58 protein-coding genes and 1 pseudogene (2 of these 59 running past the window's edge) are annotated in these 55,288 nt (G+C 65.2%); 30 read left to right on the plus strand and 29 right to left on the minus strand.

Annotated features, from left to right (window positions below; translation table 11 throughout):
- The 4 genes in view from arsA to DM992_RS11060 are tightly spaced (at most 18 nt apart) and all read right to left on the minus strand, a layout consistent with a single transcriptional unit that may run on beyond the window.
- On the minus strand, positions 1-92 hold the 5' portion of the coding sequence (arsA, locus tag DM992_RS11045) for an arsenical pump-driving ATPase (protein ID WP_111016825.1). Its footprint begins 1,672 nt before the window's first position; only the first 92 of its 1,764 coding nucleotides appear in the window; its start codon is at positions 90-92; its stop codon lies beyond the left edge, outside the window.
- 9 nt (positions 93-101) lie between these two features.
- Entirely contained in the window at positions 102-470 is a 369-nt protein-coding gene (gene arsD / locus DM992_RS11050; protein ID WP_111016826.1) for an arsenite efflux transporter metallochaperone ArsD, read from the minus strand.
- Positions 467-946, minus strand: coding sequence for a GNAT family N-acetyltransferase (locus DM992_RS11055; RefSeq protein ID WP_111016827.1), 480 nt, complete (start codon positions 944-946; stop codon positions 467-469). The genes arsD and DM992_RS11055 overlap by 4 nt, the downstream gene beginning before the upstream one ends.
- A gap of 18 nt (positions 947-964) precedes the next feature.
- Positions 965-1,510 (minus strand): aspartate carbamoyltransferase, encoded by a 546-nt coding sequence (locus DM992_RS11060; RefSeq protein WP_111016828.1) that lies wholly within the window; start codon positions 1,508-1,510, stop codon positions 965-967.
- Between the two features lie 532 nt (positions 1,511-2,042).
- Between DM992_RS11060 and DM992_RS11065 the strand changes: the two genes are divergently transcribed.
- Entirely contained in the window at positions 2,043-3,227 is a 1,185-nt protein-coding gene (locus DM992_RS11065; RefSeq protein WP_111016829.1) for a thiolase family protein, read from the plus strand.
- Positions 3,228-3,667: 440 nt separating this feature from the next.
- Here DM992_RS11065 and DM992_RS11070 read toward each other — a convergent pair whose 3' ends face one another.
- Positions 3,668-4,813 carry a helix-turn-helix transcriptional regulator gene (locus tag DM992_RS11070; RefSeq protein ID WP_111016830.1) on the minus strand — a complete coding sequence of 382 codons (1,146 nt, stop codon included), beginning with the start codon at positions 4,811-4,813 and terminating at the stop codon, positions 3,668-3,670.
- 660 nt (positions 4,814-5,473) lie between these two features.
- On the opposite strand from DM992_RS11070, the gene DM992_RS41630 reads away from it, so the two are divergent.
- Complete coding sequence (locus tag DM992_RS41630; protein WP_162631637.1) at positions 5,474-6,598, plus strand: hypothetical protein; 1,125 nt, start codon at positions 5,474-5,476, stop codon at positions 6,596-6,598.
- A gap of 663 nt (positions 6,599-7,261) precedes the next feature.
- Here DM992_RS41630 and DM992_RS11085 read toward each other — a convergent pair.
- The 3 genes from DM992_RS11085 to DM992_RS11095 are packed head-to-tail and all read right to left on the minus strand — an operon-like array spanning position 7,262 to position 10,080.
- A complete protein-coding gene (locus DM992_RS11085; RefSeq protein ID WP_111016832.1) occupies positions 7,262-8,257 on the minus strand; it encodes an NAD(P)H-quinone oxidoreductase in 996 nt (331 codons plus the stop codon).
- Positions 8,254-8,631, minus strand: coding sequence for a carboxymuconolactone decarboxylase family protein (locus DM992_RS11090; protein ID WP_111016833.1), 378 nt, complete (start codon positions 8,629-8,631; stop codon positions 8,254-8,256). Before DM992_RS11090 ends, DM992_RS11085 begins: the two co-directional genes overlap by 4 nt.
- A gap of 12 nt (positions 8,632-8,643) precedes the next feature.
- On the minus strand, positions 8,644-10,080 hold the full coding sequence (locus DM992_RS11095; RefSeq protein ID WP_111016834.1) for an NAD-dependent succinate-semialdehyde dehydrogenase: 1,437 nt from the start codon (positions 10,078-10,080) through the stop codon (positions 8,644-8,646).
- Positions 10,081-10,454: 374 nt separating this feature from the next.
- Here DM992_RS11095 and DM992_RS11100 point away from each other — a divergent pair, with 374 nt between their 5' ends.
- A complete protein-coding gene (locus tag DM992_RS11100; RefSeq protein WP_111016835.1) occupies positions 10,455-11,390 on the plus strand; it encodes a LysR family transcriptional regulator in 936 nt (311 codons plus the stop codon).
- Between the two features lie 484 nt (positions 11,391-11,874).
- On the opposite strand, the gene DM992_RS11105 is transcribed toward DM992_RS11100, so the two are convergent.
- Complete coding sequence (locus tag DM992_RS11105) at positions 11,875-12,312, minus strand: helix-turn-helix domain-containing protein (protein ID WP_111016836.1); 438 nt, start codon at positions 12,310-12,312, stop codon at positions 11,875-11,877.
- Positions 12,313-12,414: 102 nt separating this feature from the next.
- Here DM992_RS11105 and DM992_RS11110 point away from each other — a divergent pair, with 102 nt between their 5' ends.
- Entirely contained in the window at positions 12,415-13,272 is an 858-nt protein-coding gene (locus DM992_RS11110) for an oxidoreductase (protein WP_111016837.1), read from the plus strand.
- Between the two features lie 31 nt (positions 13,273-13,303).
- The gene (locus DM992_RS11115; protein ID WP_111016838.1) at positions 13,304-14,305 is read left to right on the plus strand and encodes an NADP-dependent oxidoreductase; all 1,002 of its coding nucleotides are present in this window, start codon (positions 13,304-13,306) and stop codon (positions 14,303-14,305) included.
- A gap of 201 nt (positions 14,306-14,506) precedes the next feature.
- Here DM992_RS11115 and DM992_RS11120 read toward each other — a convergent pair whose 3' ends face one another.
- Positions 14,507-15,790 carry an integrase arm-type DNA-binding domain-containing protein gene (locus tag DM992_RS11120; RefSeq protein WP_239511268.1) on the minus strand — a complete coding sequence of 428 codons (1,284 nt, stop codon included), beginning with the start codon at positions 15,788-15,790 and terminating at the stop codon, positions 14,507-14,509.
- 127 nt (positions 15,791-15,917) lie between these two features.
- On the opposite strand from DM992_RS11120, the gene DM992_RS11125 reads away from it, so the two are divergent.
- The 4 genes from DM992_RS11125 (at position 15,918) to DM992_RS11140 (ending at position 18,350) form a co-directional block, all read left to right on the plus strand.
- On the plus strand, positions 15,918-16,232 hold the full coding sequence (locus tag DM992_RS11125; RefSeq protein ID WP_111016839.1) for a Dabb family protein: 315 nt from the start codon (positions 15,918-15,920) through the stop codon (positions 16,230-16,232).
- Positions 16,229-16,708: a PaaI family thioesterase gene (locus tag DM992_RS11130; RefSeq protein WP_072437170.1), complete on the plus strand. Its 480-nt coding sequence runs from the start codon at positions 16,229-16,231 to the stop codon at positions 16,706-16,708. Before DM992_RS11125 ends, DM992_RS11130 begins: the two co-directional genes overlap by 4 nt.
- 199 nt (positions 16,709-16,907) lie before the next feature.
- On the plus strand, positions 16,908-17,867 hold the full coding sequence (locus tag DM992_RS11135; RefSeq protein ID WP_111016840.1) for an alpha/beta hydrolase: 960 nt from the start codon (positions 16,908-16,910) through the stop codon (positions 17,865-17,867).
- 42 nt (positions 17,868-17,909) lie between these two features.
- Complete coding sequence (locus DM992_RS11140; RefSeq protein WP_111016841.1) at positions 17,910-18,350, plus strand: GNAT family N-acetyltransferase; 441 nt, start codon at positions 17,910-17,912, stop codon at positions 18,348-18,350.
- A 14-nt stretch (positions 18,351-18,364) separates the two neighbouring features.
- Here DM992_RS11140 and DM992_RS11145 read toward each other — a convergent pair whose 3' ends face one another.
- Positions 18,365-19,210, minus strand: a complete 846-nt coding sequence (locus DM992_RS11145; protein WP_111016842.1) for an NRDE family protein — start codon at positions 19,208-19,210, stop codon at positions 18,365-18,367.
- 76 nt (positions 19,211-19,286) lie between these two features.
- Positions 19,287-20,321 carry a folate-binding protein YgfZ gene (locus DM992_RS11150; RefSeq protein WP_111016843.1) on the minus strand — a complete coding sequence of 345 codons (1,035 nt, stop codon included), beginning with the start codon at positions 20,319-20,321 and terminating at the stop codon, positions 19,287-19,289.
- A 77-nt stretch (positions 20,322-20,398) separates the two neighbouring features.
- Between DM992_RS11150 and mltG the strand changes: the two genes are divergently transcribed.
- The 9 genes from mltG to DM992_RS11195 all read left to right on the plus strand — a co-directional run bounded on the left by mltG (position 20,399) and on the right by DM992_RS11195 (position 29,074).
- Positions 20,399-21,418, plus strand: a complete 1,020-nt coding sequence (gene mltG / locus DM992_RS11155; RefSeq protein WP_111016844.1) for an endolytic transglycosylase MltG — start codon at positions 20,399-20,401, stop codon at positions 21,416-21,418.
- Positions 21,418-22,038 (plus strand): dTMP kinase, encoded by a 621-nt coding sequence (tmk, locus tag DM992_RS11160; RefSeq protein ID WP_111016845.1) that lies wholly within the window; start codon positions 21,418-21,420, stop codon positions 22,036-22,038. Before mltG ends, tmk begins: the two co-directional genes overlap by 1 nt.
- Positions 22,039-22,057: 19 nt before the next feature.
- Entirely contained in the window at positions 22,058-23,086 is a 1,029-nt protein-coding gene (locus DM992_RS11165) for a DNA polymerase III subunit delta' (protein WP_111016846.1), read from the plus strand.
- A gap of 141 nt (positions 23,087-23,227) precedes the next feature.
- A complete protein-coding gene (locus DM992_RS11170) occupies positions 23,228-24,007 on the plus strand; it encodes a TatD family hydrolase (RefSeq protein WP_111016847.1) in 780 nt (259 codons plus the stop codon).
- A 43-nt stretch (positions 24,008-24,050) separates the two neighbouring features.
- Positions 24,051-24,758 carry an ankyrin repeat domain-containing protein gene (locus DM992_RS11175; RefSeq protein WP_111016848.1) on the plus strand — a complete coding sequence of 236 codons (708 nt, stop codon included), beginning with the start codon at positions 24,051-24,053 and terminating at the stop codon, positions 24,756-24,758.
- Positions 24,759-24,888: 130 nt separating this feature from the next.
- Positions 24,889-25,245 (plus strand): Rap1a/Tai family immunity protein, encoded by a 357-nt coding sequence (locus DM992_RS11180; protein WP_006755340.1) that lies wholly within the window; start codon positions 24,889-24,891, stop codon positions 25,243-25,245.
- A 106-nt stretch (positions 25,246-25,351) separates the two neighbouring features.
- A complete protein-coding gene (locus DM992_RS11185) occupies positions 25,352-26,524 on the plus strand; it encodes a mechanosensitive ion channel domain-containing protein (protein WP_111016849.1) in 1,173 nt (390 codons plus the stop codon).
- A 33-nt stretch (positions 26,525-26,557) separates the two neighbouring features.
- Positions 26,558-27,733, plus strand: a complete 1,176-nt coding sequence (locus DM992_RS11190) for an AAA family ATPase (RefSeq protein ID WP_111016850.1) — start codon at positions 26,558-26,560, stop codon at positions 27,731-27,733.
- Positions 27,734-28,009: 276 nt separating this feature from the next.
- Positions 28,010-29,074, plus strand: coding sequence for a glycosyltransferase family 4 protein (locus DM992_RS11195; RefSeq protein WP_111016851.1), 1,065 nt, complete (start codon positions 28,010-28,012; stop codon positions 29,072-29,074).
- A 96-nt stretch (positions 29,075-29,170) separates the two neighbouring features.
- On the opposite strand, the gene DM992_RS11200 is transcribed toward DM992_RS11195, so the two are convergent.
- The 3 genes from DM992_RS11200 to DM992_RS11210 all read right to left on the minus strand — a co-directional run bounded on the left by DM992_RS11200 (position 29,171) and on the right by DM992_RS11210 (position 31,070).
- Positions 29,171-29,758: a YSC84-related protein gene (locus tag DM992_RS11200; protein WP_111016852.1), complete on the minus strand. Its 588-nt coding sequence runs from the start codon at positions 29,756-29,758 to the stop codon at positions 29,171-29,173.
- 247 nt (positions 29,759-30,005) lie between these two features.
- Positions 30,006-30,455, minus strand: coding sequence for a hypothetical protein (locus DM992_RS11205; RefSeq protein ID WP_111016853.1), 450 nt, complete (start codon positions 30,453-30,455; stop codon positions 30,006-30,008).
- Between the two features lie 324 nt (positions 30,456-30,779).
- Positions 30,780-31,070 carry a PsiF family protein gene (locus tag DM992_RS11210; protein WP_034181226.1) on the minus strand — a complete coding sequence of 97 codons (291 nt, stop codon included), beginning with the start codon at positions 31,068-31,070 and terminating at the stop codon, positions 30,780-30,782.
- 272 nt (positions 31,071-31,342) lie between these two features.
- On the opposite strand from DM992_RS11210, the gene DM992_RS11215 reads away from it, so the two are divergent.
- Entirely contained in the window at positions 31,343-32,365 is a 1,023-nt protein-coding gene (locus tag DM992_RS11215) for an asparaginase (protein WP_111016854.1), read from the plus strand.
- A gap of 96 nt (positions 32,366-32,461) precedes the next feature.
- Here the strand turns inward: DM992_RS11215 and lysM are convergent, their stop codons facing one another.
- From lysM to gcl, 4 genes are all read right to left on the minus strand, one after another.
- Positions 32,462-32,932, minus strand: a complete 471-nt coding sequence (gene lysM / locus DM992_RS11220) for a peptidoglycan-binding protein LysM (protein ID WP_111016855.1) — start codon at positions 32,930-32,932, stop codon at positions 32,462-32,464.
- Positions 32,933-33,391: 459 nt separating this feature from the next.
- Positions 33,392-34,285 carry a 2-hydroxy-3-oxopropionate reductase gene (locus DM992_RS11225; RefSeq protein WP_111016856.1) on the minus strand — a complete coding sequence of 298 codons (894 nt, stop codon included), beginning with the start codon at positions 34,283-34,285 and terminating at the stop codon, positions 33,392-33,394.
- 41 nt (positions 34,286-34,326) lie between these two features.
- Entirely contained in the window at positions 34,327-35,136 is an 810-nt protein-coding gene (gene hyi, locus DM992_RS11230; RefSeq protein WP_111016857.1) for a hydroxypyruvate isomerase, read from the minus strand.
- A gap of 43 nt (positions 35,137-35,179) precedes the next feature.
- A complete protein-coding gene (gene gcl / locus DM992_RS11235; RefSeq protein WP_111016858.1) occupies positions 35,180-36,955 on the minus strand; it encodes a glyoxylate carboligase in 1,776 nt (591 codons plus the stop codon).
- A gap of 166 nt (positions 36,956-37,121) precedes the next feature.
- Between gcl and DM992_RS11240 the strand changes: the two genes are divergently transcribed.
- From DM992_RS11240 to DM992_RS11285, 10 genes are all read left to right on the plus strand, one after another.
- Complete coding sequence (locus DM992_RS11240) at positions 37,122-38,033, plus strand: LysR family transcriptional regulator (RefSeq protein WP_111016859.1); 912 nt, start codon at positions 37,122-37,124, stop codon at positions 38,031-38,033.
- Positions 38,034-38,209: 176 nt separating this feature from the next.
- Complete coding sequence (locus DM992_RS11245) at positions 38,210-38,851, plus strand: RNA polymerase sigma factor (protein ID WP_111016860.1); 642 nt, start codon at positions 38,210-38,212, stop codon at positions 38,849-38,851.
- On the plus strand, positions 38,841-39,728 hold the full coding sequence (locus DM992_RS11250; protein ID WP_111016861.1) for an anti-sigma factor: 888 nt from the start codon (positions 38,841-38,843) through the stop codon (positions 39,726-39,728). The genes DM992_RS11245 and DM992_RS11250 overlap by 11 nt, the downstream gene beginning before the upstream one ends.
- Positions 39,729-39,963: 235 nt before the next feature.
- Complete coding sequence (gene rpsF, locus DM992_RS11255) at positions 39,964-40,338, plus strand: 30S ribosomal protein S6 (protein ID WP_004193673.1); 375 nt, start codon at positions 39,964-39,966, stop codon at positions 40,336-40,338.
- A gap of 40 nt (positions 40,339-40,378) precedes the next feature.
- Positions 40,379-40,678 (plus strand): primosomal replication protein N, encoded by a 300-nt coding sequence (gene priB / locus DM992_RS11260; RefSeq protein WP_011657069.1) that lies wholly within the window; start codon positions 40,379-40,381, stop codon positions 40,676-40,678.
- Between the two features lie 4 nt (positions 40,679-40,682).
- Entirely contained in the window at positions 40,683-40,958 is a 276-nt protein-coding gene (gene rpsR, locus DM992_RS11265) for a 30S ribosomal protein S18 (protein ID WP_034181234.1), read from the plus strand.
- Between the two features lie 27 nt (positions 40,959-40,985).
- The gene (gene rplI / locus DM992_RS11270; RefSeq protein ID WP_096471102.1) at positions 40,986-41,438 is read left to right on the plus strand and encodes a 50S ribosomal protein L9; all 453 of its coding nucleotides are present in this window, start codon (positions 40,986-40,988) and stop codon (positions 41,436-41,438) included.
- Positions 41,439-41,577: 139 nt separating this feature from the next.
- A complete protein-coding gene (locus DM992_RS11275) occupies positions 41,578-42,960 on the plus strand; it encodes a replicative DNA helicase (RefSeq protein ID WP_006486249.1) in 1,383 nt (460 codons plus the stop codon).
- 138 nt (positions 42,961-43,098) lie between these two features.
- Complete coding sequence (locus DM992_RS11280) at positions 43,099-43,725, plus strand: DUF47 domain-containing protein (RefSeq protein WP_034181237.1); 627 nt, start codon at positions 43,099-43,101, stop codon at positions 43,723-43,725.
- Between the two features lie 10 nt (positions 43,726-43,735).
- A complete protein-coding gene (locus DM992_RS11285; RefSeq protein ID WP_111016862.1) occupies positions 43,736-44,746 on the plus strand; it encodes an inorganic phosphate transporter in 1,011 nt (336 codons plus the stop codon).
- Positions 44,747-44,888: 142 nt separating this feature from the next.
- On the opposite strand, the gene DM992_RS11290 is transcribed toward DM992_RS11285, so the two are convergent.
- Complete coding sequence (locus tag DM992_RS11290; RefSeq protein WP_111016863.1) at positions 44,889-45,977, minus strand: C40 family peptidase; 1,089 nt, start codon at positions 45,975-45,977, stop codon at positions 44,889-44,891.
- A 238-nt stretch (positions 45,978-46,215) separates the two neighbouring features.
- Entirely contained in the window at positions 46,216-48,018 is a 1,803-nt protein-coding gene (locus DM992_RS11295) for a PhoH family protein (protein ID WP_034181240.1), read from the minus strand.
- Here DM992_RS11295 and DM992_RS43500 point away from each other — a divergent pair.
- Positions 47,920-48,158 (plus strand): annotated as a pseudogene (locus DM992_RS43500) (hypothetical protein); the annotation flags it as partial. The gene DM992_RS11295 and the pseudogene DM992_RS43500 overlap by 99 nt on opposite strands.
- A 192-nt stretch (positions 48,159-48,350) precedes the next feature.
- Here DM992_RS43500 and DM992_RS11305 read toward each other — a convergent pair.
- The 8 genes from DM992_RS11305 to DM992_RS11340 all read right to left on the minus strand — a co-directional run.
- On the minus strand, positions 48,351-48,812 hold the full coding sequence (locus DM992_RS11305; protein WP_111016864.1) for a peroxiredoxin: 462 nt from the start codon (positions 48,810-48,812) through the stop codon (positions 48,351-48,353).
- A gap of 110 nt (positions 48,813-48,922) precedes the next feature.
- Positions 48,923-49,819 (minus strand): polysaccharide deacetylase family protein, encoded by an 897-nt coding sequence (locus tag DM992_RS11310; protein ID WP_111016865.1) that lies wholly within the window; start codon positions 49,817-49,819, stop codon positions 48,923-48,925.
- A gap of 13 nt (positions 49,820-49,832) precedes the next feature.
- Positions 49,833-50,888: a bifunctional UDP-4-keto-pentose/UDP-xylose synthase gene (locus DM992_RS11315; protein ID WP_051983717.1), complete on the minus strand. Its 1,056-nt coding sequence runs from the start codon at positions 50,886-50,888 to the stop codon at positions 49,833-49,835.
- The gene (locus DM992_RS11320; RefSeq protein WP_111016866.1) at positions 50,885-51,832 is read right to left on the minus strand and encodes a formyltransferase; all 948 of its coding nucleotides are present in this window, start codon (positions 51,830-51,832) and stop codon (positions 50,885-50,887) included. Before DM992_RS11320 ends, DM992_RS11315 begins: the two co-directional genes overlap by 4 nt.
- Positions 51,829-52,866: a glycosyltransferase gene (locus DM992_RS11325; protein WP_111016867.1), complete on the minus strand. Its 1,038-nt coding sequence runs from the start codon at positions 52,864-52,866 to the stop codon at positions 51,829-51,831. The genes DM992_RS11320 and DM992_RS11325 overlap by 4 nt, the downstream gene beginning before the upstream one ends.
- A 6-nt stretch (positions 52,867-52,872) precedes the next feature.
- Positions 52,873-54,024, minus strand: coding sequence for a DegT/DnrJ/EryC1/StrS aminotransferase family protein (locus DM992_RS11330; protein ID WP_111016868.1), 1,152 nt, complete (start codon positions 54,022-54,024; stop codon positions 52,873-52,875).
- 130 nt (positions 54,025-54,154) lie between these two features.
- Positions 54,155-54,526: an EamA family transporter gene (locus DM992_RS11335; RefSeq protein WP_014896865.1), complete on the minus strand. Its 372-nt coding sequence runs from the start codon at positions 54,524-54,526 to the stop codon at positions 54,155-54,157.
- Between the two features lie 13 nt (positions 54,527-54,539).
- Positions 54,540-55,288 carry the end of a glycosyltransferase family 39 protein gene (locus DM992_RS11340; protein ID WP_111016869.1) on the minus strand. Its footprint extends 928 nt past the window's final position, so 749 of the gene's 1,677 nt are visible here — the last part of the coding sequence; its start codon lies off the right edge, out of view — the gene reads right to left on this strand; its stop codon occupies positions 54,540-54,542.

The raw sequence follows: 55,288 nt of genomic DNA on the forward strand, positions 1-55,288 counted from the left end.
GCGAGGCCGGTGGCACAGGAAAGCGAAGTCTTGCCGACGCCGCCTTTTCCGGTGAAAAAGAGATATCGGGTTTGCGTTTCAGGAAGGGACATGGTCGCTCTCTAGCAACAGCCTGAGCCCGGCGCGCGGCAGCTGCCGGCCTTGATGTGCGGTTTTTCCGCCGTGGTCAGTGCGATGCCGAGTTTCTGCCCAAGCTGCTGGCGTGACGGATACATGCCCGTCGATACGATGTGGCCATCGATCACGAGGATCGGCAGTCGTTCCATGCCGGCTTCCATTTCCTTGACCACCGCGGAGTTGGCGGCGAACGCCTGCGGTTCCTGGCCCAGGTTGTAGCGGGACACGGTGACGCCGTGTGCCTCGACCCATTTCAGGTCCGCGGCGAATTGCGCCAGCGCGGGGTCCACATCCACACCGCATACACCCGTCGAGCAACACATCGCGGGATCGAACACTTCGAGTTTCTTCATGGCAGCGCCTCGGAACAATCGGGATTCAGCGGTTTCCACAAGCACGGATGCGTCTGCGGGCAAAGGTGCGTGAATTCGGGCAGACTGCGAATTAGCTCGGGAATGTCGTTTCGCTCGATCTGCGTGAAGCCGCGCCGCGCAAAGAAGGTGCGGGCGGCTTCATCATTCGGAATAAGGTAAAGCGCGCGCAGCGATCGCGTTTGCGCTAGCGCAACGGAAGCGTCGATAAGACGGGTACCCAGACCGGATGCGTTCGGTCGCGGGTTAACCGCGACCGAACGCAACAGGGCTGCGTCGCCGGTTTGTTCCAGTCCCGCCACCCCGACGATCGCGGCGTCGCGCACGGCGACGTGGAAGCCGTCGAGGCTCCGTGCCGTGAGGTCGCTCGCCGGCAGCCTGCAGGTATCCAGCAACGCGCGGATATGCTCGAAGTTCGTGGCGGCTGCCCGGCGAATGTCCTCGACAGGCGTATTCATTTCAATCCTCCGCTGCGTTCACGGCGTCGAAGCGTCTGCCGGATGGTGATGCATCGCGTCCGGATCGTGTCCGGCCATCGCGTCGTGCCCATGATCGGACAGTTGGGCATCGAACCAGTCGTGCAGGGCGGCGACAAGACGATGCTGCTCGCTGCGATACACGATTTCGCCGCCGCGGCGCACGTCGTGATATTCGACCGTCAGCTCGCCGCGCCGGGCAGCACGCAATACAGCGAGGCCTGGCATGTCGTTGCCGTGGATCTGCTCAGGCGCGCCAAAGTCTCCCGCCGAGAAGCGACGGGCGATCGCGGCGAGATGTCCGCGGATCAGCGCGGCCTGCCGCGCGTCGGGACGCTTCGTGACGACCCGCTGGATGCCGCCGTCGGCCGTCTTCGTGAAGATGTGGGTGGTGGCCGCGAGCGAGAACGGCATCACGTCCGCGCCGTGTTGCGCGACCTCCTTCTGGCGTGCAGTGGCATCGGCAAGGGTGAACGGCGAAACAACCGCCATGCCGAGCAGGACCAGAATCGATGCAGCGACGACTGTTGCTGAACAGCGTTTCATGGAATATTCCACCTCGAATCGTGCCGGAGCCTGGCGCCAGCATCCTGTTCGACGGCTGAGTGAAATCATACAGCGGGCACGTGCTTCTTCGCTCTACCGGGCGGATACCGGCATGACGCGATCTCGACTACGCGAATTCATGGCAATCGCAGCGACTGCGACCGCAGACACGAGGGAGACGAGCCGCACCGTCCACTCGACGGCCCCGTAATCCCGATCGATGTCTTTCAAGGCAACCTCCCTGATCTGTCGCTGATGGGGGCTCTTTCATCACCGTGATTCAGGTTGCCTGGCGATGATGGTGAGCGCGTTGATACACGTCAAGATGGCTAGGACCGCCCCTGGACATCATGAAAGGCATATCGCGTGCGCGAACAGACCTGTCCCGATGACCACGCCTCCGTACAGGATTGCGGCATCCAAACTTGAAGAAATACGGCACGGTCTTTGACAGCATCCCCCCGCAACCGCATGACGGGCACGATCTGCCGTACCACCCTGAGTTCATACGATTCCTTTGAGGAGCAATGCCATGAGCAACGTTGACGTCGTCTTGTGCAGCCCGGTACGCACCGCGATAGGAACCTATGGTGGGACGCTCAAGGACGTAGCGGCGCCAACGCTTGGCGCTGCCGTTATCCGCGAAAGCCTCAAGCGCGTCGGATTGCCGCCTGCCAAGATTCAATCGCTGGTCATGGGCAACGTCATTCAGGCGGGTGTGAAAATGAACCCGGCACGGCAGGCTGGCATCGCTGGAGGCTTGCCGGTCGAAGTTCCCGCGCTCACGGTTAACCGCGTGTGTGGGTCAGGCGCGCAGGCCATTGCCAGCGCGGCAAACGAAATCTGGGCCGGCATGATCGACTGCGCGGTCGCAGGGGGTATGGAAAACATGGACCGCGCCCCCTACCTGCTGCCGCAGGGACGCTGGGGCGCGCGGATGGGCGATGTGACACTGTTCGACAGCATGCTGCTCGATGGACTCAACGATGCTTTCAGCGGTCAGCATTCCGGTTGGCACACAGAGGATCTCGTCATGAAATGCGGCATCTCGCGAGAAGACCAGGATCGATGGGCGCTTCGCTCCCAGCAACGTTTCGCGAAGGCCCAGGCCGCAGGTCTCTTCGATGCCGAGATCGCGCCGCTGGAGATTCCTGGTCGCAAGGGAACGACGGTCTTTGGCCGCGACGAGCACAACCGGCCAGACACCAGCGCCGAATCACTTGCCAGGCTCAAGCCGGCCTTTCGCAAGGACGGGACGATTACCGCGGGCAATGCGCCCGGCTTGAACAGCGGGGCGGCTGCGATGCTTGTCGCCGGGCGCGCCTGGGCCGAAAGCAATGGCCTGACACCGATGGCACGGCTGGTCAGTTTCGGCGTGGGAGCGGTGGAGCCGAGTTTGTTCGGACTCGGCCCCATTCCGGCAGTGCGACAGGCCATCGCACGCGCTGGCTGGTCTGTCGCCGACGTGGATTGCGTGGAAATCAACGAGGCGTTCGCGGCGATCGCATTGGCTTGCTCGCGTGAACTCGGCTTCGCGGAAGACATCGTAAATGTGGAAGGCGGAGCAATTGCGCACGGACATCCAATCGGTGCGAGCGGGGCCGTACTGACCACGCGGCTGTTGCACCAGATGCAGCGTGGTGGGGGCCGGCACGGTATCGTGACGCTATGCATTGGCGGAGGACAGGGAATCGCGCTGGCGCTCGAACTTCTGTGAAAACCGCATAACGGTTGTGCCCGAAAGCCACGATTCGTTGAATAGGGGAACCGTCCAACGACATGTGCGCAAGAGCACTACACCGGACTACATCGCTCTTCGTAGAAGTGAGGTGACGGTCATCAGCGATGTGACCGTGCGGACGTCCCCTTATAGGCACAAAGCTGTCATCGGCCTTAGTGCTTGCAGAAGGACGGATATGGGTCGAGATGCGCCGCTTGGACGTCGCCGGCTCGCCCGAGCGGCGCGACAGCATCGTATGGCGCAGTTCGGCCATCTTCGGCCGTTGCTCCGTGCTTTCGCGCGCACGTTCGCACGTCGCCTCTGCACCCGGAAGCTGACATTGAGGCGTAATAGAACTTGTGACTACACGAGCAGCGAGCCGGCGGTTCGGCCAGCTCAGAATCTATTGTGACGAAGCGGATGGCTGCGCCGCCTGCTCAACGCACGACTAGCAAAGCCGCACGAAGTATCAGCGATACCAGTTCTGCCTGCCGGTGCGTATCGGTCTTCGCCAGGATCTGCTTTAGATATCCGCGCGCGGTTCCCAGACCGATGCCCAATTGCGATGCCGCCTCGGCGAGATCCAAGCCCCTTGCGAGCAGCGTCGTAAGTGCCGCTTCGCGTCGCGTGAGATCAAAGGTCGTGGTGAGGAAGCTCGGATCGATCTCGGTTCGTCTGTCTGGTTCCATTACGAACAGGATTACCCGTGTGGCTGAACTTATTCCGTTCGGTACTTCCGATGAAGATACCGGCACCACGCGGAGAATGAGCGGAGGACGTGGCGGACGGCGTGACACATAGCAGTTCATCGGCGCCCATGGCCGCACGACAGCTTCGCTGACATCCCGGCCACAGTTGTTCAATCCGACCGCCGTCTCAATCGCGCCGCGCAGATTCTTGGCGTCAGCAGGTCGCGCCGCGGATACTTCATTGCGACTGAGCAAAAGACCATCACCGCAACGCGCCAGTGCCTCGGCGCGGGGATTGGCGAAAATCGGGCGCATCCTCGAGTCGAGGAGTATCACGCCGAACTCCAAGCGCGAGATAACTTCGTACGCTCCTTGTGCCTTGAGGTCCGCTGTGGCGAGACGGCTTTGCACTTGCAGTGCCGTCGTCAGATGCGGCACGATCAACCGAGCAGCGTTGACGTCGTCGTCGCTGAAGTCGGCTGCTCCACTATCGCGGCCTATCACCAAGTAAACGCCTCGATCCGGTACAAGCGGCGCGACCATTCCATAGAATCCACCAGCCGGCCGGACTGCGTCGTTATAAAAATCCGACTGCCTGAAGTCTCCATCCGTGACGAACGAAGTCTGGCGCAATGGCGTGCTGACTGGGATCACTTTGACCCAGGGCGGTGGCTGCGTTGCGAATTCCCGCTGCATGCGCCGTGCGGACTCGACATCAAAGCCGGTCGTGAGTGCCAACCCGAGTGTCTCCGTTGCCTGAACGCCCAAGAAGATTGCCTTGTGGGACGCCGTTGCTTTCGTGATCGAGATACCTGCGCGCGACCACCCGTCAGGCGCGAGCGCCGCTTCGTAAACATGCCGAATTGCTTGATGGATTGTTTCGACGCGCGTCATGTTTGCTGCCAGTCTGAGGGAATTTTCCCTCCCAAATGGGAGTGCCGGATGTGCGCAAGCTGATCAAAAGTATAGGGAACGCTTCTGGTTGAATCGAGCGAATCGATGGAGCCAGGTATTAACCCGCCTTGCCGTCGTCGGGCTGGGCGACACCCCTGGCCGCCGAGATTAGCTGCCGCGAATCTTTGCGAGCTCACGAGGAGTGATCGAAATGCAGCGGTGGTGGATTGTGATCAGAAAGCGGGCCGACATTTGGCTGTTGGCATGGCTCTACGCAGGCATGGAGGCTGTCGCGCTTTTCCACCCGACAGCGTCGGACACTCGCAGCGATAGCCGTGCATTCTCGGTTGACATCGCGCCGCTCATCGCGTTGGAGGTGCGCACCGGGGCAAAGCGGTGTGTTTTCGAGAACGTGGTAATTGGCGATGGCTCCATCCGCGCTGGCGCTTGGTGCGCACCAACGATGTCAACCGGAGAGAAAGGCAACGGGCCCGGCGACCTGTCTGCGCCGGTTTCGAATAAGGCGCTAGTCAGTGGACTTGCTGGTTGGCGCTTTTTTGCAAGCGTTTAGCGGCAATGTGCGGCCACAGTTGCGGCTCGGTATTCGTACATGGCATCGCTTGCGCTTGAGAATTAGCAATAATCTTCAGGAGATCGACTATGGCAGCGCGTGAAATGCATGGTGTCATTGAGAACGATTTGTTTTCGACAATCCACTGGGTACGGGATGAATGCGACAGTGGGCAATGGCAAGACCCATGGTATCCGTCAAAATCAGCCGGGACGATTGCTCCCGCTGAGCAACGAGAATGGCGATCGGAATCTGACGGTATTTTGACTGGGACTTCTGGTTGGGCACTTTGGAAGGTCAACGTTATGTCAGGTGCCGATGGACCGCACGACGAATTCTTCAGGGTGAACTGGTCGGTTCCCATGGCTGGCGGGCCCAACATTACATGTGCGGCGTGGAGGAACGATCCCGACGACACATTTCCGGACCCGAGGCCATCGCTCATCACCATCGTTCCGATCTTCCGCTCGGAAGACGGAACCGAGGGTGCTCTAGTGCAAGCTGCAGAGATTGCGCCCTATGTACTTGCCGTGCCTTGGTCTTTCTGGGCCGATGCTCCACAGTTTCAAACCCATCCGCGCCAGATTTTCTCTGTTCGGCTCCGTGCCCAGACACAAAGCGCATTGATCACGCCAGACATGGTGGGTGAGCCCGACATGGGGCAATTAGCCATGGTGGCGTTTCGACAACGAGCAGAGTACGCAGCCGCAAACGGCTTTGCAGGAGGCTTTCCAAACTTTTACGAGGCGAACAGCGGGCCGGACCGAGTAGGTGGCAGCATATTCCTGAACTCCAGTGTCGCTGAATGGCGAGACGTATCTCTCCACGATCTTGGAAATCCGCCGCTGGAAGACTTCGGCGAGCGCATGCGTGCTACGAATGCATATGCGACCAAGAATGGTTACATTGGTGGGTTTCCGACCTATTATCACGCGCAGTACAGTGAGGGCATCGTCTGCGGCAGTGTTTTCCTGCGAGGCGAAGGAGTTGAATGGCGAGACGTTCCGATTGCAGACCTCGGAAATCCTCCGCTCGACGATATCGGTCAGCGATTTCGCGCAACGCAGGATTACGCGAAGCGATACGGATTCGAAGGAGGATTTCCTAACATGTTCCATGCTGACTACGGCAATGGCATCGTGTGTGGAACGCTTCTCCTGAAGGCACCAGCAGCGACTCGGCGCGACATTGTGATATTTCGCGGCCCTCACTGAGCAAACGAGGCGTTGTAATCTGTCGACAGATTCCGTGCAGTATCTGCTCGATGACCGAGACCGCTTATGTGCGAGATCTCCCCCAGTGGGGAAAGGTGCATGGATAGGAAATGAAGCCCGCCCTGTGCGGGCTTTTGCATTCGTGAGTTGCGACACGCATGTTCGCATTACCCTTAGTCGCGCCGGGGGAAATGACCCGGCAAGGAGATAAGCCGGCGCACGGAGAAGTGCAGACGGGTGCCGCCGCCCCGCTGGCACCCGCCAAACATCGAAAATATGAAGCCCGCGAGGTAAGCGCCTGAGGGGTGTCGTTCGTGGATCGCTTACGATTCACCGGACCGCGCCGACCAGGCACCCCCATGGGATCATGGATCTGATAGCGGTCGGTATGACACGGGATGGTTGATCGGCCCAAACCATCCTCCTCAACCGGCGATGGAGTGGTCGTTGGTCCGATAGCGCGCCGAGCAAAGCGGCGGATGTGATCGCGAATCGAGCGGCTGATTGGAGTCGATCTGCGCCGGTCGCGCGTCACAGAGCGGGGGCCGGCCGCGTTCGGCCATACGCGGTCGCTCGCGCAAGTTGGCCGAGTGACCGCTTCCGTCCGCTTCACTGCCATCAGCCAGCTTTGTGCATAGGTACGCGACGTGAATATGCCTTACTTCAGCTATCTTCGTTCATCGTCAGGATGATCTTTCCTACGTTCACAGCCGACTCCATCCGTCGATGGGCAGCCGCGGCATTGGCGAGAGGAAACACGCTGTCGACGACCGGCTCCAGACCCGCTCCTCCTGCAAAGCGGTCCAGCCAATGTTCGCGAAACCGCCGAACCATCGCGTGTTTCTCGTGCTGGTCGCGCGACTTCATCACCGTGCCGATGATTTGCAGATGACGGTACAGGATCTGTTCGAGGCTCACGATCACGTCACCGCCGCCGCCAAGTATCCCTACCTGCACCAGCCGGCCGCCGTTTGCCAATGACGCGACGTTCCGGGAAAAATATGGCGCGCCCACGAAGTCGATAACCACGTCGACACCGCGTTTGTCCGTCCTGCTTGCGACAACTTCCGAAAAATCCTGCGTCTTGTAGTCGATCGCATGGTCCACGCCAAGTTGAACGATCCGTTCCAGCTTCGAGGCTTCGGCGGTCGCGAAGATCGTCGCGCCGGTTGAGTAGGCCAGTTGGACAGCTGCGGAACCCACCCCGCCCGCCGCTGCGTGAATGAGCACCGAATCGCCGCGCTGCAAGCGGCCAAGATGCAACAACGCTTCGTGCGCCGTGACGAAGACTTCCGGTATTGCCGCCGCGTGCACGTAGTCGATCGTTGCCGGAATGGGCATCGCCATTCTCCAGTCAATGCGCGCCAATTCTGCGTAGGCCCCGCCGCCGACGACGCCCATTACACGATCACCGACCTTGTAACCCTGCACGGAAGGTCCGGTCTCGATCACCTCGCCGGCGATCTCGAGCCCCATGATCGTCGAGTCGCCGAAGTTCGGCCTGCCGTATCCGCCTCGGCGATGCGTGAGGTCCGCGCGATTCACACCTGCTGCATGGACGCGTACCAGCAAATCGTCAGGGCGCACCTCGGGTACCTGGACCTCGGCGAGCTGGAGAACCTCGGCCTCGCCGAATTCATTGAATGTGATGGCTTTCATTTCAAACCTTCCTGCGTCGTGGATAAATGGCCGGCGACATCGTCGGACCGAGTTTGTGCGCCAAGCGTTGCCTGCGCTGCGGCGGATGCCGAGATCGCCGCGGGAAACCCCGCATAGAACGCGAGGTGAGTGATCGCCGCGGCGAGCTCTTCGCGGGTCACGCCGTTCGTCAACGCGCGGCGCAGGTGCGCCGGCAACTCGTCGAGATGGCCCCCCGCGATCAGCGCGGCGACGGTCACGAGGCTGCGGTCACGCGGCGAGAGCGCCGGATCGCTCCAGATCCGCGGATAGAGCGTGTCGTCGACGAATGCCGAGAGCTTCGGCGTGAACGCACGCGCGGCCTCGCGCGGACTGTCGAAATGCGTATGAGACATGGTGATCCTCCTTCAAGCCTGGCTGATGAACTTGTGCGTGAGGTAGTACTCGATGCCCTCGGCGCCGCCTTCCGAGCCGTGGCCGCTTTCCTTCATGCCGCCAAACGGCAGTTCGGTCGAGACGATGCGGTACTGGTTGATGCCGATCATGCCGGCTTCGAGACCGTCCGCGACATCGATGGCCGTGCGCGCGCTGCTCGTGAACGCATAGGCGGAGAGCCCGTACGGCAACCGGTTCGCTTCGGCGAGCCCGTCGGCGAGCGCATCGAAGCGCATCAGCACCGCGATCGGGCCGAACGGTTCTTCGTGCATCACACGCGCGTCCTTCGGTACGTCGGCGAGGACCGTCGGCTCGAAGAAATACCCGTCGCCCGCAATGCGCTTTCCGCCGGCGAGAATGGTTGCGCCACGCTCCACCGCATCGGCGATGAGTTCCTCCATCTTGGCAAGCTGGCGCGGATTAGCCAGCGGCCCGACCTGCGTGCCCGCATCCATGCCGTTCCCGACCTTGAGCGCGTTGGCGGCACGCACGAAGTGACCGACAAACTCGTCGTAGACTTCGCGCTGGATCAGGAAGCGCGTCGACGAGATGCAGATCTGGCCCGTACCGCGATAGCGATTCGCCGCGCCTTCGACCGCGGCCTTTTCGACATCCGCATCGCTGAATACGAGGACGGGCCCGTGGCCGCCCAGCTCCAGCGTAATTGGTTTGACGCCTTCGGCTGCGCGCGCCGACAGCAGACGGCCGATCGGCACCGAGCCCGTGAACGTCACCTTGCGGATTACCGGAGAAGCGATCAGCTGCTTCGACACCTCGTCGGGCACGCCGAACACGACTTGAAGCACGCCCTTCGGCAAACCGGCGTCGTCCAGTGCGCGTGCCAGCGCGAGTGCCGTAGCGGGGCTTTCCTCGCCGGGCTTGATGATGACGCTGCATCCGGCGGCAAGTGCGGCGGAGAGCTTGCGCGCCGGGGTGATCGCGGGAAAATTCCACGGCGTGAATGCGGCGACGGGCCCGATCGCCTGTTTCTTCACGAGCTGTTGCACACCCGGGCGGTTGGACGGCACCACGCGGCCGTCGATGCGACGCGCCTCTTCGGCGAACCATTCGAAGTAGTCGGCGGCACGCAGGACTTCGTCGCGGCTTTCCGCCAGCGGTTTGCCTTCCTCGAGCGTCATGACCGTCGCGATGTGCCCGGCGCGCTCGCGCATCAGTTCCGCCCCGCGTTTCAGAATGCGCGCGCGTTCGGCCGGCACGGTGTTGCGCCAGACGTCGAACGCCTGTGCAGCGGCCTGCAGGGCGCGATCCAGATCGGCTGCCGTCGCGAGCGGGACGCGGCCGATCTCGATTTGCGTGGCGGGGTTGATCACCGGCGCCGTTTCGCGTTCGCTCGCGCCGATCCATTCGCCATTGATGAAAAGATGAAGTGCGTCGTAAGTGATGTCCATGGTATCAACCAATATGGTTAGGATTGCGATTCAATATGTGTTCGCCGCGAGCCGGATTGGGGACCTGCGCCACGCCGTGTCGGGATGATCCGCCGTGCCGTGCCGGGCTCGGCCTTGAAACGTCCGTGTTCTGACTGCCTGACTTCGGGACCAAGTCTAGGCGTGAAGCGCTCGGCAACTTAGAGGGGCCGGAAAGAATGAATCTTGTCTCCGGAGAGAAAATCCCCCCGTCGATATGAAGGGATATTGAAAGGATGCGCAAAAACGACACGAGGTCTCGCGCTGACTGCAGGAAACAGGCGGTGGCCCTATGATCAGGCTCGCGCGGGCTGAAACGCTGCGATTCGACGAAAAATTCAAAGCCAGGGTGCGTAATGGACAAGGTTCACACCATGTCGGTGTTTGCGAAAGTGGTCGAGATGGGCAGTTTCACGGCGGTGGCAAACCACCTCGATACGACTGTCGGCAACATTTCCCGAGCGGTCTCGGTACTCGAGGACAATCTCAATACGCGGTTGCTGCAGCGCTCGACGCGACGGCTCGTGGTCACCGATGCGGGGCGACGTTTTTACGAACGCAGCGTCGCGATCCTCTCGGACATCGAACGGGCCGAAGCGGAAGCCCGTGATGCGCTGCTGGAGCCGCGCGGTGTATTGCGCGTGCATGCGGTGCCGGGATTAGGCCGTCAACTCGTTTCGCAAGCCGTGCTGGCCTATCGGAGCGCATACCCGGAAGTGTCGGTCGACCTCATGCTGTCGCAGCGGATGCCGAACTTGCTCGAAGAGCAACTCGACGTGGCGATCGTGATTGCGCGCACGCTGCCGGACTCGGCGTATGTGAGCCAGAAGATCGGCGCCAGCCATTGCATTCTGGCGGCGTCGCCCGATTACCTAGCACGGCATCCGGCTCCCGAATGTGTGGAAGATCTCGCCGATCACACATGTGTGCTCCTGAGCACGGTCGATTACGCACCGGACGAGTGGCATCTGCAAGGCAGGCCCGGCGACGCGGTGTATCGTCCGACGGGAGCGCACTTCAGTGTCAACGACATGGATGCGATGTCCACGGTGCTGCAGGAGGGCGCGGGGATCGGGTTGATCGCCGCCTTCTCGGCAATCGACGATTTGCGTAAAGGATCGCTCGTTCGCGTCCTGCCTGAATTCCACACCGCTCAGCGCAACGTGTATGCGGTGTATTCGTCGCGTCAGTTCGTCGACGCGAAGATCAAGCGGTTCATCGATGTACTGAAGGTGCGGGTAGGTGACCGGTTGAATGCGTATGAGGAGGAGCTCGCTATCACGGTCGTATGATCCCCATTACGCCCGGCACGGTCGGGTAGGTATCCGATTTCCCGGGGCCGACCCGTCGCATTGAGCGTATGCGGTTGTGACATTGCAAGTATGCCGGATCGACGAATCCGCATTCGTTCCGCGCTCGTACTGGACTAAATGCTCCGCTGCCGGTTCCCGATCCATTGCAGTCGTTCGCCAACGTTCCGCCGACGGCGTATCCGGGTCGTCAGCGGCCGGTCCTGAAAAGTTTGAGCGTAGGTCTTGGCGCAGGTTTGTTCGCCGCGCCGTTTCAGACAAGGCGCAGGTACTGCTGCATCAGTGGGCATTGCAAGATGCTCGGCAACCAAGTGATGGGATCAGCACCCAGAATTACGAAAGCCCGCAGAAAGCGGGCTTTTTTTGCGTGCTACGAATTTGCTACAGCAAGGGACGGGAGCCCTGCTGGACAAGCCTCGTGCTTATCATTCCATCCCCTGAACTACGGGGCGGATAGGCCGCCGATTCAATCCGGTGTAACAGCGCGTATCGGGCGAGTTCCGATTCTCGCGCCCGTCACCTCATCGACGGCAATCGCCCTGATTTCCGTGCCAGTGTCTGCATCATAGAAGCGCATCAACTTGCCGCCGCCAAGATGTTGGCGTCCCCACGTGCCGATCATGAAAAGCACCGGCAGGAAATCGAGCCCGGCCTGCGTCAACCGGTATTCATCGCGCGGCGGACGCTCTGAGTAGCGGTGTTTTTCCAGCAGTCCAGCGGCGGTCAACGACACCAGCCGTCGTGTCAGGATCGTCGGTGCAATCCCCAGACTTTTACGGAACTGATCGAATCGGGTGAGGCCGGCATGCGCATCGCGAAGGATCAGCATGCTCCACGCGTCACCGATCGTCGACAGGGTGCGGGCGATCGGGCACGGATTATCGTGGAGAATTTTCTCGTCCATACAATTTTGATAGTGACTTGGTGCCGAAGCGGTAGTATAGTCCATTTCAAATCGATAGTAACACGTGGCGACAGTTCGGTCGCCCATCTGGAGGTTTGAATCATGAGCAAAAACGGCAGGGGTGTCGCTCTCGTAACCGGGGCGTCTTCAGGCATCGGCGCGGCGTCCGCCGAGCGGCTCGCGCGAGCAGGCTTTACGGTATTCGGTACCAGCAGGCGGGTGGTGCAGGCCGTGCAGCGGCCGTTCGAAATGCTGATTCTCGATGTCACCGACGACGCATCCGTTCAGAGCTCTGTCGACGAAGTGGTGCGGCGGGCGGGTCGTATCGATCTACTTGTGAACAACGCCGGCTTCGGCGTCGCGCCGGCCGGCGCGGAAGAAAGCTCGATCGAGCAGGTCCAATCGATCTTCAATACGAACTTTCTCGGCGTCGTCCGGATGACCCGCGCCGTCTTGCCGCATATGCGTCGCCAGGGCAGCGGCCGTATTGTCAACATCGGTTCGGTCCTTGGTTTTCTGCCTATGCCGTACGGCGCGCTCTATTCGGCGACCAAGCACGCCATCGAAGGCTATTCCGAATCGCTCGACCATGAGGTGCGCACACAGGGCATCCGCGTTTCGATCATCGAGCCGGCCTACACGAAGACGCCGTTCGACGCGAATTTCATGGAGCCGGACAGAAAGCTGGAGGTGTACCAGCAAGCGCGCGACGTTGTCACCCAACGCGTGAACGCCGTGATGGCGACCGCTACGGAGCCGGCTGTCGTCGCCGACGTGGTGTTAAAGGCTGCCATCGCCGTGCATCCTAAGCGCCGCTATACCGCCGGAGCGCTGGCCGCCCGCCTGCGATGGCTGCGCGGATTCGCGCCCGAGAGTGTGCTGGATGCAGCCCTGCGCAAAGACCTGCGGCTCGACACGATTTCGGTGACGCGATCCGGCGACGCGGCTCTTGAACAATGAACGGGCAACTGCGGCCAAGGGAACAGACACCATGAGAGTATTCAATTTCGACCGTTACGGGGACGAGGATCGCGTTCGCATGAGCGACGTGCCCGAGCCGCCATTGCGGGACGACGACGTTCTGGTTCAGATCCACGCCTCGGGTGTGAATCCGCTGGATGCCAAGATTCGGGACGGCGAGTTCAAGCCAATATTGCGTTATCACCTGCCGCTCATTCTCGGCAACGAGATGGCCGGGATCGTGACTCGCGTCGGTCCGCGCGTGCGACGGCTCAAACCCGGCGACGCGGTGTACGGCCGGCCCGACAAAGCTCGGATCGGCACGTTTGCGGAGTTCATTGCTGTGAGCGAAGCGGACGTCGCGATCAAGCCGAAGACGCTATCGATGCAGGAAGCAGCATCAGTCCCGCTGGTCGGTCTTACGGCCTGGCAGGCGTTGATCGAGAAAGCGCAGTTGAGGCCGGGACACAAGGTGCTGATCCACGCGGGTTCGGGCGGTGTCGGCACGTTCGCGATCCAGTTGGCGAAACACCTCGGCGCGTACGTCGCGACGACGACCAGCACGGGAAACGTCGAATGGGTGAAGGAACTCGGCGCAGACATCGTCATCGATTATCGCAAGGACGATTTCGAAAAAATCCTCCGCGACTACGATGTCGTGATCAATAGTCTGGATGGAAAAACGCTCGAAAAATCCTTGAACGTGCTCAAAAGAGGTGGGCGACTCATCTCGATCTCGGGCCCCCCCGATCGCGAGTTCGCGAAGGAGCTCGGCTTGCCTTGGTTCATGGGAATCGTGATGAGCCTCTTGAGCTCCCGGATCAGAAGGAAAGCAAGACGTCACGACGTGAGCTATTCCTTCCTGTTCATGCGCGCATGCGGCGCCCAACTGCAGGAAATCGCTTCACTCATCGACGCTGGTGTCATACGTCCGGTTGTAGAGCGCATCTTTCCATTTGAATCGACCAAGGAAGCGATGGCTTACGTCGAAACCGGACGCACCAAAGGGAAAGTTGTCGTCACGTTACGTTGACCTTGACGATAGCGAGCATCGCTGGCCTCGGATGACCCCCGGGGTGCCGGGGCAAGTTCTCGATGATAGGTTGACTGCTACGTCTCGGAAATCCGGCTTCGACGAACATGATAAGGAGGGCCGATCCCGAAAAATAGAGCGTAAGTTTCGGCGTAGCTTTGTGAATTGGGCCTTGTCAAATAAAGCGCAGGTACTGCTGCATCATCGGGCATTGTCGATAGTCCCGTGGAGTGCCGTGCCGTCCAATGCCTCTGTTTCGAGCTGAGTAAGCCAGTCAGCCCAAACTTGCATCATTTCTCGGCGGTCCGGCAGATATTTCGCGTGATTGTATGTCGAGCGAGTCTTGTCCTTGTCCTTGTGTGAAAGCTGCATTTCAACAACTTCGTCTTTCCAACCCATTTCATGAGGCTGTGTGGACGCGGTTGCTCGAAAGTCGTGACCCGTGATCGGTTGAGGGTTATCAGGGACCATGTAGTCGATCGCTCTGTTGATTGTCGCTCGACTCATATGGGGAAGCTTGCGGTTGCTGTGAAGGATCGGCAGGATGTATCCGCGATTTCCGTACATCTCCTGCAACTCGCGCAGCAGGCTCAGTGCTTGTCGAGGCAACGGAACGATGTGTAGCCGCCGAGACTTGATCTTCTCTGCCGGGACCTTCCATTCAGCAGCACCGAGGTCAATCTCTTCCCATCGTGCCCGACAAAGCTCGATCGTGCGGGGAAAGAGCATCATCAGTAACCGTATCGCGATCACGGTTCGCTTGCTCTTGTACGTTGGGAGCTGTCGGAGTATCGCCTTCAGCTCGTCGCGACTCAGCGCACGTGCGTTCTCAGTCGGTGGTTTTACGATCGATCCGCGCAAAACCGACGCGGGGTCCGAATCGGCCCGCAAAGTGATAACGGCGTACTGAAACACATTCGACACGTACTGTCGCAGTTTGATCGCGACGGAAGGAGATCCGCGCTCTTCGACTCGGCGCACTAAGGACAGAACGTCATGTGCGGTTATTGAGCGCATCGGTCGGCTACCGATAAAGGGGTACGCGTCAGTCTCAAGCATGCGCAGGATTTCGCCATAGTGCCGCTCGGTCCACGTCTTGCGCTTCTTATCAAGCCACTCGTCGCTGACGGCGCGGAAAGTTGCTTTGCCTTCGTTGATGCGCGCAGACAGCACTGCCTGCCGAGCGTGAGACGGATGCAGTCCCTTCTTGACGAGTTCACGGGCATCGTCGCGTGCCGCGCGCGCGTCTTGAAGGCTGACGGTGGGATATTCGCCGATCGCGAAGAGGTTCTCCTTCCCAGCAATTCTGTACTTGTATCGCCAGAGCTTGGAGCCGGACGGATTCACCAACAGATACAGTCCATTGCCGTCGGTAAGTTTGGTAGGCTTGTCGCCTGCCTTCGCTTGTCGGATCTTGACGTCGGTAAGTGGCACGGTGAAAAAGAGGGTATCGTCTTTGGAAGGTTGAAGTGATACCCGCTTCATTACCCGCTTTTTTCTCGGCTGGGCGCGATTTCTGGCGAACGTGAGCGAACGGCGGAACGGCGTAGGAAGCCCGACTAGTAAGGGTTAGAGGCTAATCGCCGAACCAACACGAACTGGAGCGAACAAAGTGATCAGACATATTGTCATGTGGAAGTTGAAGGAATCGGCGGAAGGCGCGACGCGCGCACAGAACGCGCTGAAGCTGAAGGAAAAGCTCGAAGGCTGCCGCGACCTCGTGCCGGGTATCCTGCAGATCGACGTCGGCGTGGCGACGCCGGGCCTCGACGCGACTTCCGACATCGTGCTCGTGTCCGATTTCGCGGACAAGGCCGCGCTCGACGCCTACCAGGTGCACCCGGTCCACCTGGAAGTGAAGAAGTTCGTCGTCGCGGTGGCCGAATCGCGCGAGTGCGTCGACTACGTCGTCGACAGCACACGATGAGCGACGCGGCATCCCCGGCGGACGGCCCGTCGATCGAAAGCCCGTTCGTCGACCTGCTCGGCGTGCAGCTCGTGTCCGCGAAGGACGGCGCGAGCGAGATCGTGCTGCCGCTCGAAGAGCGGCACATGAACACGTGGGGCATCGCGCACGGCGGCGTGACGATGACGCTCGCGGACATCGCGCTCGCGATGGCGGCGCGCAGCCTGACCGATGACGGCGTCGGCGTCGTCACGGTCGAGATGAAGGTGAACTTCATGCAGCCTGGGCGCGGCGAATTGCGCGCGTACGGGCGCGTGATGCATCGCTCGACGACGATGGCTTACTGCGAAGGCGAAGTGCGCGACAGCGACGGCAACTTCGTCGCGAAGGCGCTCGGTACGTTCAAGTACATGCGGCGGCTCGCGGTGGGCCGCGACATCAAGCGGCAACGCTCGCGCACGGCGCCGGACGCGCAGCCCGGCCCGAGCGACGCGTAAGCACCCGGACGCACGGCCCTGCCTTTTCACAGGCAGGGCCGTTTTGTTTCGCGGGACGCATTGGTGCGTCGGGCGCGCTTTACGGGGCGCCGAAGGGCAGGGATTTCGACACGCGGCGCGCATGGCGTCGGCCTGACACAGGCATGGCATCATGTGACGCTTGTCCGTTCACGACGCCGCGCAGGCGCCGTCCTCACCGATGCCGCTGAATCCGAAGATCGCCCAGGTGCTCGACATGATCGAGCGCGCGAAACGTCCGTCCTATCACCATCAGACGGCGCAGCAGGCGCGCGCCGCGTACGAGAAGAGCGCGCCGATCCTCGACGTCGCGCCGGCGCCGATGCATTCGGTCGAGGAATGCGTCGTGCCGACGCGCGACGGCCGCACGATCGGCGCACGGCTGTACCTGCCGGTCGAGCCGAGCCTCGCGGAGCCGCTGCCCGCGCTCGTCTACTACCACGGCGGCGGCTTCACGGTCGGCAGCGTCGACACGCACGATGCGCTGTGCCGGATGTTCGCGCACGACGCGCGATGCGCGGTGCTGTCGGTCGGCTACCGGCTCGCGCCCGAGCACCGGTTTCCGACCGCGGTGAACGATGCCGACGACGCGTTGCGCTGGCTGCATCGCGAGGCTGCCGCGTTCGGCATCGACGCCGCGCGGCTGGCGGTCGGCGGCGACAGCGCGGGCGGCACGCTCGCGACCGTCTGCGCAGTGCTCGCGCGCGACGCCGGCATTCGCCTGGCGCTTCAAATGCTGATCTATCCGGGCGTGACGGGCTACCAGGAAACAGAATCGCATGCACGGCTCGCGAACGGCTATCTGCTGTCGCAGGACACGATCCAGTGGTTCTTCACGCAATACGTGCGCGATCCGGCCGACCGCGACGACTGGCGCTTCGCGCCGCTCGACGGCACGCGCGACGCGCCGTCGTTCGCGGACGTCGCGCCGGCCTGGATCGCGACGGCCGAATACGACCCGCTGAGCGACGAGGGCGCCGCGTACGCGGACAAGCTGCGTGCGGCCGGCAATGCGGTTACGCTGGTCTGCTATCCGGGGATGATCCACGAATTCTTCAAGATGGGCGGCTACGTGCCCGAGGTGCGGGCCGCGCATGCCGATGCGGTCGCGGCGCTGAAGGCCGCATTCGACGACGTTTGACGGCGGGCGTTTGACGGCGTGAGCGCCGCATGGAGGGCTGCGATGACGGATGGCGTAGTGGAAACGGGCGACTGGACGGTACTGGGCGGCGACGCTGCGCGGATTCGCGACGCGGTATTCGTGCGCGAGCAGCAGATTCCGCCGGAATGGGAGCTCGACGACGACGATCCGCTATCGCTCCATGCGGTCGCGTACCGGATCGATGTGGCGACGGGAATACGCCGCGCGGTCGCGACGGGAAGGCTGCTGCCGTCCGGCACGATCGGCCGCGTCGCCGTGCTGGCCGACGCGCGCGGGCAGGGCGTCGGGTCGGCTGTGCTGAACGCGCTGCTCGATGGCGCACGGCGCCGCGGCGAAACCGTCGTGCGGCTCTACGCGCAGGATTCGGCGGTGTCGTTCTATGTGCGGCACGGCTTCGCGGCGGTCGGCGAACCGTTCGTCGAAGCCGGCGTGCCGCACGTCGAGATGGCGCGCGCGCCGTAGCGCCGCGCGTGCGTTCAGCGCGGCTGCGTTGCGTCGACGTCGAACGTGAACGTGCGCTCGAACGCACCCGGGCGGACGGTGCGGTGCGAACCGTCGTCGTCGCAGCGCTCCTTGATCTCGACCGTCAGCCGCACGCCTTCCTTCATCGTGACGCGCAGCGCGGTCGTGCCGCGCGTGCCGTACTCGGGTGTCTCGATGAACGCGGCCGACAGCGCACGCTCGCGCTCGATCGGAATGCCCGTGTGCGGCAGCGCGTCGTCGTCCGCGACATGCGGGTCGCGCATCAGATCGATCAGTTCGTCGAGCGACGGGGTCGGATTGTCGGTGAGCAGCGTGCCGAGCTCCGCGCGCTTGCGCACCACTTTCGGCCAGGGCGTATCGAGCCGCGCATTCGACAGCGCGTGCACGCCCGGCGTGATCGCGACGGGCGCGGCGACACTGCTTTCGCCGTCGGGCGCTCGGTTGCAGAACCACGCGAGTTCGCGCCGCTTCCAGTCGCCGACGAGCAGGTTGAAGCCGTTGTACACGGCCGCATGCTCGGCAAGCTGCCCGAGATAGTCGAGCGGCGCGACGGACGGGCCGCGGAGGAAATCGGACACGAGCTTGCCGCGGGTCGGCGCGCCCGCGCGGATGTCGAACGGCGCGCGGTAGTTCGTCAGCGCCGCGAAGCGGCCGTCTCGCGATACGCCGAGCCACGTGCCGCCGGCTTCGAGATCGCGGCCGGCCAGCACGCCCGGTATATCCTCCCACCAGGTGAGCGGCGCGCTCGTGCGGCGAAAGAACTCGTCGCGGTTGGCGGTGAGGGTAAAGACGGGACCGGCGGCGGCATCAGGCTGCCAGTCGAAGGCAATCAGACACATCGGGCGAATCTCTCGCAGGAAACATCGGGCGCCGGCTGCGACTCGCGAGCCGGCGCGCGAACGGGTTGTCAGTGCGTTACGCTTCCGTCGGCCAAGCGTACGGGAGCGCGTCGATCACGAGCGCCGGGCCGTCGGCCGAACCGACGTGCACGGTGCCGTTGTCGAGCGCGGCGAGCTTGATCTCGACGAGTGCGTCGACGCCGCCGGCGGGCGCGGCCGCCGCGTTGACGATCATCCCGCACGGCTGGCCGGGATCGTCGCTGTGGAACAGCTCGACGCCGGCATGCACGGTATCGGTCTCACCGGCGACATGCGCGAGCGCGGTGCGGCGCTTGATGGTGCCGCGGTACTGGCTGCGCGCGACGATTTCCTGGCCCGGGTAACACCCCTTGCGGAAGTTGACGGCGCCGATCACGTCGAAGTTGACCATCTGCGGCACGAACTGTTCGACGGCCGGCTGCGTGATGCGCGGCTCGCCCGCGCGAATGTCGAGCCAGTCCCACACGGCCGGCGACACGACCGGCAGCGTGCCGGCGAGCGCGGCGACGCGCGCATCGACTTCCGCGCGCGGGCCGATCCACAGATAGCGCTTGCGGCCGGCTGCATCGGGCACGCGAATCAACGTGCCGGCCGGCCCGTCGACCTTCACGTGCACGCCGTCCGGCAGCGCATCGAAGATGCCCGACAGCGCGTCGCGCACGTCGCCCGCGAAGCCGACCACCGCGAGCGCGTCGCTCGCATCCGTGAGCTTCGCCTTCGCGCGCAGCACGAACATCGACAGCCGCTTCTGCACGGCGGGCTGCACGTCCTTCGACACCAGCAGGCGCACGTCGTGGCCGGCACGCCACGCGAGGAACGACCCGAGAAGGCGCCCCTTCGGCGAGCAATAGCCGGACAGCCGCGCGCTCGCGGCATCGAGATGCTCGATGTCGTTGGTCAGCTGGCTGTGCAGGAACGTCGCGGCGTCGTCGCCGGCCACGTCGATCACGCCGAGCTGCGGCAGCGGCATGCAGGCGCCCGGCGCATCGAAATCGACGGCGGACGGGCGGGGGAATACGGGGAGCGAGGCAGATGCGGCCTGGGCAGCCGGTGAAGCGAACGGTGAGCTCATGGAATGAGGGAACAGTCAACCCTGACTTTGACGGAGGCGAGCAAGTATTATATGGGTCTTACCTGAGTCACGTTTCCATGTCCCTACTGAAGAAATGCGCCGCGACGATCGCGGCGCTGGCCGTCGTTGTGGCCGCTGCCGGCGCGGGCGGCGGGTATTACTGGGCGACCCGGCCGCTGCTGCTGGGTTCGGCATCGCTCGACGTCACGATCAAGCCGCGCAGCAGCGTGAAGAGCGTCGCGCTGCAGCTCAAGCGCGGCGGCGTGCCGGTCGAGCCGTTCGGTTTCGTCGCGATGACGCGCGTGCTCGGGCTGTCGAGCCGGCTCAAGTCCGGCAACTACGAATTCAAGACGGGCATCACGCCTTACGAAGTCCTGCAGAAGATCGCGCGCGGCGACGTGAACGAATACGTCGCGACGGTGATCGAAGGCTGGACCTTCAAGCGGATGCGCGCGGAACTCGACGGCAACCCCGATCTTGCGCACACCACGGCCGGCATGAGCGACGCCGAGCTGCTGCGCGCGATCGGCGCGTCGGACAGCGCCGTGCAGCGCGGCAGCGGCGAGGGGCTGTTCTTCCCGGATACCTACCTGTTCGATAAGGGCACGAGCGACCTGAACATCTACCGGCGCGCGTACCATCTGATGCAGACGCGTCTCGACGAGGCCTGGGCGGCGCGCACGCCGGGGCTGCCGTACAAGTCGCCTTACGAAATGCTGACGATCGCATCGATCGTCGAGAAGGAAACGGGCCACGCGGCCGACCGCGCGTTCGTCGCGGCCGTGTTCGCGAACCGGCTGCGCATCGGCATGCCGCTGCAGACCGATCCGTCGGTGATCTACGGGCTCGGCGACGCGTACGACGGCCGCTTGCGCAAGCGCGATCTGCAGGCCGACACTCCTTACAATACCTACACGCGACGCGGCCTGCCGCCGACGCCGATCGCGTTGCCGGGCGTCGCCGCACTGCAGGCGGCGATCAATCCGGCGCAGACGAGCGCGCTCTATTTCGTCGCGAAGGGCGACGGCAGCAGCGTGTTCTCGGACACGCTCGGCGACCACAACAAGGCCGTGGACAAGTACATACGAGGTCAATAATGGCGAGCGGTAAATTCATCACGTTCGAAGGCATCGACGGGGCGGGGAAGACCACCCACCTGCAATGGTTCTGCGAACGCCTTCAGGGCAAGCTGGCCGCGGCCGGCCGGCAGGTCGTCGTCACCCGCGAGCCGGGCGGCACGCAGCTCGGCGAGAAACTGCGCGAGATCCTGCTGAGCCAGCCGATGGATCTCGAGACGGAAGCGCTGCTGATGTTCGCCGCGCGCCGCGAGCATCTCGCGCTCGTGATCGAGCCGGCGCTCGCGCGCGGCGACTGGGTCGTGTCCGATCGCTTCACCGATGCGACGTTCGCGTACCAGGGCGGCGGCCGCGGGCTGCCGCGCGACAAGCTCGAGACGCTCGAGCGCTGGGTGCAGGGCGGTTTCCAGCCCGACCTCACGGTGCTGTTCGACGTCGCGCCGCAGGTCGCGAGCGAGCGCCGCGGCGCGGCGCGCATGCCCGACAAGTTCGAAAGCGAGTCCGATGCGTTCTTCACGCGCACGCGCGGCGAGTACCTGCGGCGCGCGGAAGAGGCGCCGCACCGCTTCGCGATCGTCGACGCGACGCAGTCGATTCCCGAGATCCGCCGGCAGCTCGAACGCGTGCTCGCCGCGCTGTAACCCGCAAGGAACGCACCACATGATCTATCCGTGGCAAACCGACGACTGGAACCGCCTGCAGCAACTGCGCGCGCAATGGCCGCATGCGCTGCTGCTGCACGGCCAGGCCGGGATCGGCAAGCTGCAGTTCGCGCAGCATCTCGCGCAGGGCTTCCTGTGCGAATCGCCGCTGCCGAACGGCGAGCCGTGCGGCACCTGCGCGGCCTGCACCTGGTTCTCGCAGGGCAATCACCCGGACTACCGGATCGTGCTGCCCGAGGTGCTGGCCGGCGAAGCGCCGGGCGCCGCGGACGACGCGAAGCCGGCCGACGCGGACGAAGGCGGCAAGAAGACGCGCGCGCCGAGCAAGGAAATCAAGATCGAGCAGGTGCGCGCGCTGCTCGACTTCTGCGGGGTCGGTTCGCACCGCGGCGGCGCGCGCGTCGTCGTGCTGTATCCGGCCGAGGCGCTCAACGTCGCCGCGTCGAACGCGCTGCTGAAAACGCTGGAGGAACCGCCGTCCGGCGTCGTGTTCCTGCTCGTGTCGGCGCGCATCGACCGCCTGTTGCCGACGATCATCAGCCGCTGCCGGCAGTGGCCGATGACCGTGCCGGCGCCCGACGCGGCCGCGGCCTGGCTCGCGGCGCAGGGCGTCGACCATGCGAGCGCGCTGCTCGCCGAAGCCGGCGGCGCGCCGCTCGCCGCGCTGGCGCTCGCGAGCGACGAGAACCGCCCGCTGCGCGACTACACGCTCGGGCAGCTCGCGGCCGGTGCGGCGTGCGACCCGTTCGCATGCGGCGAGGCGCTGCAGAAGCTGCCGGTGCCGCTGGTGCTCGGCTGGCTGCAGCGCTGGCTGTACGATCTGCTCGCGCAGCGGATGGCGGGCGCGCCGCGCTACTTCCCGATGCACGCGGCGGCGCTCGCGCGCTGCGCGGAATCGGTCGACGCGAACGCGTTCGCGCGCTTCATGAAGGCCGTGACGCGGCAGCGGACGGTCGAGAACCATCCGCTGAACGCGCGGCTCGTATTCGAGGAATTGTTTCTCGGGTATCGGGAAATGTTTGCGTGACCTGGCATTGTTTCTGATGGGTTGCGAAACGATGTTCGGCTTACTCAGCGGCGCGACCGCGGCCGGCCGGCCCGCGAACGCCGCCGGTTGCCGCACGCCGGCGAGCGCATGAGCGCCCGCCTTACGTATTCAGGAAACACGATGTTCGTCGACTCTCACTGCCACATCAATTTCAAGGGCCTGGCCGACCGCCTGCCGGCCGTTCTCGAGAACATGCGCGAGCACGACGTTACGCACGCGCTGTGCGTGTCCGTCGATTTCGAGACGCTGCCCGAGGTCCTCGCGATCGCCGCCGCGTACGACAACGTCTACGCGTCGGTCGGCGTGCATCCCGATCACGAGGACGCGCACGAGCCGACGCTCGCGGAACTCGTCGAGCTGGCCGCGCACCCGAAGGTCGTCGCGATCGGCGAAACGGGCCTCGACTACTACCGCCTCGAGGGCCGCTCGATCGCCGACATGGAATGGCAGCGTGAACGCTTTCGCACGCACATCCGCGCGGCGACCGCGACGATGAAGCCGCTGATCGTCCATACGCGGTCGGCGTCGGAGGACACGCTGCGGATCATGGCCGAGGAGCGCGCGGACGTGCCGGGCGGCGTGATGCACTGCTTCACCGAGCCGTGGCCCGTCGCCGAGCAGGCGCTCGCGCAGAACTTCCATATCTCGCTGTCGGGCATCGTCACGTTCAAGAGCGCGACCGACGTGCAGGACGTCGCGCGGCGCGTGCCGCTCGACCGGCTCCTGATCGAGACCGACTCGCCGTACCTCGCGCCGGTGCCGTATCGCGGCAAGCCGAATGAACCTGCGTACGTCAGCCATGTCGGACGCTTTATCGCATCCGAGCGCGGGATCGCCGTCGAGGCGCTGGCCGATGCGACGACACAGAACTTTTTCCGGCTGTTCAAGATCGCCCGCTAACGACGCGCGCGCAGCCGACAACCCAGGGAAGGAGCCCACAACAATGACGAAGCCGACCAACCATCTGACCAAACGCGCACTCGCCGCCGCCGCGCTGATCGCGAGCGGCCTGTTCGCTGCAGCCGGCGCGCATGCCGAGTCGCTCGACGCGATCGTCAAGGCCGTCAAGTTCGACGACATCGCCGACATCGGCAAGCAGCTCAAGAACGGCCTCGATCCGAACACGCTCGCGCCGAACGGCGACCCGCTGCTGGTGATCGCCGCGCGCGAGAAATCCGACAAGGTCGCGGCGGCGATCGCCACGACGCCGAACGTCGACCTCGAGAAGGAAGACAAGGCCGGCGAGAACGCGCTGATGCTCGCGTCGCTGAACGGCGATGTCGGCCTTGTCAAGCTGCTGATCGACAAGGGCGCGGAAGTCAGCAAGAAGGGCTGGGCGCCGCTGCACTACGCGGCGACCAACGGCCAGGACGCGGTCGTCAAGGTGCTGCTCGACCACGACGCGTATATCGACACGGCTTCGCCGAACGGCACCACGCCGCTGATGATGGCCGCGCGCGGCAACCATGCATCGACGGTCACGCTGCTGCTCGACCAGGGTGCCGATCCGCAGGTGAAGAACCAGCTCGGCATCACCGCGCTCGAGTTCGCGAAGCATTACAAGGCGCCGGACGCGATCGACATCCTGAGCAAGCGTACGGTGCGTATCGGCGCGTCGGCGCCGGCAGATGCGCAAAAGAGTGCAAAATGACGGTTTTCGGTGCACCGGCCAGGGCGGCGGTGCGCGCCCGGCCGGGCGGCTTCCGGCCGGAGAAGGGTGTCCGGCGCCGCGCCGGCCAACGCAGCAGGCGGTCTCGGGCCGCATTGACATAAGGAACACCATGTTGCGCGCAATGTTTTGTGCCGCGGCGTTTGCCGTGCCGTTGTCGGCGGCGGCTTTCACGGGCGCGGATCTCGACCGGCTGTGCGCGAAGACGGACGTCAAGTCGCGGGCGTCGTGCGCGGCCTATATCGAAGGCGCTGCCGACGGCGTCTACAACACCATCGACGCGATCGGCGGCACCACGGGGCCGCGTGTCGGCCAGTATTTCTGCCTGCCGCCCGACATCCGGGCGCAGCAGATGACCGATGCGGTGCGCAAGTACATCGCGGAAAATCCGAAGCTGGCCGACTACAACGCGAGCACCGCGGTGTCGCTCGGTCTCGGCAAGGCGTTTCCCTGCAGGGGCGGCAGCTGATCTGATGCCGTGTCCGGGCGCGTGCAGGTGCGTGCGCTACCCGGACGTCGCCGACGCATCCAGGACGAGGCGTGCGCGCCTCATAACCGAAGCATCCCGGGCGCCGATGATTTCAATCGAGGAACTGCAGCGCATCGCCGATGCGCCGCTGCATTCGTGGCTCGGCACGCTGGCCGTGTCGGTCATCGTCGTGCTGGTCGTCACGATCGTGCACCGTCTCGGCGCACGTATCGTCAAGCGCATCGCGCAGCCGTATCCGCTGATGAGCGCGATCCTGCGCTACATCGACAAGCCGTCGCTCGTCGTGCTCGCGCTGCTGGCACTCGAATTCCTGTGGGTCCAGGCCGACGACGGCATGTCGTTCGTGAGCGGCATGCGCACCGCGGCGGCGGTCGGTTCCATCGTGTCGCTCACGTGGCTGCTGGTGCGGCTCGCGGCCGGCGTCGGCGACGCGATCATCCGGGCGCATCCGCTCGATACGGCCGACAACCTCCAGGCGCGGCGCATCCATACGCAGGCCAAGGTGCTCGTGCGGACCGTGATGGTGCTGATCGTGATCATCGGCACCGGCGCCGCGCTGATGACGTTCCCGAACGTGCGCCAGGTGGGCGCGAGCCTGCTGGCGTCGGCCGGCGTCGCGGGCCTGGTCGCCGGTATCGCTGCGCGGCCGGTGCTCGGCAACCTGATTGCCGGGCTGCAGATCGCGCTCACGCAGCCGATCCGGCTCGACGACGTGGTCGTGATCCAGGGCGAATGGGGGCGCATCGAGGAAATCACCGGCTCGTTCGTGTCGGTGCGGTTGTGGGACCAGCGGCGCCTCGTCGTGCCGCTGCAGTGGATCATCGAGAACCCGTTCACGAACTGGACGCGCAACAGCGCGGAGATCATCGGCACGGTCTACCTGTCGGTCGACTACCGCACGCCGCTCGCGCCGCTGCGCGAGGAGCTCGCGCGGCTCGTCCATGCGGCGCCCGAGTGGGACGGCCGCGTGCAGGTGTTGCAGGTGACCGATGCGACGGAGCGCACGATGCAGTTGCGCGCGCTCGTCAGCGCGGCCGATTCGTCGTCGTGCTCGGATCTGCGCTGCCGCGTGCGCGAAGGGTTGATCGAATACCTGCAGGGCCGTTATCCGCAATGCCTGCCGCGCAGCCGGATGGAACTGTATCCGCATGATTCCGCGCCGGACGCGCCGAATCCCGAACGACCGCACGCGCGGACGCCCGCCGCCAGCACGGCGGCCAACACCGCAGCCGATCCGCAGGCCGTCGAAGGCCGCTGAACGCGGCCCGGCGCCTGCCCGCCATCCATCGTCATGACCGCGCTGAACACGCTCGCCATCGCCAATTACCGCTCGCTGCGCGAGCTGATCGTGCCGCTCGCGGCGCTCAATGTCGTCACGGGGCCTAACGGCAGCGGCAAATCGAGCGTATACCGCGCGCTGCGGCTGCTCGCCGACACCGCGCAGGGCCGCGTGATCCCGTCGCTCGCCCGCGAGGGCGGGCTGCCGTCGACGCTGTGGGCCGGCCCCGAGCGCTTCTCGCGCGCGATGCTGGCCGGCGACGCGCCGGTGACCGGCACGGTGCGCAAGGGGCCCGTTAGCCTGAAGCTCGGCTTCGCGTGCGACGATTTCGGCTATTCGATCGATCTCGGCCTGCCGCTCCCGAGCAGATCGCAGTTCGCGCTCGATCCGGTGGTCAAGCGCGAATGCATCTGGGGCGGCGCGCTGCCGCGGCCGTCGACGCTGCTGGTCGACCGGCAGGGGGCACAGATCCGCGTGCGCACCGCGTCGGGCGACTGGCGGACGATTCCGCAGCCGGTCGCGAGCTTCGACAGCATGATGACCGAGTTCGCCGATCCGACCGGCGCGCCCGAGATGATCGCGGTGCGCGAGCGGATTCGCTCGTGGCGCTTCTACGACCATTTCCGGACCGATGCGCAGGCGCCGGCACGGCAGTCGCACATCGGCACCCATACGCCGGTGCTGGCGGACGACGGCGCCGACCTCGCCGCCGCGCTGCAGACGATTCGCGAAATCGGCGACGGCGCGGCGCTCGATGCGGCGATCGACGACGCGTTTCCCGGCGCATCGGTCGGGATCGACAATCCGGGCGGCCGCGGCCGCTTCGACGTGCTGATGCGCCAGCCGGGGCTGCTGCGGCCGCTCGCGGCGGCCGAACTGTCCGACGGCACGTTGCGCTACCTGCTGCTCGCGGCCGCGCTGCTGACGCCGCGGCCGCCGGCACTGATGGTGCTGAACGAACCGGAGACGAGCCTGCATCCCGATCTGCTGCCGGCGCTGGGCCGCCTGATCGCGCAGGCCGCGCAGCGCTCGCAGGTGCTGGTCGTGTCGCATGCGGCGCGGCTCATCGCGACGCTCGAGCGCGAGGCCGGCTGCGAATCGCTGGTGCTCGACAAGCAGCTCGGCGCGACCGCGCTCGTCGATGCCGACACGCGCGACCTGCCGCCGTGGAAGTGGCCGTCGCGCTGACGGGCCGGGCGGTGTGCATTCGGCCGCGTCCGGCGCCCGGACAGGGGCATGCCCCGACGGCGCCCGATGCGGTGCGATCGGGCCAGACGGAACGAATGTATCCTGTCTGTAACAACGCCCATAAAATGCAAGTCAGGCGGTTCCGGGCATCGGGATCGCGAATAATGCCGGGATATCCGGCCGGCGCCGTGCCGGCCGGCGCTGCACGGAGCGGGGGCGCGCGAAAAGCGCACACTCCCGCCTGCCGTACGGGACAGGACACAGGAGACGTGGACCATGAGAATTGCCCAGATCGCCCCGCTGACCGAATCGGTGCCGCCGAAGCTGTACGGCGGCACGGAGCGCGTCGTGTCCTACATCACCGAGGCGCTCGTCGATCTCGGCCATGATGTGACGCTGTTCGCGAGCGGCGACTCGACGACACGTGCGAAGCTCGAGCCGGTCTGGCCGCGCGCGCTGCGGCTCGACACGTCGATCCGCGACCGCGTCGCACCGCACATGCTGCTGATGGAGACGGTCGCGCGCCGCGCGAAGGACTTCGACGTGCTCCATTTCCACATGGACTACTACTCGTTCTCGGTCTTCAACCGACAGGAAACGCCTTACGTGACGACGCTGCACGGCCGGCTCGACCTGCCCGAGCAGCAGCCGGTATTCGACACGTTCAACACGGCGCCCGTGATTTCGATTTCGAACTCGCAGCGCCAGCCGCTGCCGCAGGCGAAATGGCTGACGACCGTCTACCACGGGTTGCCCGATACGCTTTACATGCCGCAGCCCGTCGAGCCGCGCTACCTCGCGTTCCTCGGCCGTATTTCGCCGGAGAAGCGCGTCGACACGGCGATTCGCATCGCGCGCCAGTGCGGGCTGCCGATCCGGATCGCCGCGAAGATCGATGCGGCCGACCAGGAATACTTCGACCGCGAGATCAAGCCGCTCTTCGCGTTGCCGCACGTCGAATACATCGGCGAGATCGCTGATCACCAGAAGGCCGAATTCCTGTCGGGCGCGCATGCGCTGCTGTTTCCGATCGACTGGCCGGAGCCGTTCGGCCTGGTGATGATCGAGGCGATGTCGTGCGGCACGCCGGTGATCGCGTTCAATCGCGGCGCGGTGCCCGAGGTGCTGGACGAGGGTGTGTCGGGTTTCATCGTCGAGGATGAAATCAGCGCGGTGGCCGCCGTGAACCGGCTGCACCTGCTGCCGCGTGCGCGCGTGCGGCAGCGCTTCGAGGAACGCTTCACGTCGCACCGGATGGCGCAGCAGTACGTCGACGTCTACCAGTCGGTGATCCGCGCGCAGAAGCGCTCGCGCTTCAAGGTGATCGACTCGACGACCTGACGCGGAGCGCGGGCGGATAAAAAAACGGCGATGCCCGCAAGGACATCGCCGTTTGCGCATGGCCCGCGCGCGGTGCGCACGGGCGGTGCGTGAGCGTCAGATCTTGAGCTTCGTGACCTTCGTGCCGTTGATCGACACATCGCCCATCAGGCCTGCGTTCGTCAGCACGACGACCTGGACCGGTGCGGTGGCCGTGGTCGTGTCGATCGCGCCGTTCACGCCCATCTTCACGAGCGCGACCGATGCGCCGGCACCGGCTGCCCAGCCGTCCGAGCCGCGGAATTCGTCGAGCGCTTCCTGCGTCATGAACAGGAACACGATCGCCTTCGACTGCGCACCGGCCTGCAGGCCGACCGACAGCGACGACGTGTTGTAGTAGCCGACCGTGCTGCCGCCGACGCGCAGTGCGCCGTTGCCGGACTGGCCGCCGACGATGAGGCCGGCCTGCAGCACGTTCGGGAACACGAGCACGCCGCGCGATTTCGCGACGAGTTCACGCGAACCCTTGACCGTGGAATACAGGCGCGACAGCGTTGCGTCGACGCTCGAGTCGATTGCCTGACGCTTCGACGCGCTGGTCGCGGCGTTGTCCGGCTTGTCCGGGGTGGTGGTGCAACCGGTGAGCGCGAGGCTACCGACGATGAGCGCAGCGGCGGCTTTCAGCACAAGATTCCGTTTTTGCATCGTTCTTCTCCATCGGATGACGTTCGGAGTGAGTCTCGCTCAAGGAGCGGATCACGTCGGCAGTTATATCACAGTGGATTACAACCCCTTTTCGTTCGTGTATAAAAGAGCGTCAAATCGGGGTGGCGGTGTCGCGGTGCGCCAACGGACCGAGCGGATCGGCGCCCGCGCGCCGACGCGCCCCGCGCGGGTCGGCATGCGGGGAACAAGGGCGGCAAATCGGGCGGCGACGGCGCCTGCGGGCGGGTCAGTGCGTGACCGGCGGGACGGGCGGCTTGATCGGCGGGCGGCGCAGCACGCGGCGGATCAGTGCGATCACGACGCCGCAGGCGAACAGGAATGCGGCCGGTACGACCCAGTAGCCGACGAACGCATGCCACAGATAGCCCGCGAGCGTAGTGCGGCGCACCACGTATTCGTCGCGGGCCGCCTGCTGGCGCGGCGCGTTGGCGGCGAGCACGTCGGCCGGGCAGCCGGCCGCACGCGCCTCGTCAGGATCCCCGTGGCACTTCGCGGCGGCGCCGGCTACCTGCTGCGCGTCGGTGAGCTGCCAGGTGGTCAGCGCGAGCTGCAGGTCCGCCTTGTTGTAGGCCATTTCCTCGCGGATCTCGCGCACGGCGACAATCGCGACGGGCACGGCCCAGAACACGATCACGATCAGCCAGCGGCGGAACCAGCGGTGTTGTCTCCATGCCATCCACGCCTCCAATTGACGCGCGTGCGCGTCCGTCTCGAGGGCGGCCCGATGGCGCTTCTTGTACTTGGGTGGGCCGCGTTGCAGCCATCATAGAAGAAAACGCGGCGAATTGCCGCACCGTGTGGCGGCGCCGGTACGGCGGGCCAGGAAAGCCGGCCGGGAGGAGGCGGGCGGTGGAACACGCGCGGCAGGTCGAGGTGCGCGACTCGTGCGACGCGCGCGGCAGGCGCTTCAGGCGCGTACGCGTCGATGCGCATGCAACGAAAACAAAAATGCCGCGCCCGCCGAAGCGGTGCGCGGCATTCGCTACGGGAGCGCCGGAACTCAGGCGGCCGGCTGGCTGCTCAGGCAGCTCTTCATGAACGCCTTGCGGTCGTCGCCCTTCTTGCCGGTGGCCTGCGTGTTGCAGGCCTTCATCTTTTCCTGCTGCGTCATCGCCTTCGCGGGCTTCGCCGACAGGCAGTCCTTCATGAACGCCTTGCGTTCGTCGCCCGTCTTGCCTGCTGCCTGGGTGTTACAGGCCTTCATCTTGTCCTGCTGGCTGTTCGCCGCGAATGCGGGGGAAGCCAGCATGCCGCCGAGGAGCACTGCGGCTACGAGCGATTGGATTTTCATTTCGACACTCCCATGGGGTGAATTGCGTGTTATCGACGCCGTCACGAAGCACGTCGCGATGAGGATAGGGCCACATCGCACCGTGCGCTCCGATTATGGCAAATCAATGTGAAAAACACCGAAACGGCACTTCCTATAACGTTGCGGGCGCCGCGGCCGTTGACGGCGCGCGCGACCGGGCGATCGGGACAAACCATGATGCGCGGCGGCCGGCATCGGCCGTGGCGCCGGAACCTGCCGGATCCCGGCCGCGAGCCATTACAATCGCGGCCATGAATACTCCGAATCCCGCATCCCCCCCGTCCGCGGCGGCCCTGCCGCGCATCGCCGTGCTCGCCACCGGCGGCACGATCGCCGGTGCCGCGCCCGACGCGGCCAGCACGGCCGGTTACCAGGCCGGCGCGCTCGGCGTCGGTTTCCTGGTCGACGCGGTGCCGGCGCTCGCGTCGGTCGCGCGCATCGACGCCGAGCAGATCGCCAGCATCGACAGCAAGGATCTCGCACTGCCGCTGTGGAACACGCTCGCCGCGCGGATCGACGCGCTGATGGCCGACCCGGCGGTCGACGGCATCGTGATCACGCACGGCACCGACACGCTCGAGGAAACCGCTTATGCCCTTCACCTGGTCGTGAAAGGCGACAAACCGGTGGTGATGACGGCCGCGATGCGGCCGGCGACCGCGCTGTCGTCCGACGGCCCGCTGAACCTGCTGAACGCGGTGACGGTGGCCGCGCATCCCGCCGCGCGCGGGCAGGGCGTGCTGGTCGCGTTCAACAACCGGATCCACGGCGCGCGCGACGTCGTGAAGACGAGCACCTATGCGGTCGACGCATTCCAGTCGCCGGAACTCGGTGCGCTCGGCTGGGTGCAGGACGGCCGCGTCGAATTCGCGCGCCGCGTCACGCGCTCGCGCGATGCGCAACTGGCGATCGCCGTAACGTGGCCCCCCGTCGAAGTCGTCGCGAGCTACGCGGGCGTGACGCGCACGGCCGTCGATGCGCTGGTGGCGGCCGGCGTGCGCGGGCTCGTCGTGGCCGGCACCGGCAACGGGTCGATCCATGCGACGCTGCAGGCGGCGCTCGCCGATGCGGTGAACGCGGGCGTTGCCGTGATCCGTGCGTCGCGCGTCGGCTCGGGGCACGTGATGCGCAACGGCGCGGCCAACGACGACGCGCTCGGCTTCGTCAGCGCGGGTTCGCTGAATCCGTTCAAGGCGCGCGTGCTGCTGATGCTCGCGCTGGCGAACGGCATCAGCGCGCGCGACGAGCTTCAGAGCCTGTTCGATACGCTCTGACCGACGTCCGCCCGCAGCTCGTGCGGCGCTGCATCGCCAAAGAAAAAGGCAGGCCAGATGGCCTGCCTTTTCCGTTTTTCAATCCTGCGTGGATGCTCAGGACTGCGGCGGAATCACGAGCTTCTGGCCCGGATAGATCTTGTCCGGGCTCGACAGCATCGGCTTGTTCGCTTCGAAAATCGCCGGGTACTTGTTCGCGTCGCCATACACTTCCTTGGCGATTGCCGACAGCGTGTCGCCCGGCTTCACGTCGTGGTATTGCACTTCCGGATCGTCCGGCTGCAGATCGTCGTCGTTGACGCCCGCGACGCCCTGCACGTTGCCGGCCGCGACCTTGACCTTGGCCTTCGTGTCGAGATCGGTGACGCTGCCCGACAGCGTGACGGTGCGCGATGCGCCGTCGAACGCGACCGTCAGGTTCGACGTGTCGAGACCCTGCGTGCTGATGTAGTTCTTGATTGCATCGGCCGCGGTCTGGTTCGCGGCATTCGGATCTTCCGCCGCTTGCGCGTCGGCATGACCCAGCAGTTTTTCACCCGCCTCTTTGATAAACGAAAGAAGACCCATCGCTGCACTCCCTAGGTGGTTGAAAAGAAAACGCGCCGTGAAGTGGCGAAAAAAACACCGCGCTGGGCGCATTCACCGGAGTGAACGCAAGCGCGGCGGTTTTCTCGAAAGGCGTGGCGAAAGTGTAGGCGTTCAGCGAGACGATTGCATGAAAAATCGCACGGCTGAACGTAAAGAAATGTAATACGCGAAATCCGACAGGCGGACACCCGACGACGACGTCTGACCGACCAAGGCTTCCCCGGCGCCGCCGGGTGCCGCTGCGGACCCCACCACGCCGCTCTCAGCCCAGAGCGGCGTTTTTCGCCCCGTCGCGCATGCGGTTGGCGATGCGCGGCGGGGCGCCCCACCGTGATGCGCGCGTGCGGCGCGCATCGATGCGACCGGCCGCGGCCGGATCGCGCGTGTTCTTCGCACGCGTCCGCCATTGCAGCGGAACCGCGCGCTTTTGCGTCCGCGTTACGCGGCCGGCGTCTGGCCGATCTCGAAGTTCGACATGATCTCGAGCGCGCGCACGAGTGCCGAGTGATCCCATGCCTTGCCGCCGTGCGATGCGCACACGCTGAACAGCTGCTGCGCGCTCGCGGTGTGCGGCAGTGCGAGGCCGAGCTTGCGTGCGCCGTCGAGCGCGAGGTTCAGGTCCTTCTGGTGCAGCTCGATGCGGAAACCCGGATCGAACGTGCGCTTCGTCATCCGCGCGCCGTGCACTTCGAGGATGCGCGACGCGGCGAAGCCGCCCATCAGCGCCTGGCGAACGCGCTCCGGATCGGCGCCCGAGCGTGCGGCGAACAGCAATGCTTCGCCGACGGCTTCGATGTTCAGCGCGACGATGATCTGGTTCGCGACCTTGCAGGTCTGACCCGCGCCGTTGTCGCCGACGAGCGTGATGTTCTTGCCCATCTTCTCGAACAGCGGCTTCGCGCGCTCGAAGGCCCGTTCCGGGCCGCCGACCATGATCGTCAGCGTCGCTTCGCGTGCGCCGACTTCGCCGCCGGACACCGGTGCGTCGAGGTAGTCGCAGCCGAGCGCGTTGATCTGCTTCGCGAATTCCTGCGTGTCGAGCGGCGAGATCGAGCTCATGTCGATCACGAGCTTGCCGGCCGTCAGGCCCTTCGCGACGCCGTCGTCGGCGAACAGCACGTTACGCACGTCGGGCGTGTCCGGCACCATCGAGATGATGATGTCCGCGTTCTGCGCGACTTCGGTCGAGTTCGCGACGATCTTGGCGCTCGCACGCAGGTCGTCGGGGATCGGGAACGCACCGTTCACGACGAGCTGATGATCGCCCTTGAGCAGGTTGCGCGCCATGTGCGCGCCCATGATGCCGAGGCCGATGAAACCGATGGTTGCCATGTGAAAGTCTCCTATAGGGGCGAAAGCGGGAAGGGCGGATCTCAGGCGGCGCGGTGCGCCGAGCCCGGCGCGCAGCCGGCGACGCTTTGCAGCCAGCCGAGGCCTTCCGTCGTGGTGGTGCGGGGCTTGTATTCGCAGCCGACGTAGCCGTCGTAGCCGAGCCGGTCGAGCAGTGCGAACAGGAACGCGTAGTTGATCTCGCCCGTGCCCGGCTCGTTGCGGCCCGGGTTGTCCGCGAGCTGGACGTGGCCGATCGACGCGAGGTTGCGTTCGATCGTCGCGGCCAGTTCGCCTTCCATGCGCTGCATGTGATAGATGTCGTACTGCAGGAACAGGTTGTCCGAGCCGACCGCGCGGATCACGTCGAGCCCTTCGGCCGAACGGTTCAGCGCGAAGCCCGGGATGTCGAAGCTGTTGCACGGCTCGACGAGCAGGCGGATGCCTTCGCGCTTCAGCGCGTCGGCCGCAAAGCGCAGGTTGTCGACGATCGTGACGAACGTCTTGTCGCGCGCCGTGCTGGCTGACGGGATGCCGACGAGGCAGTTCAGTTGCGGCACTTTCAGTGCCTTCGCGTATTCGATCGCACGGCCGACGCCTTCCTGGAATTCGCCGACGCGATCGGGCAGGCACGCGATGCCGCGCTCGCCCTGGTCCCAGTTGCCGGCGGGCAGGTTGTGCAGCACGAGGCGCAGGCGGTGCGTCTCGAGCCGCTCGGCGAGCTCCTCTTTCGCGTACGGATACGGGAACAGGAACTCGACGGCGTCGAAGCCCGCGTCCGCGGCCGCCTTGAAGCGGTCGAGGAACGGCACTTCGTTGAACAGCATGGTCAGGTTTGCTGCAAACTTCGGCATGAGCTAAGCCTCTTCGGTCGGTCGGTCAAAAATGTCCTGCGGATCAGTCGAGCATCGAGATTGCGGTCGGTGCGTGCTCGGCCTTTTCTGCGAGATCCTCGAATTCGTTGATCGCGTCGATTTCGGTGCCCATCGAGATGTTCGTCACGCGCTCGAGGATCACTTCGACGACCACCGGCACGCTGAACTCTTCCGCGAGCGATTGCGCCTGTCGCAGCGCCGGCTCGATCTCTTCCGGCTTGAACACGCGCAGCGCCTTGCAGCCGAGGCCTTCGGCAACGGCTACGTGGTCGACGCCATAGCCGTTCAGTTCCGGTGCGTTCACGTTGTCGAACGCGAGCTGCACGCAGTAGTCCATGTCGAACGCACGCTGCGCCTGGCGGATCAGCCCGAGGTACGAGTTGTTCACGACGACGTGCACGTACGGCAGCTTGAATTGCGCGCCGGCCGCCAGCTCCTCGATCATGAACTGGAAGTCGTAGTCGCCGGACAGCGCGACGATCGGGCGGCTCGGATCGGCCGCACGTACGCCGAGCGCGGCGGGGATCGTCCAGCCGAGCGGGCCGGCCTGGCCGCAGTTGATCCAGTTGCGTGCCTTGAACACGTGCAGGAACTGCGCGGCGGCGATCTGCGACAGGCCGATCGTGCTGACGTAGCACGTATCGCGGCCGAACACCTTGTTCATCTCCTCGTACACGCGCTGCGGCTTGACCGGCACGTTGTCGAAGTGCGTCTTGCGCTGCAGCGTGCGCTTGCGTTCCTGGCATTCCGCGACCCATGCGCCGCGGTCCTTGAGCTTGCCGGCCGCCTTCCATTCCTGCGCGACGGCGACGAACAGTTCCAGCGCGGCCTTCGCGTCCGACACGATGCCGAGATCCGGGCCGAACACGCGGCCGATCTGCGTCGGCTCGATGTCGACGTGCACGAACTTGCGGCCCTTCGTGTAGACCTCGACGCTGCCCGTGTGGCGGTTGGCCCAGCGGTTGCCGATGCCGAGCACGAAGTCGGACGCGAGCATCGTCGCGTTGCCGTAGCGGTGCGACGTCTGCAGGCCGACCATGCCGGCCATCAGCGGGTGGTCGTCCGCAATCGCGCCCCACGACATCAGCGTCGGGATCACCGGCACGCCGATCGTTTCGGCGAACTGGACGAGCAGGTCTTCGGCCGCTGCATTGAGCACGCCGCCGCCCGACACGATCAGCGGCTTGTCCGCGTCGTTGAGCATCGCGAGCGCCTTCTCGATCTGCGCGCGGGTGGCCGCGGGCTTGTAGACCGGCAGCGGTTCGTACGTGTCGATGTCGAACTCGATTTCGGCGAGCTGCACGTCGATCGGCAGGTCGACCAGCACCGGGCCCGGGCGGCCCGAGCGCATCAGGTGGAATGCCTGCTGGAACACGCGCGGCACCAGTGCCGGCTCGCGGACGGTGACGGCCCACTTGGTGACCGGCTTCGCGATCGACTCGATGTCGACGGCCTGGAAGTCTTCCTTGTACAGGCGCGCACGCGGGGCCTGGCCTGTGATCGCGAGGATCGGAATCGAGTCGGCCGATGCGGAGTACAGGCCCGTGATCATGTCGGTGCCGGCGGGCCCCGACGTGCCGATGCACACGCCGATGTTGCCCGGCGCGGCACGCGTGAAGCCTTCGGCCATGTGCGAGGCACCCTCGACGTGGCGGGCCAGCACGTGGCTGATGCCGCCCGACTTGCGCATCGCGGAGTAGAACGGGTTGATGGCTGCGCCGGGCACGCCGAACGCGGTCTGGATGCCTTCCTTCTCGAGCACGAGCACTGCTGCGTCGACGGCTCTCATCTTGGCCATGAATGTCTCCTTGAATGTGGCGGATCTTGCGAATCGGTCTGTTGGGAACACTTTAGGGACGCAGGAAAGGTTTGATAAGATCAGCCGAAGTCGCTTATTTCGAAACTAAAAGTATGGAATGACGGCCGGACGGGGTTTCCCGCCGGTGTCGGAACGGAGACGGCAGATGGATCGCTTCAAGCAGATCGAGACGTTCGTGCGGGTTGCCGATGCCGGCAGCCTCGCGGCGGCGGCGCTCGAGGAGGGCGTGTCGCCGGTGGTGCTCGGGCGGCGCATCGACGCGCTCGAGAAGCGCCTCGGCGTGAAGCTGATGTACCGCTCGACGCGGCGGCTGGTGGTCAGCGAGGAGGGCGCCGCGTTCCTCGAACGCTGCCGCGGGCTGCTGTCCGAATGGGACCAGGCCGAGAACGAGCTGGCCGCCGGGCGGCGCGCGGTCAGCGGGCACCTGATCGTGTCCGCGCCGGCCGCGTTCGGGCGCAAGCACGTCGCGCCGCACGCGCCCGGCTTTCTGGCCGACAAGCCCGAGATGCAGCTGTCGTTCAACCTGACCGACCGTGTCGTCGATCTCGTGCGCGAAGGCTACGACCTGTCGATCCGGATCGGCGGCGCCGTCGACCCGAACTTCGTCGCGGTGAAGCTCGCGTCGAACCGGCGCGTCGTGTGCGGCACGCCCGGCTATTTCCGCCGGCACGGCCGGCCGAAGTCACTCGACGACCTGCTGAAGCACAACTGCCTGGCGTTCAACCTGCAGGGCGGGCAGAACCGCGGCTGGTATTTCCAGCGCCACGGCAAGATCGTGACGATGCGCGTCGCGGGCAATCTCGACTGCAACGACGGCGAGCTGCTGCACCGCTGGGTGGCCGAAGGCCTCGGGCTCGGCTGGCGCTCGACGTGGGAAATCGCCGCGCAGCTCGAAACGGGCGAGCTCGAGACCGTGCTCGACGAGTATGCGCTGCCCGACTACGACATCCTCGCGGTCTACCCGCAACAGCGCTACGTGCCGGCACGCGTGCGCTATTTCATCGACTACCTGCGCGACGCGTACGCGCGCCCCGGCTACTGGAGCACCACGCCATAACGGCGGCGGGTGGCCCGGTCACCAGGCCGTCCGGCGTTTTTTACGCTTCATGTGCGTTGCGCGGGAATAAACTCGACGCAACGACGGTAAGGTCATCGAGCGCGCACGTTGCCGGTCTGTCCGGGCGCCATGCGCGGAACGGGCGCGGTTTCGGCCGCCGGGACCAGGGAGGCCATGTGGGGCAAGCCGGACAGGCGGTCGATGAGCAGGCGGCGGACGACGCGGTAGCGCGCGGCGAGCGGTTTCGTACGCTCGTGCTGCCGCATCTCGACGCCGCGTACAACCTCGCGCGCTGGCTGAGCGGCAACGCCGGCGATGCGGACGACGTCGTCCAGGACGCGTGCATGCGGGCGCTGCGCTTCATCGATTCGTGTCGCGGCGACAACGCGCGGCCGTGGCTGCTGACGATCGTGCGCCACACCTGGTACACCGAATGGCGGCGCCGAACGCACGCGCACGAAGTCGCGCTGCCCGACACGCTCGACGACACCGACGTTCCCGACGACTGGCAACCGGCGACCGAGGATCCGCTCGCGCAGCTGCTGCGCGGCGAGAACGTGCGGCTCGTGAATGCGGCGCTTGCGAAGCTGCCGCCCGAATACCGCGAGGTGCTCGTACTGCGCGAGATGGAGGACCTGAGCTACCGCGAGATCGCGGCGATCGCGGACGTGCCGGTCGGCACGGTGATGTCGCGGCTTGCGCGCGGCCGCCGGCGGCTCGCCGCGCTGTTGGGCGGCGAGCCCGCGCCGGCGGGCGAAGGCAGGCCGGGCCGTGCGCCGGCGAGCGGAACTGCATCGGAGGCTATCGATGGACTGTAACGAAGCGCGAGCGTTGCTGGACGCGGACGTCGACCGCGAGCTGTCGGCGCCCGATGCGTTGCGCGTCCAGCAGCATGTCGAAGGGTGCGACGCGTGCCGTCGCGATCGCGCGCGGATCGTCACGCTGGTGCAGGCCGTGCGGCAGGCCGACTATCACCGCGCGCCGGATGCGCTGCGGGCGAGCATCCTTGCGAGCCTGCCGGCAGCCGGGGACGGGCGCGCCCGCGGGCAATCCCGGGCGGAACCTGAGCCCGAGTGGCGATCGCAGCCGCGGCCGCGCGGCCGTCGCTGGTTTTCCTGGCTGGGCGGCGGTGTATCGGCGCGCCCGGCGCCGGCGGGCCCGGGGCCGCGCGACGTCGCGCTGCCCGGGCTCGGCTGGGGCGTGGCGCTGATGGTCGCGCTTGCCGCGGCGGCCGGGATGGCGCTGTCCGCGCGCCACGCCGATACCGACCGCACGGTCGACGAACTCGTCGCGAGCCACGTGCGGGCCGACCTGTCGGCGCGTGCCATCGACGTGATCTCGACCGACCGGCATACGGTCAAGCCATGGTTCAACGGCCGGCTCGACTATGCGCCGCCGGTCGAGGATCTCGCGGCGAGCGGCTTCGCACTGGTCGGCGGCCGGCTCGACTACGTCGGGCGGCGCCGCGTCGCGGTGCTCGTCTACCGTTACCGGCAGCACGTGATCGACGTCTACGTGCGGCCGGCCGGCGAAGGGCCGGCGGCCCCGTACGCGACCGTGTCGCAGGGCTACGCGCTCGACCGCTGGGACGCGGCCGGGATGACGTGGTGGGCGGTGACCGACGCGGAGCCGTCGGCCCTCGCGGCGTTCAGGACGGCGCTCGACGCACGGCTCGCGGGCACGCACAGCGAGTGACGGCGCGCCGGGCCGCGGGCCCGGTGCGTTTGCGTCCCGACCCCGATCGCAAAAAGGCCGACGGGCGGCCGATTGCGCAGGCCTGGCCCTTCAAGTCTTTGAAAACACGGCCGAATCCGGCCGCGAATCGTCGATTGGCCTTGCATGCGCCCCGTATCCAGGTTAAAATCTTCGGCTTCTCACTTGCCACACCGGTTCAGACGCCCGGGTGGCTTTAATCCACAAGGAGTGTGTAATGCGTCATTACGAAATCGTATTCATCGTGCACCCCGATCAAAGCGAGCAAGTGCCCGCGATGATCGAGCGTTACAAGTCCACGATCACGTCGCACGGCGGTCAGATCCACCGCGTCGAAGACTGGGGCCGTCGCCAACTGGCCTACATGATCGAGAAACTCGCGAAGGCTCACTACGTCTGCATGAACATCGAGTGCGACCAGACGACGCTCGACGAACTCGAACACGCGTTCAAGTTCAACGACGCCGTGCTGCGCCACCTCATCGTCAAGATGAAGAAGGCCGAAACCGGCCCGTCGCCGATGATGAAGGAAGTTCAGCGCGAAGAAGCCAAGAAGGCGGCTGCAGCTCAGCCGACCGAAGCGCAGGCTTAAGTTCGTCATTCATTAAGCCATCAAGGAGCGCGCCACTCACGTGAACAGGTTGCAATTGACGGCGAGCGTCGTCGAACGCGCACCGGTGCGATATACGCCGGCAGGTGTTCCGATCGCAAGCGCCACATTGCATCACCGCACGGAAGTCGTCGAAGCAGGCATTCCCCGTCAGGTCGAAATGACGATCGAGGCGGTGGCGGCCGGTGAGGCGAGCGGCAGGCTGGAAAGCCGTGAAATGGGCGTCGAGACGCTGTTCACGGGCTTCCTGGCAAAGAAAAGCCGCAACGCGAGAACCTTGGTGTTTCACATCACTGCATTGCAGGACATTGGAAAGGACTGAAATCATGGCCCGCCCGACTGGTAAAAAATTCGACAAGCGTCGTCAGCAACAAAACCCGCTCTTCAAGCGCAAGAAGTTCTGCCGTTTCACGGCCGCCGGCGTCGATCAGATCGACTACAAGGACACGGAAACGCTGAAGGACTTCATCGGCGAAAACGGCAAGATCACGCCGGCTCGCCTGACGGGTACGAAGTCGCACTATCAGCGTCAGCTCGACACGGCAATCAAGCGTGCGCGTTTCCTCGCGCTGCTGCCGTACACCGATCAGCACAAGGCGTAACTCGGCGACGCCATAAGGAGAATTCGAATGCAAATCATTCTGTTGGAAAAAGTCGCCAATCTGGGTAACCTCGGCGACATCGTCAAGGTCAAGGACGGTTACGCTCGCAACTTCCTGATCCCGAACCGCAAGGCTCGCCGTGCAACGAAGGAAGCGATCGCCGAATTCGAAGTGCGCCGCGCTGAACTCGAAAAGATCGCCGCTGAAAAGCTGGCAGCGTCGCAGGCAGTCGGCGAGAAGCTGAACGGCCAGACGTTCGAAATCACGCAGAAGTCGGGCGTTGACGGCCGTCTGTTCGGCTCGGTCACGAACGGCGACGTCGCGGAACTGCTGAAGAAGGCAGGTTTCGAAGTCGAGAAGCTGCAGGTTCGCATGCCGGAAGGCCCGCTGAAGATGATCGGCGAGCACAACGTCCAGGTCGCGCTGCACACGGACGTCGTCGTCGACGTCACGGTCAACGTGATCGGCGACCACGCGTAAGCGTACGCAAGCTTTCCGGGCGGCCTCCGCTGTCCGGACAAGGGCAGGCGCCCGGGCAACCGGGGCCTGCCTTTTTTATTGCCGCATCACTGGCGGCCGGTATGGCGTCGTCCTGTGTAATTCGCGATAATCCCAACCCATGAACGCGCCGCAAGATCCTCAAATCGAATCGCTGAAAGTCCCGCCGCATTCGGTCGAAGCCGAACAGTCGGTGCTCGGCGGCCTGTTGCTCGACAACGCGGCCTGGGACCGGATTGCCGATTTCCTGTCGCAGGGCGATTTCTACCGCTACGACCACCGGATCATCTACGAGCACATCGGCCGGCTGATCGCGTCGACGCGCCCGGCCGACGTCGTCACCGTGTACGAAGCGCTGACCACGTCCGGCAAGGCCGACGACGTCGGCGGGCTCGCGTACCTGAACGCACTCGCGCAGAACACGCCGAGCGCGGCGAACATCCGCCGCTATGCGGAAATCGTGCGTGACCGTGCGGTGCTGCGCCGGCTCGTGTCGGTCGCCGACGAAATCTCGGCCGACGCGTTCAATCCGCAGGGCAAGGAAGTCCGCCAGCTGCTCGACGAAGCCGAGTCGAAGGTGTTCTCGATCGCCGAAGAGGGCGCGCGCGGCAACCAGGGCTTCCTCGAGATCGGCCCGCTGCTCACGCAGGTCGTCGAGCGCATCGACACGCTGTACCACACCGCGAACCCGAGCGACGTCACCGGCACGCCGACGGGCTTCGTCGACCTCGACCGGATGACGTCCGGGATGCACGGCGGCGAACTGATCATCGTGGCGGGGCGCCCGTCGATGGGCAAGACCGCCTTCTCGATGAACATCGGCGAATACGTCGCGGTCGAGTACGGGCTGCCGGTCGCGGTGTTCTCGATGGAAATGCCGGGCACCCAGCTCGTGATGCGTATGCTCGGCTCGATCGGCCGGCTCGACCAGCACCGGATGCGTACGGGCCGCCTGACGGACGAGGACTGGCCGAAACTGACGCACGCGGTGCAGAAGATGAGCGAGGCGCAGCTCTTCATCGACGAGACGGGCGGCCTGAACCCGATGGAATTGCGCTCGCGCGCGCGGCGTCTCGCGCGGCAATGCGGCAAGCTCGGCCTGATCATCGTCGACTACCTGCAGCTGATGTCGGGTTCGTCGCAGGGCGAGAACCGTGCGACCGAAATCTCGGAAATTTCGCGGTCGCTGAAGAGCCTCGCGAAGGAACTCGACGTGCCGGTGATCGCGCTGTCGCAGCTGAACCGCGGCCTCGAACAGCGTCCGAACAAGCGTCCGGTGATGTCCGATTTGCGCGAATCGGGCGCAATCGAACAGGACGCGGACGTGATCCTGTTCATTTATCGCGACGAAGTCTACAACCCGGACAGCCCGGACAAGGGCACGGCCGAAATCATCATCGGCAAGCAGCGTAATGGCCCGATCGGCCCTGTTCGGCTCACGTTCCTGGGTCAATACACGAAGTTCGACAACTTTGCCGGGGCGCAGACCTTCTACGGCGAGTAGCGCCGGATGTAAACTCTTATTTCGCCAAGCGTTGTATCCAATCCCGGCGTGCGCATATGCGCGCGTCGCGGCGCGACCGAAAACGGTACAATGTCGCCCGTTTTCGTGACAGTAGTTTGACAATCTCTCAGGAATCCCATGTTCGGTCGATTCATGCCCACCGAGGGCAAGTTCTTTGAACTCTTCAACGCGCACGCGAAGCACATCGTTGCCGGCGGACGCGAACTCGAACTGCTGATCGACAATCTCGCCGACGCCGAGATTCACAAGCAAAACGTGCAGACGGCCGAGAAGGCCGCCGACAAGCTCACGCACGAAGCGATCGATCTGCTGCACAAGACTTTCATCACGCCGCTCGATCGCGACGAGATCCACAAGCTGATCACGACGATGGACGACATCCTCGACCTGATGGAAGACGTCGCGACGGCCGTGTCGCTGTACGACGTGCAGGCCGTCACGTCCGAGGCGAGCCAGCTCGCGCACATCGTCACGCAGTCGGCGCAGCACGTGCAGCAGGCGGTCGGGATGCTGTCCGACATGAAGCAGTCGGCGCAGATCCTCAAGCAGTGCGAGGAGATCGACCGCTGGGAGTCGGAGGCCGACCGCGTGCTGCGCGCCGCGATGTCGAAGCTGTTCCGCGAAGAAGACGACGTGAAGACGCTCATCAAGCTGAAGGCGATCTACGAGCTGCTCGAAGAGATCACCGACAAGTGCGAGGACGTCGCGAACATCATCGAAGGCATCGTGCTGGAAAACGCCTGAGCGGACCACGATGCATTCGATACAACTCGCCCTATGGATGGTCGCGACGCTGGTGCTCGTCGCGCTCGTATTCGACTTCATGAACGGCTTCCACGACGCGGCGAACTCGATCGCCACCGTCGTGTCCACCGGGGTGCTGAAACCCCAGCAGGCCGTGGTGTTCGCGGCGGCGTTCAACGTCATCGCGTATTTCATCTTCCACCTGAAAGTCGCGCAGACCGTCGGTAAAGGCACGATCGATCCCGAGATCGTCGACCACTACGTCGTGTTCGGCGCGCTGGTCGGCGCGATCGGCTGGAACGTGATCACCTGGTACTACGGGATCCCGTCGAGCTCGTCGCACGCGCTGATCGGCGGCCTCGTCGGCTCGGCACTCGCGAAGTCGGGCTGGAGCTCGCTGAACATCGACGGGCTGATGAAGACCGTCGCGTTCATCTTCATTTCGCCGCTGCTCGGCTTCATCCTCGGTTCGCTGTTCATGCTCGGCGTATCGTGGCTGTATTTCCGCACCGCGCCCAGCAAGGTCGACCGGCGGTTCCGCAGGCTCCAGCTGCTGTCGGCCGGCCTGTACAGCCTCGGCCACGGCGGCAACGACGCGCAGAAGACGATCGGCATCATCTGGATGCTGCTGATCGCGTCGGGCTATGCGTCGGCGACGTCCGCGGCGCCGCCCGCGTGGGTGATCGGCGCGTGCTACCTGTCGATGGGCCTCGGCACGCTGTTCGGCGGCTGGCGCATCGTGCGCACGATGGGCCAGAAGATCACGAAGCTCAAGCCGGTCGGCGGTTTCTGTGCGGAAAGCGGCGGCGCGATCACGCTGTTCATCGCGTCGTTCCTCGGCATCCCCGTATCGACCACGCATACGATCACCGGCGCGATCGTCGGCGTCGGCGCGACGCAGAAGCTGTCGGCCGTGCGCTGGGGTGTCGCCGGCAACATCGTGTGGGCGTGGGTGCTGACGATTCCGGCGTCCGCGCTGATCGCGGCCGGCGGATGGTGGCTTGGGCACCGGATCTTCTGATCGCCAACGCTGCCGGATCGACATGCAATGCGCCGCAAGCCGAAAGGCTGCGGCGCATTGTCTTTGGGGCACGGAAGTTTGCGACGAACGGCGGCGTGGCGGCGGATGCCGCCGAGGTTGCCGTCGGGGTTTGAGCGCCGGGTCAGTAACTTCCGTTCGCGAACCGGGCAATCGGATCGTCCGCGGTGCCGGTGCGCGGGCTGACGGGCGCGGATTGCGTCGACGCACGCAGCACCTGCACGGCCGCGGGCTCGGTGCTGCGCGGCGACGTCGCGGCTGCTGCGGGCGGCGGCTCCGCATCGAATGCTGCAGCTTGGGCGGCCGTCAGGGCCGTCGTCGGAATCTGCGTGCCGACCTCAGCCGGGCCGGCCGGTGCTGCATTCGCCGTCATTGCGGTCAGGCCGCCATCGCCATTCGCCGACGTTGCTTGTTGCCGGGCTGCCTGCACGCGCGGCGGCGGTGGTTCGTACGGATCGGCGGGCGCGGCCGCAGGCGCAACTGCGGCGGTCGTCACGGCCTGCGCGGGCGGCATGACCGGAGCGGGCGACTGCGTCGCTCCGGCTTGCGATGAAGCATAGGCAGGCGGCCGCGGCGCGGCGGCAGTCATGACAGGGGCGGGCGCAACCACCGGCGGGTTGCGCGGCTCGTCGCGCCTTGCCTCGTAGGTCGGCGCGTCGAACGGCGTGGGCGTCGCGCGCGGCGGCGCAACGCGGCGGATGCCGTCGAAACGCTTGGCCCAGTACGGGTTCGTCAGGTAGTCGAGCCGCACGGTGCCGCCCGTCGACGGTGCGTTGACGAAACGCAGCTTGCCGACATAGATGCCGACGTGCGAATGCGGTCGTCCGGTCGTATTGAAGAAAATCAGGTCGCCCGGCGCGATCTGGTCGGGCTCGATCGACACGCCGCGGCCGCTCATGTCGGCGGTCGTGCGCGGCAGGTTCACGTCGGCCGCGCGGCCGATCACGTAGCGCACGAGCCCGCTGCAGTCGAAGCCGCTCGTCGGCGTATTGCCGCCCCAGCGATACGGGACGCCGACCAGGCTCATCGCCTGGATCGAGATTTCTTCCTGGCCGACGCTGTGATCGACGAATTTCGGAAAATTGGCGGGAGCCGGGAACGCACGCGGCGTCGTGATCTTCATTCCCGGCTCGCGCGATGCCGACTGCGGCGGCACGCTGGAGCAGGCCGCAAGCAGCGAAACGACGGCGACGGGAACCCAGATTCGAAGCATGGCAAGGCGGGCGAGTGCGGCGCACTCGCGAATCGTATGACAACAGACAGACCCGATGGTAGACGCTCCGGCGGGGCTTAAGCAACCATTCTTGAGAATTTACTTGAAGTTTCGCGCGTAAATGGGGTTGTTGCGTGACGATGTGTGACCTGCGTTTTCGACCCCAAATAAAAACGGCGCTCCGGAAACGGAGCGCCGCGATGCGTCGAAAGCCGGCCGGAGAGGCCGGCCTGCCGCGTTACAGGATGTCCGACGCGTAGTCGGCGAGCCGCGAGCGTTCGCCGCGCGCGAGCGTCACGTGGCCGCTGTGGCCCCAGCCCTTGAAGCGGTCGACGACGTAGGTCAGGCCCGAACTGCCTTCGGTCAGGTAAGGCGTGTCGATCTGCGCGATGTTGCCGAGGCACACGATCTTCGTGCCGGGGCCCGCGCGCGTGACGAGCGTCTTCATCTGCTTCGGCGTCAGGTTCTGCGCTTCGTCGATGATCAGGTACTTGTCGACGAACGTGCGGCCGCGCATGAAGTTCATGCTCTTCACCTTCAGGCGCGAACGGATCAGTTCCTGCGTCGCGGCACGGCCCCATTCGCCAGCGGCATCGTCGGTCTTCTGCAGCACTTCGAGGTTGTCGTCGAATGCACCCATCCACGGCTGCATCTTCTCTTCCTCGGTACCGGGCAGGAAACCGATGTCCTCGCCGACGGGCACGGTCGCGCGCGTCACGATGATCTCGTTGTAGCGCTTGTCGTCGAGCACCTGCGCGAGGCCGGCTGCGAGCGCGACGAGCGTCTTGCCGGTGCCGGCCTGGCCGAGCAGCGTGACGAAGTCGATCTCGGGGTTCATCAGCAGGTTCAGCGCGAAGTTCTGCTCGCGATTGCGCGCGGTGATGCCCCACACGTTGTTCTTGTGGTGACTGTAGTCGCGCAGCGTCTGCAGCAGCGCCGTCTTGCCGTTCAGCTCGCGGACGATCGCGTGGAACGTCGGTTCGCCGTTCTGCGGCTCGAGATAGACGAACTCGTTGACGAGCATCGACGCGACGAGCGGGCCCGTCACGCGGTAGTACGTGGTGCCCGTCTTCGTGTCCTGCCAGCTCTCCATGCCCTTCGCGTGCTTGGTCCAGAAGTCCTGCGGCAGTTCGCGCACGCCGTTGTAGAGGAGATCCGAATCCTCCAGCACCTGGTCGTTGAAGTAGTCTTCCGCGGGCAGGCCGAGCGCGTGCGCCTTGATCCGCATGTTGATGTCTTTCGACACCAGCACGACCTGGCGGTCGGGCCGGTCGCGCTGCAGCGCGCGCACGACGCCGAGGATCTGGTTGTCGGCCTTGCCTGTGGGCAAGCCTTCGACGGGTGCGATGTCGGCGAGCTTCGTCTGGAAGTACAGGCGGCCGAGCGCCTCGCGGCTGCCGAGGCGCGACAGCGGGATGCCGGCCGTGATCGCGCCCGCATCGGCGACGAGTGCGTCGAGCGTGCGGCTGACCTGGCGTGCATTGCGCGCGACTTCGGACATCCCCTTCTTGTGGTTGTCGAGTTCCTCGAGCGTCATCATCGGCAGATAGACGTCGTGTTCCTCGAAGCGGAAGAGGCTGCTCGGGTCGTGCATCAGCACGTTGGTGTCGAGCACGAACAGTTTCTGCAGTTCGGCGTCGGCGGGCTTGCGGCCGCGCGATTTCGTCGCCGCGCCGGCATCGCGCGCGGGAGCCGCGGCCGGTTTGTCGGCGGCCGGCTTGTCGTTGCGCGCGACGACCGGCGCCGCGGGTGCGGCGGGCGCCGGCATCGGCTGCAACAGTGCGGCCGTCTGTCTGGTCTTGCGGCCGCGTGCGGGTGCGCTCGCGGCATCTTGCGCCGAAGACGCGACGGCGCGCAGCGGCGCGGCCGTATTCGCGGCTTCGATCATCGGTTGGGCCACGCTGGCCGGACCATAGTCACCGGCTGTGGATGCGTCCCCTTCGGCGGATTTCTTCGCGGCTTTCGCGGGCCGCGCTTTCGCCTTGTATTCGTCGGGCGGCAGCAGGCTGCCGAGCTTGCTGGGGGGAGTAGGCAAAGGCATGGTGTCCCTCGGGAGGAATCGTGTCGCAAGGCGTGCGCCGCTGATCGCATCCTGCGTGACGTAGACGCATGCAGTTTGCGCGCGGTGGCGCACAGGAATTTCGTCTAGCCGGTTCGCCTAAGTGTCGATCAGCTCCTTGACGGGGTGAGGGCCGGACCGAGGGCCGGCGCGCAATCCATAAAAAAAGCCGCTGCCCCGTCGACAGGGACATGCGGCTCGGCTGATACCGTCGTGATGCGCGTCAGGTGCCGGGAAGCATCGCATCGAGCACCGGCGCAGCTACGAGAAATATGGGGCGAACTGGCATTCATTGCGGCCCAATATAACGCGCCTCAAAGCGCTTGTACAGCACTTAGCACGTCGTCCACGTGACCCGGCACCTTGATGCCGCGCCATGCCTGGCGCAGTACGCCGTCGGCGTCGATCAGGAACGTCGAGCGCTCGATTCCGCGCACTTCCTTGCCATACATTTTCTTCATCTTGATGACATCGAACAGCGCGCACAGCGCTTCGTCGGCATCGGAGATCAGCGGGAACGGCAATTCGAGCTTTGCCTTGAAATTGTCATGCGAGCGCAGGCTGTCGCGCGACACGCCGATGACTTCCGCACCGGCTTTCTTGAACTTCGGATAGAGATCGCGGAACTGCAGCCCTTCGGTCGTGCAGCCCGGCGTGTTGTCCTTCGGATAGAAGTACAGCACGAGCTTATTGCCCTTCAGGTCGGACAGCGAAATGTCGCCGCCCGTGGCCGGTGCGGTGAAATCGGGAACTTGACGGTCAACTTCGACAGACACGTATTTCTCCTGTTGTTCTGGAAAGGCACCGCTGCGGCGGCGCGGTTCGGCGGAGCGTCGCGGCAGCGCGCCGCAAGGGCGCTGCGGGCGACGCCGGCTCGCGTGCGAACTCAGTCGGGCTGGACGATCAGTTCGCCGGAGCGGCCGGGGATTTCGCCCCACGTGACAGGGTACGATGGTAGCGAGTCGCGGTCCAGCGTCGCGTGGTAGTCACCCATCGTCGCAAACGTGTGGCCTTGCGCGCGCCAGCCGGCGAGCAGCTGCTCGAACACGGGCGCGAGCTTCTGGCCTTCCAGTTCCGCATGCAGCGTGAACACCTGGTCGTGCGGATTGGTTTCGGTGAACTTGAGGATGTGCGCGGCGACGTTGTGCGTGTCGATGCCGTCGATGCCGAGCACTTCGTCGAGCGTGGGCAGCGTCGTCGGCATCTGCACGTGCGACAGCGTGCGGCCGCCGACGACGGGCAGGTACGGCGAATGGCCGCGGCCGTCGGATGCGTAGCGCATCCCCCATGCGTCGATCTGCTCGAACGCGAAGTCGTTCATCTGCCAGCCGGCCGCACCGTGCGTGACGGGCGGCGCGCCGAAGATCTCGATGAAGCGCGCATGGCTCTTCTGCATTTCACGCGCGGTCCAGTCGCGATCGCGCGCGCGGACGTTGTCCTGCCAGTACACGTGATCCCACGTGTGGATCCCGCATTCGAAGCCGGCCTCGTGGATCGCGCGCATGTCGGAGATCGCACGGCGGCCGATGTCGGGGCCCGGCAGCAGCACGCCGTACATCAGCTGCCTCACGCCGTAGTGCTCGACCACCGACGTGCGCGACACCTTCTTCAGGAAGCCGGGGCGGAACACGCGCCGCAGCGCCCAGCCCGTGTGATCGGGCCCGAGGCTGAAGAGGAAGGTCGCGCGCGCGTTGAAGCGGTCGAAGATGCGCGCGAGGTTCGGCACGCCTTCGCGCGTGCCGCGCAGCGTGTCGACGTCGATCTTGAGGACGATGCGAGCCAAGCGAGCGTCCCGATCAGCCTTGCTGTTCGACGAGCGCGCGCGCGTCGGCGACGTGGCCGCGATACGCTTCGAAGATGTTGCGCAGCGCGTCGTCGAACGTCGCTTGCGGTGCCCAGCCAAGTTCCTGCATCGTGTTGTCGATCTTCGGCACGCGGTTCTGCACGTCCTGGTAGCCGTTGCCGTAGTAGGCGCCGGACGTCGTCTCGACGAGCTTCACCTGCTTGGCCGAATCGGCGTACTCGGGGAATTCCGCCGCCAGTTCGAGCATCTTGTGCGCGAGCTCGCGAACCGAGAAGTTGTTCTTCGGATTCCCGATGTTGTAGATCTTGCCCGATGCGACGCCGTTCTTGTTCTCGATGATCTTCATCAGCGCGCTGATGCCGTCGCCGATGTCGGTGAACGCGCGCTTCTGCGAGCCGCCGTCGACGAGGCTGATGTTCTCGCCGCGCACGATGTGGCCGAGGAACTGCGTGACGACGCGGGAGCTGCCTTCCTTCGGCGTGTAGATCGAGTCGAGGCCCGGGCCGATCCAGTTGAACGGACGGAACAGCGTGAAGTTCAGGCCTTCCATCCCGTAACCCCAGATCACGCGGTCCATCAGCTGCTTCGAGCACGCGTAGATCCAGCGCGGCTTGTTGATCGGGCCGTAGGTGAGGGCGGACGCGTCCGGGTCGAACTGCTCGTCCGAGCACATGCCGTAGACCTCGGAGGTCGACGGGAACACGAGGTGCTTGCCGTACTTGACGGCCGAACGCACGATCGGCAGGTTCGCCTCGAAGTCGAGCTCGAACACGCGCAGCGGTTGCTGGACGTAGGTGGCGGGCGTCGCGATCGCGACGAGCGGCAGGATCACGTCGCACTTCTTCACGTGATACTCGACCCACTCCTTGTTGATCGTGATGTCGCCTTCGAAGAAATGCATCCGCTCGTGGTTGACGAGGTCGCCGAGCCGATCGGTCTGCATGTCCATGCCGAACACTTCCCAATCGGTGGTTTCAAGAATGCGCTTCGACAGGTGATGGCCGATGAAGCCGTTCACACCCAGGATCAGGACTTTTTTTGCTTTCATGAATGACGGGAAGAATGAATGAACTGCGCGAATTCCGCGGGCGTCACGACGGTTTCGCTGCCGTCGCGCTGCTGCCACAGCTCGAGAATGGATAGGGCGCGGCTGTCGCCGCAGACGCCGAATAGCGCATTATCGCTTACGTGCAGGCCGGGCGGCAAATCTGCCGCGGCGGCCGCTGCCGCGCTGCCGGGCGCCGCGAGGCGCGCGCGCGCGATCACGAAACGCATGCCGCCGACGTCCGTGAACGCGCCCGGATACGGCGGCGCGACCGCGCGCACCAGGTTGTAGACCTGCGCGGCCGGCTTCGACCAGTCGACGCGGCCGTCCTCGGGCTTGCGCCCGCCGAAGTAACTGCCGGTCGCGAGATCGTTCGGCAGGTGCGCCGCCTCGCCCGCGAGCAGCGCGGGCAGCACGCGCCAGAGCGTCTGCTCGGCGGCCACCGTGACCTTGTCGAACACCTGCGTGGCCGTGTCGTCCGGCAGGATCGGCACCGCGGTCTGGCCGATGATCGCGCCCGCGTCGGGCTTCGCGGCCATTTCGTGCAGCGTCGCGCCGGTTTCGGTCTCGCCGTTCAGCACGGCCCAGTTGGTCGGTACCCGACCCCGGTATTTCGGCAGCAGCGAACCGTGCATGTTGTACGCGCCGCGCGGCGCGATCGCGAGCAGGTCCACCGGCAGCATGTGCCGATAGTAGAACGAGAAGATGAAATCCGGCTGCGCGTCCGATACCGCGCGGCGCAGCGCCGGATCGGCGGGATCGGCCGGCGTGACGACCGGAATGCCGTGCTCGGCCGCGACGGACGCGACGCTGCCGAACCAGATGTTCTCGTTCGGGTTGTCCTCGTGCGTGACGACGAGCGCGACGTCGACGCCGCGCGCGAGCAGCACCTGCAGGCACCGCACGCCGACGTTGTGATACGCGAAGACGACCGCGCGCGGCTTCATTGCGAGGCTCCCGCGCGGTTCGCGCCGGCCGGCACCGCCGGCATGCCGTCGTGCTGCTCGAGCACGGCCTGGATCAGGTAGCGCGGCCGCGCGCGCACCTGCTGGTAGATGCGGCCGACGTATTCGCCGAGCAGGCCGAGCGCGAAGATGATCACGCCGAGCAGGAAGAACGTGATCGCAAACAGCGTGAACACGCCTTGCACTTCCGCGCCGACGATGAAGCGCCGTACGAGCAGCAGCACGAACAGCGCGGCGGAGCCGAGCGACAGGATCACGCCGATGAACGACAACCACTGCAGCGGCACGACCGAGAAGCCCGTCACGAGGTCGAAGTTCAGCCGGATCAGGCTGTACAGCGAGTACTTCGACTCGCCCGCGAAGCGCTCCTCGTGCGCGACCTCGATCTCGGTCGGCTTCTGCGCGAACGTATAGGCCAGCGCGGGGATGAACGTGTTGACTTCGCCGCACACGTTGATCGTGTCGATGATGCGGCGGCTGTACGCGCGCAGCATGCAGCCCTGGTCGGTCATCTTGATGCGCGTGATGCGCTCGCGCAGCCGGTTCATCATCTGCGACGCCTTGCGTCGCCACAGGCTGTCCTGGCGCTGCTTGCGGATCGAGCCGACGTAGTCGTAGCCCTCGCGCATCTTCGCGATCAGCTTGCCGATTTCCTCGGGCGGGTTCTGCAGGTCGGCGTCGAGCGTGATGACGATCTCGCCGCGCGACTGCGCGAAGCCCGCGAGGATCGCCATGTGCTGGCCGTAGTTGCCGTTGAGCAGCACGACGCGCGTCGTGTCGGGGCGCGCGTGGAACTGGTCGGCGAGCATCGCGGCCGAGCGGTCGCGGCTGCCGTCGTTGATCAGGATCACTTCGTATGACGTGTCGAGTGCGTCGAGCGCCGGATACAGCCGCGCGAACAGCGCGGCGAGGCCGTCTTCCTCGTTGTACACGGGGATGATGACCGATACTTCGGGCCGGCCGGCGTCCAGGTGCCCGGCGCCCGGATGCCCGGCGCGTGCTTCAAGGTGACTCATGTACGCTTATTTTCCGTATTGTTCGCAAATCTGGTTGATGGCGTCGACCACGCGACGCACGTCGCCCTCCGTCATCTGCGTGAACAGCGGCAGCGTGACGGTCGACGCGCCGTACCGTTCGGCGTGGGGGAACATGCCCTCCTTGAAGCCGCGCGCACGGTACAGCGTGAAAAGATGGATCGCCGGGTAGTGGATGCCCGTGCCGATGCCGCGTTCCTTCATCTGCGCCATGAATTCGGCGCGCGGGATCGTCAGCCGCTCGAGCGGCAGCGTGATCTGGAACATGTGCCAGTTGCCGTTCTCGAATTCGGCGACCGGCAGGCCGACGCCGAGCTTCGCGGCCGGGCTGCCGTCGAACGCGGCGAAATACGCACGCGCGAGCGCACGGCGCTGCGCGGTGAAGCGCTCGAGGTGCGGCAGCTGGCCGAGGCCGACGCGCGCGGCGACGTCGGTCAGGTTGTACTTGCCGCCGAGCACGTCGCAGTCCATCCCGTCGAAGCCGGTGCGCGTGATGCCCTGCAGCCGGTACTTCTGCGCGAGCGTCGCTTCGTCCTCGTTGTTCAGCACGAGCGCGCCGCCTTCGATCGTCGTCAGGTTCTTGTTCGCGTGGAAGCTGAACGACACGATGTCGCCGATCGCGCCGATGCGCTTGCCGTTCCACGTCGAGCCGAGCGCCTGCGCAGCATCTTCGATCACGCGCAGGTTGTGCGCGCGCGCGATCGCGTACAGGCGGTCCATGTCGACCGGCAGGCCGGCCAGGTAGACGGGGATGATCGCCTTCGTGCGCGGCGTGATCGCCTGCTCGAGCTTGTCGAGGTCGATGTTGCGCGTGACGGGATCGATGTCCGCGAATACGGGCGTCGCGCCCGTCTCGAGGATCACGTTGCTGGTCGAGACCCACGACGCCGGCGTCGTGATCACCTCGTCGCCGGCGCCGACGCCCGCGATGCGCAGGCCGATCTCGAGCGTGCAGGTGCCCGAGTTGAACGCGCGGACCGGACGGCCGCCGCAGTATTCGGACAGCGCCGCTTCGAATTTCTGGCACTGCGGGCCGGTGGTGATCCAGCCCGAGCGCAGCACTTCGACGACGCCCTGGATGGTTTCCTCATCGATCTCGGGGCGGGTGAACGGCAGAAACGGAGCGGTAGTCTGGCTCATGAACGCTTTGGCCTGTAATGGCGTGTAATAAAAGGGTCGGGCAATCCCGTCCGAAACCGGCATTAAACACCGGTTGGCGGATTCGTACCGTGATTTTTTGTAGGCGGGCGCTTAATGCCGCGAGGCATGCTCAGCTTCGTGCAAGCACGAGCACCCCGATCAAAATGATGCCGATGCCGACGAGCCGCTGGACCGACAGCACCTCGCCGAACAGGTACCAGGCCGCGAATGCATTGACGACGTAACCGAGCGACAGCATCGGGTACGCGATCGACACGTCGACCCGCGACAGCCCGAGGATCCAGACGACGACGCTCAGCACGTAGCAGCCGAGGCCGCCGATGATCGGCAGCTGGGTCGCGATCTTCAGGCCGACCGGGATGATGTTCGCACGGCTGAATTCGAAGTGTCCAACGGCGTTGACGCCGGCTTTCAGCAGAAGTTGCGCACAGGCGTTGAGCATCACGCCGGTGATGATGCAGACGAACGAAACGGGATTCATGCGGCGGGCGTCCTTACGATTGCGGTTTCTCGACGATCACGCGGCGGTTGTCGCGCGCGATCACGCGCATCGGCACGCCTTGCTTGACCAGCGCGTCGTACTGGCCGGGCGGCATGATCGCGAGCGCATGGGTTTCCTGTTTCCAGCGCGTGATCCATTCGTCGACGGTCGGAATCCACTTGTTCGGCTCGACCGAGATCCCGAATGCGAGCTCGTCCTGGCGCTGGACCATGATCGTCGTATGGCCCATGTAGAACGGGAACGTGTGATCGAGCATCTCGATCGAGTAGAACGGCGTGTCGGGCGGCAGCTTCGCCAGTTCGGCGCGTACGGCGGGCGCGAGCAGCGCGCCTGAGCTGTAGCGGCCGAACTCGTCGTGCCCGGTGCCGCCGATCGTGCCGAATGCGAGCCAGGCGGCGCCGAACGCGGCGATTGCCGCGGCCACGCCCGCGCGGCGGTTCAGCCACGCGGCCGCGAGCGTCAGCGCGGCCGAGACCGCGAGGCCTGCGTACAGCCACATCTGGAACGCGCGATACAGCGCGTTCGGCGTGCGGGCGTCACCCTGGTATGCGAGGAAGATGATCCCGAACGCCGCGGCGACGAAGAACACGAGGTAGCCGAGCAGGTGGCGGCGGAACTGGTCGGCCGACACCAGCGGCAGGTACGCGCCGATGATCAGCGCGAGCGCCGGCGCGATCGGCAGCACGTACGAGATCAGCTTCGAATGCGACGCGCTGAAGAACAGGAAGATGAACGCGCTCC

The sequence above is a fragment of the Burkholderia sp. JP2-270 genome, assembly GCF_003233675.1.
Taxonomy (GTDB): domain Bacteria; phylum Pseudomonadota; class Gammaproteobacteria; order Burkholderiales; family Burkholderiaceae; genus Burkholderia; species Burkholderia pyrrocinia_C.

What these genes read in the sequence shown, in the direction of transcription:
- DM992_RS11325 (WP_111016867.1), bottom strand. Translation starts at nt 52,866, where the DNA reads ATGAGTCACCTTGAAGCACGCGCCGGGCATCCGGGCGCCGGGCACCTG.
- DM992_RS11060 (WP_111016828.1), bottom strand. Translation starts at nt 1,510, where the DNA reads ATGAAACGCTGTTCAGCAACAGTCGTCGCTGCATCGATTCTGGTCCTG.
- DM992_RS11290 (WP_111016863.1), bottom strand. Translation starts at nt 45,977, where the DNA reads ATGCTTCGAATCTGGGTTCCCGTCGCCGTCGTTTCGCTGCTTGCGGCC.
- DM992_RS11330 (WP_111016868.1), bottom strand. Translation starts at nt 54,024, where the DNA reads ATGAGCCAGACTACCGCTCCGTTTCTGCCGTTCACCCGCCCCGAGATC.
- DM992_RS11315 (WP_051983717.1), bottom strand. Translation starts at nt 50,888, where the DNA reads ATGAAAGCAAAAAAAGTCCTGATCCTGGGTGTGAACGGCTTCATCGGC.
- DM992_RS11190 (WP_111016850.1), top strand. Translation starts at nt 26,558, where the DNA reads ATGACCGCGCTGAACACGCTCGCCATCGCCAATTACCGCTCGCTGCGC.
- DM992_RS11095 (WP_111016834.1), bottom strand. Translation starts at nt 10,080, where the DNA reads ATGGACATCACTTACGACGCACTTCATCTTTTCATCAATGGCGAATGG.
- tmk (WP_111016845.1), top strand. Translation starts at nt 21,418, where the DNA reads ATGGCGAGCGGTAAATTCATCACGTTCGAAGGCATCGACGGGGCGGGG.
- DM992_RS11090 (WP_111016833.1), bottom strand. Translation starts at nt 8,631, where the DNA reads ATGTCTCATACGCATTTCGACAGTCCGCGCGAGGCCGCGCGTGCGTTC.
- DM992_RS11275 (WP_006486249.1), top strand. Translation starts at nt 41,578, where the DNA reads ATGAACGCGCCGCAAGATCCTCAAATCGAATCGCTGAAAGTCCCGCCG.
- DM992_RS11140 (WP_111016841.1), top strand. Translation starts at nt 17,910, where the DNA reads ATGACGGATGGCGTAGTGGAAACGGGCGACTGGACGGTACTGGGCGGC.
- rplI (WP_096471102.1), top strand. Translation starts at nt 40,986, where the DNA reads ATGCAAATCATTCTGTTGGAAAAAGTCGCCAATCTGGGTAACCTCGGC.
- lysM (WP_111016855.1), bottom strand. Translation starts at nt 32,932, where the DNA reads ATGGGTCTTCTTTCGTTTATCAAAGAGGCGGGTGAAAAACTGCTGGGT.
- rpsR (WP_034181234.1), top strand. Translation starts at nt 40,683, where the DNA reads ATGGCCCGCCCGACTGGTAAAAAATTCGACAAGCGTCGTCAGCAACAA.
- DM992_RS11185 (WP_111016849.1), top strand. Translation starts at nt 25,352, where the DNA reads ATGATTTCAATCGAGGAACTGCAGCGCATCGCCGATGCGCCGCTGCAT.
- DM992_RS41630 (WP_162631637.1), top strand. Translation starts at nt 5,474, where the DNA reads ATGGCAGCGCGTGAAATGCATGGTGTCATTGAGAACGATTTGTTTTCG.
- DM992_RS11240 (WP_111016859.1), top strand. Translation starts at nt 37,122, where the DNA reads ATGGATCGCTTCAAGCAGATCGAGACGTTCGTGCGGGTTGCCGATGCC.
- DM992_RS11205 (WP_111016853.1), bottom strand. Translation starts at nt 30,455, where the DNA reads ATGGCATGGAGACAACACCGCTGGTTCCGCCGCTGGCTGATCGTGATC.
- DM992_RS11055 (WP_111016827.1), bottom strand. Translation starts at nt 946, where the DNA reads ATGAATACGCCTGTCGAGGACATTCGCCGGGCAGCCGCCACGAACTTC.
- DM992_RS11145 (WP_111016842.1), bottom strand. Translation starts at nt 19,210, where the DNA reads ATGTGTCTGATTGCCTTCGACTGGCAGCCTGATGCCGCCGCCGGTCCC.
- DM992_RS11105 (WP_111016836.1), bottom strand. Translation starts at nt 12,312, where the DNA reads ATGGACGAGAAAATTCTCCACGATAATCCGTGCCCGATCGCCCGCACC.
- DM992_RS11115 (WP_111016838.1), top strand. Translation starts at nt 13,304, where the DNA reads ATGAGAGTATTCAATTTCGACCGTTACGGGGACGAGGATCGCGTTCGC.
- DM992_RS11170 (WP_111016847.1), top strand. Translation starts at nt 23,228, where the DNA reads ATGTTCGTCGACTCTCACTGCCACATCAATTTCAAGGGCCTGGCCGAC.
- DM992_RS11215 (WP_111016854.1), top strand. Translation starts at nt 31,343, where the DNA reads ATGAATACTCCGAATCCCGCATCCCCCCCGTCCGCGGCGGCCCTGCCG.
- DM992_RS11250 (WP_111016861.1), top strand. Translation starts at nt 38,841, where the DNA reads ATGGACTGTAACGAAGCGCGAGCGTTGCTGGACGCGGACGTCGACCGC.
- hyi (WP_111016857.1), bottom strand. Translation starts at nt 35,136, where the DNA reads ATGCCGAAGTTTGCAGCAAACCTGACCATGCTGTTCAACGAAGTGCCG.
- DM992_RS11320 (WP_111016866.1), bottom strand. Translation starts at nt 51,832, where the DNA reads ATGAAGCCGCGCGCGGTCGTCTTCGCGTATCACAACGTCGGCGTGCGG.
- DM992_RS11175 (WP_111016848.1), top strand. Translation starts at nt 24,051, where the DNA reads ATGACGAAGCCGACCAACCATCTGACCAAACGCGCACTCGCCGCCGCC.
- mltG (WP_111016844.1), top strand. Translation starts at nt 20,399, where the DNA reads ATGTCCCTACTGAAGAAATGCGCCGCGACGATCGCGGCGCTGGCCGTC.
- DM992_RS11070 (WP_111016830.1), bottom strand. Translation starts at nt 4,813, where the DNA reads ATGACGCGCGTCGAAACAATCCATCAAGCAATTCGGCATGTTTACGAA.
- DM992_RS11120 (WP_239511268.1), bottom strand. Translation starts at nt 15,790, where the DNA reads ATGAAGCGGGTATCACTTCAACCTTCCAAAGACGATACCCTCTTTTTC.
- DM992_RS11135 (WP_111016840.1), top strand. Translation starts at nt 16,908, where the DNA reads ATGCCGCTGAATCCGAAGATCGCCCAGGTGCTCGACATGATCGAGCGC.
- arsD (WP_111016826.1), bottom strand. Translation starts at nt 470, where the DNA reads ATGAAGAAACTCGAAGTGTTCGATCCCGCGATGTGTTGCTCGACGGGT.
- DM992_RS11225 (WP_111016856.1), bottom strand. Translation starts at nt 34,285, where the DNA reads ATGGCAACCATCGGTTTCATCGGCCTCGGCATCATGGGCGCGCACATG.
- gcl (WP_111016858.1), bottom strand. Translation starts at nt 36,955, where the DNA reads ATGGCCAAGATGAGAGCCGTCGACGCAGCAGTGCTCGTGCTCGAGAAG.
- DM992_RS11180 (WP_006755340.1), top strand. Translation starts at nt 24,889, where the DNA reads ATGTTGCGCGCAATGTTTTGTGCCGCGGCGTTTGCCGTGCCGTTGTCG.
- DM992_RS11295 (WP_034181240.1), bottom strand. Translation starts at nt 48,018, where the DNA reads ATGCCTTTGCCTACTCCCCCCAGCAAGCTCGGCAGCCTGCTGCCGCCC.
- DM992_RS11085 (WP_111016832.1), bottom strand. Translation starts at nt 8,257, where the DNA reads ATGAAAGCCATCACATTCAATGAATTCGGCGAGGCCGAGGTTCTCCAG.
- rpsF (WP_004193673.1), top strand. Translation starts at nt 39,964, where the DNA reads ATGCGTCATTACGAAATCGTATTCATCGTGCACCCCGATCAAAGCGAG.
- DM992_RS11110 (WP_111016837.1), top strand. Translation starts at nt 12,415, where the DNA reads ATGAGCAAAAACGGCAGGGGTGTCGCTCTCGTAACCGGGGCGTCTTCA.
- DM992_RS11280 (WP_034181237.1), top strand. Translation starts at nt 43,099, where the DNA reads ATGTTCGGTCGATTCATGCCCACCGAGGGCAAGTTCTTTGAACTCTTC.
- DM992_RS11165 (WP_111016846.1), top strand. Translation starts at nt 22,058, where the DNA reads ATGATCTATCCGTGGCAAACCGACGACTGGAACCGCCTGCAGCAACTG.
- DM992_RS11150 (WP_111016843.1), bottom strand. Translation starts at nt 20,321, where the DNA reads ATGAGCTCACCGTTCGCTTCACCGGCTGCCCAGGCCGCATCTGCCTCG.
- DM992_RS11200 (WP_111016852.1), bottom strand. Translation starts at nt 29,758, where the DNA reads ATGCAAAAACGGAATCTTGTGCTGAAAGCCGCCGCTGCGCTCATCGTC.
- DM992_RS11195 (WP_111016851.1), top strand. Translation starts at nt 28,010, where the DNA reads ATGAGAATTGCCCAGATCGCCCCGCTGACCGAATCGGTGCCGCCGAAG.
- DM992_RS11130 (WP_072437170.1), top strand. Translation starts at nt 16,229, where the DNA reads ATGAGCGACGCGGCATCCCCGGCGGACGGCCCGTCGATCGAAAGCCCG.
- DM992_RS11210 (WP_034181226.1), bottom strand. Translation starts at nt 31,070, where the DNA reads ATGAAAATCCAATCGCTCGTAGCCGCAGTGCTCCTCGGCGGCATGCTG.
- DM992_RS11285 (WP_111016862.1), top strand. Translation starts at nt 43,736, where the DNA reads ATGCATTCGATACAACTCGCCCTATGGATGGTCGCGACGCTGGTGCTC.
- DM992_RS11065 (WP_111016829.1), top strand. Translation starts at nt 2,043, where the DNA reads ATGAGCAACGTTGACGTCGTCTTGTGCAGCCCGGTACGCACCGCGATA.
- DM992_RS11335 (WP_014896865.1), bottom strand. Translation starts at nt 54,526, where the DNA reads ATGAATCCCGTTTCGTTCGTCTGCATCATCACCGGCGTGATGCTCAAC.
- DM992_RS11100 (WP_111016835.1), top strand. Translation starts at nt 10,455, where the DNA reads ATGGACAAGGTTCACACCATGTCGGTGTTTGCGAAAGTGGTCGAGATG.